Raw genomic sequence first — 43,880 nt, 5'->3', positions numbered from 1 at the left:
AAAAAGCAACCTCTTTTAAATCGCTTTAAAAGAGGTTGCTTTTTATCTTATTTTTTGGAATAACGGAAAAACTAAAGAGTTGTGCAACGGTTACCTTTGTTGTGCGTTCGTTTTTATTGTCTTAATTTCCATTCTTTTACAAGTTCAGGAATTCTTGTCAGTACTTCTTTACCAAAAATTACTTCATCAACTAATCCCATATGCATTGAATCAATAAGTCTGCATAAGTATGATCTTCCTTTAACCCACCAAGTAAAATGGTCATCAACTATTAAATAATGTAAAGCGTCCTTGCCAACATTTTCTCTAGCTTCCCATAACTCCCAACCATCAAGTTGTGTTTCATATACACCATCAGCAACACGACTACCAAAAGTTGTTGTATAATAATATTCTTTGATTTCCCAAATTGCAATAGGATTAATTACACTTGGAAAAGCTCCATCAACTCTGCGGGATAATGTTCTAATAGGAAAGCCATTTTCTGTAAATGCAGTTAATTCTTTTGGATCAAAATCACAATTAGAATTTCCTTTATTCTCATTAATTAAAATATTTACTAATCCAGTTAAATACGAATAATCCTTTTTTTCGTCTTTTTGTTTGTTAAATGGTAATGGAATTTGAGGATTTAATTGGTTTTTTAGGTTATAAAATGTTTCTTTGGCAGAGTCTTTATTCATTAGGTTAGGCTGAACAATATTTGTGAGTAAATCTCCTCTGAAAATCATATAATCAATTATTAACTGACCAAATTCTGTGAAAGAATCGTCTTGATTTACGATTTTACTAAAATTTAGTGCTTCACTCACAAATACAGTTTTAATTTGTTGAGCAGTTGGAATTACAAAACCTCCATTCGGATTGTTTTTCCTTATTTTAACCGTGTATCCAAGTCGTTGATTTAATAATTTGATATTTGCCCAAAATTCTAATGATTGATTTTTGAAGATATTATTTGGTTTCATTTAAGTTTTTTTCAAATTTTAATATAAATTCCCCTAGTGAAGTATCCATAGCTTCTACAATATTTTTTAATTCTATAAGATCAATTCTTCTTTCCCCATTTTCAATTTTGCTAATGAAAGATTGAGGCACGTTTAATTTATCAGCCAAATCATTTTGAAGTAAATTACTTCCAACTCTTAGACTGTAAAGTGTTTCCAATAGAATTTTATATTCTTTGCTATAAATACTCTTTTTCATAGTACAAACTTATATTCTAAAAAAGGATATGCCAAAATGGGATATTGACACAAAAAATTGTATGTTTGTAAAAAATTAGATTATGCAGTTGACCCTAGATAGTAAGTTTGCAACATATGTACCGCCTAAAAGCCAATTATTAAAATGGGTTGGAAATAAACAAAAATTTGCAGGTCAGATTAGTAAATACTTTCCTGCTAATTATAATACTTTTTATGAACCTTTTTTGGGAAGTGGTGCAATTATGGCGACATTAAGTCCTTCAAGTGGAGTAGGATCTGATATTTATAAACCTTTAATTGAAATATGGAATACTCTAAAAAATGATCCAAATCTTTTGGTTGAATGGTATAAAGAACGGGTTGAAAGGATTGGAGATGAATCAAAAAAGGAAGTTTATGATTCTGTTTTAGAAACTTTTAATAAGAATAATAATGGTGCAGATTTTTTATTTTTAACAAGGACTTGCTATGGTGGAATTGTTAGATTTAGGAAATCTGATGGGTATATGAGCACACCGTGTGGAGTTCATAATCCAATTCCTGTTGAGACATTTAGAAAAAGAGTTAAAGAATGGAATCACAGAATGAAGAATGTTGATTTTGTAGCTAGTGACTATAAAGAAATATTCTCTAATGCCAAAGAAGGGGATTTAATTTATTGTGATCCTCCATATTCTCACAGTCAAAGTATTCTTTATGGTGCTCACGATTTTAAGTTGACGGATTTGTTAGAATGTATTAGTGAAGCTAAATCAAAAGGAGTTTTTGTAGCATTAAGTATAGATGGTTCTAAAAAGTCGGGAAATTATCTTTGTGATTTACCTATTCCTGAAAATTTGTTTGAACAAGAAATTTTAATTTCGTTAGGAAGTTCAATGTTAAGAAGATTTCAAATGGAAGGACAGACTTTGGAAAATGAAGATGTTAAAGATCGTCTTTTATTGACGTATTCTCTTTAAAAAATTCACATAACTAATTTATAAACAATCTTTTAACAAACAAAAAGACTGCCATCAAATTGATGGCAGTCTTAATATTTAAGTGATTAAATTTTTAATCAAATCATTACATATGCAATGCTCTCTTTCCTGTCGCATCCAAAGCAGCTTCTTTAATAGCTTCTGCATACGTTGGGTGAGCGTGAGAACTTCTTGCGATGTCTTCTGCACTTGCACGGAATTCCATTGCAATTACCCCTTCCGCAACCAAATCGGCAGCTCTCGCTCCAATCATGTGGAAACCAAGAACCTCATCTGTTTTTTCGTCAGCGATAATTTTCACCAAACCGTCGATATCACCACTTGCACGGCTTCTTCCTAATGCTCTCATTGGGAAAGTTCCGATTTTGTAAGCAACACCTTCTTCCTTCAATTGCTCTTCAGTTTTACCAACTCCGGCAACTTCAGGCCAAGTGTATACTACTCCAGGAATCAAGTTATAGTTGATATGAGGTTTTTGTCCTGCCAAAGTTTCAGCAACGAAAACTCCTTCTTCTTCAGCTTTGTGAGCCAACATTGCCCCTTTAATTACATCTCCGATTGCATAAATGTTTGCAACATTAGTTTGTAAATGATCGTTTGTTTTCACTCTTCCTCTTTCGTCAAGCTCAACACCTGCTTTTTCAAGACCAAGACCTTCTGTGTAAGGTTTTCTACCTACAGAAACCAAACAGTAATCTCCTTCAACGGTTACTTCTTCTCCTTTTTTATCTTTAGCCGTAACTTTTACAGAATCTCCATTTCTTTCAACTGCAGAAACTGCTGTAGAAAGCATGAATTTCATTCCTTGTTTTTTAAGAACTTTAGTCAATTCTTTGCTTAAAGCTCCATCCATTGTAGGAATAATTTTGTCCATAAACTCAACCACAGTAACCTGAGCTCCTAACCTGAGGTAAACTGAACCTAATTCTAGACCGATTACACCACCACCGATCACTACTAAATGCTTAGGAATTTCTTTTAAATTTAAAGCTTCTGTAGAAGTGATCACTCTCTCTTTATCTAAAGTGATGAAAGGTAAAGATGAAGGTTTAGAACCTGTTGCAATGATCGTATATTTAGATTCGATGGTCTCTGAAGAACCGTCGTTTTTAGTCACTTTAATCTGAGTAGCAGATTCAAAGCTTCCAAGACCTTCAAAAACAGTGATTTTGTTTTTGTCCATCAAGAAGTTGATTCCTTTTGTAGTTTGCTCTACTACTTCGTTTTTTCTCGCAATCATTCTTGCGATATCTGCTTTTGGCTCGTTAATGATAATTCCGTGGTTTTCAAAATTGTGCTTTGCGTTTTCGAAATGCTCAGAGCTGTCAAGAAGCGCTTTTGAAGGAATACATCCAACGTTAAGACAAGTTCCGCCTAAAGTTGAATATTTTTCGATAATTGCTGTTTTGAAACCTAATTGTGCAGCGCGAATAGCAGCCACATAACCTCCAGGACCAGAACCGATTACGGTAACATCGAATTGACTCATTTTATATTTTTATTTATTATTATCTGATTAATTAATTCTTACAAATTTAATGATTAATTATCACGCACCCAAGTGAGTTTTGTCAAGTTTTTTGTTGCGGGATGATGGATGTTAGATGATGGAAGCTTAATCGATTGAGAATATTTTTTCAAGCAGGAAATTTGAAGCTGGATGATGGATGTTTAAATGATTGAGAATATTTTTCAAGCATCTGACATCTAGCCTAATTTACAAATTCAATTTCCCTTGTCCAAAAACTTCTTTATTTCCAAAAAAGTTTCCACCGCCAATGTACCATTGGAGATTTTCCAGATATTCTATTGCATTTTCAGGTTTCATTTCTGCAACTTCCTTTTTAGCTATAATTCCCTTGAACCATCTGCTTAATTCTGGTGCGGTTTTGAATTCAATAGTATATTTAAGCCAAATTCTTTGACAGAGTCTGCATTGAATGATACTCACTTCTGCATTTTTATCATTGGTAAAATCTGTACCAACTATTGAAGTTCTATATTCAGATTCACTTAAGTCGTGTTTTTCGCAAGCACAACCCAGTTTCGGAAGTTTTTTCATGAATGAAATATTGATTTTAAATAAAATTGAACTGCAAATTTAAGGAAATACGGGAGATTTAATTTATTAATATTTCTTTAAAATAACCTTTACACTCTGCTTTGTAAGTTTTCACGTGTTCTTTAAAATCACTTTTCCATTCAATTCTATCATCATTTAGAAATGTATATGAAATGTAATAACTGTAAAGAGAAAATAAAAGCAAAAGAATCTTTAAAGATGAGTATATTTTTAAAAGGAATTTTCGATTTCTTAAAAATTTAAGGAAATAAAAATCAATAATTAAAATAAAAAATGTAATAATTAAACCATTTAATAGTACGCCTGAAATATAAAAAATCTCCGCCATCGAACTAGCTAAAGAATCACTTTTATATATTAATGGAAAAGCATAGTATTTTGGGAAAATATCGCCTTTACAGCTGCATTCTACAACATAAACCAGCCAAGGAAATTTCAGTAAAAAAAATCCTATAGAAAAAATATAGAACGTAAATATTTTTAAACTGATTTTCAATTTATTATTTTAAAATATCCAAAAGTAATTTCTCGTATCGATCCAATATAATCTCCTTAGAAAATCTTGATTTTATAGAGTTCTTGATAGAATCAGCATCATAACTTCCGTGTAAAATCTGCATAATTTTTTGTGAAAAATCTTCGTGGTTTTCAATATCTGCAATTTCGCCGTTGGTGTTATGTTGAATAATTTCGTTGATTCCGCCTCTGCAATTATTCGCCAAAGAATATGTTCCACAAGCTCCGGCTTCCAACAAAACATTCGGAAAGCCTTCATAACGTGAAGAAAGAATAAACAGATCAGCAAACTTCAGAAACTGATACGGGTTTTCCTGTCTTCCATGAAAAATAACTTTCTTTATACCTAAAAAATCCTTCATCTGATGAAGAATCTCCCGATCTCTGCCATCTCCTAAAATATGAAGAATAATATTCTCATTTTTAAGTCTTGAAAAAACTTTTAACAGGTTATCAAATCCTTTTCGCGCAGACAGATTACCGATGGCAACTACATTTTTATAATTATATTTAAAACTTTCGGGTTTTGTAGAAACAAGAAGCTTTTCATTGATAAACTCAAAATCTACAGGATTATTGATTTTTGTGATTTTATTTCTTTTAATATTGAAATTATTCACCAAATCATTCATCATATCGTCGCTTTGCGCAATAATCTGCTGATAATTGTTGTAAAAATGATAGAAAAATTTTATTTCTTTTCTCGTTACATGCTCTGAAACGACATTGGTTTCTCTTGCAATAAATTTAATTTTCGGAAAAAGCTTGATAAATACAGACAAATATGCATTTACTTCTCCAAATCCCGAAAAAACAATATCGGGTTTTCTGCGGTAAATTTGTGAAAGAATAGGCTTTAAAGAATGTCTGATTCTTTCGGTATCGATGTCAATAATTTCTACATCTTTTTTTAGAAAATTTAAGTAACCACCTTCTTTCCGTAAAAGCAAAATCATAGGCTCAAAACGATCTCTGGAAAGATGATTTGCTATGGTGGTAACGATTCTTTCTGCACCTCCGGTTTCAAGATCCGGCAGAATAAACATGACAGAAATTTTCTTATTCATCCTAAGATTTTTTAAGTATTTCAAAGGAATTTGGTTTCACAATAGGTCTGAAAAATCCTGAGAATGATTATTTGTAATATAATTTATTAAAAATCTATGCTCTTTCTGATCGAAAAATATATACCAAGACGTATTGTTGTTTGCTTTATACCTAAAAATTTACTTCCGAACTTTTTAAAATTCTCAGGAGTCTCATAAATATTAACCTGAAAATCAAAATTCATTATATAGAAAACAATTTCCTGTACATAAGATTTAGCATCTTCTTCAAAACCAAAATAGTTTTTTGAATATAAAATATCTACTAAATCTGTAAGGAATACCTTAACATCATTAGAAAAAATTATTTCTCTTTCCAAGGTAAAGATTCAATATGTGCATAAACTTTTCTCATCAACTCTTCACCAGTTATTCCTTTTGCAAATCGTTCATCAAAATCATCTTTCACAGCATATTCAGCTTGAGATTCTGCAACGTGATGAACTGAAGTTTTTCTATTCTTAATCTCAAGTAATTCTGCAATATCATCAAGCTCATCCATTTCTTTTATCCACTGAATGAGTTCTTTTTTTGCTTCTAATATTGGATTTTCCATTTTAATTTTATCAAAAATTAATTGGCAACGTCGCTGATGAATTTTATTCTCAGCATTCTTACTTCTTCATCAGAAAGCTCATCTCCGAATTCATCAAGCAAAACTTTCATGCTGTCGCTTTCAGATTCGTTCATAAATTCCATAAAATCATCTACTACATCTTCATCAAAATTATCTTCGATATAGTAATCTATATTTAATTTTGTACCCTGATAAACAATACGTTCCATTTCTTTCAACAAATCATTCATCGAAAGATTTTTGGCTCTTGCTATATCTTCAAGATCAATTTTCTTATCAGTGCTCTGAATGATGAAAACTTTATGGCTCGATTTATTAGCCACATTTTTCAACACCATATCCTGAGTACGTTCTATGTTGTTGTCTTCAACATATTTAGCAATATAATCTGCAAATTCTTTTCCGTATTTTTTAGATTTCCCTTCTCCAACACCATACACTTTAGCAATTTCTTCTACAGTAATAGGATATTGTACCGTCATATCTTCCAAACTAGGATCCATAAAAACCGTATAAGGCGGAATTCCATGTTTTTTGGCCACTTTTTTTCTAAGCTCTTTTAAAAGCCCAAATAAATTTTGGTCTAAACCTCCGCTTGATTGCAATTGTACCTGATCGCTTTCTGCTTTGGTTTGTGAAAGATCAAATTCGCGGTCTTCAGCAATTAAAAAAGGTTCTTCAAAGTTGTCAGTTAAAGCTTTTTTACCCTTTTCAGTAAATTTTAAAACACCATAAGTTTCGATATCTTTCTGTAAAAAATTCTGAACCGTTGCCTGTCTTAAAATTGTTTTCCAATAGTTATCTTTTTCAGATTTTCCAAACCCAAAAAATGAACTTTGCTCTAATTTATAAGCCTTCGTAACTGCCGTTTCTTTTCCAACAATAACAGAAATTAAATCTTTTGACTTAAATTTTTCCTGCGTTTCGTTAATTAACTCTAATGTTCTTTTTAAATCATTCGAGGCATCTTTCAATTTTGGAGGGTTTGATGCATTGTCACACATTTTGGCTCCTGCCCCATTTATAGGATCAAAAGTTTCACCAAAATAATATAAAATATACTGTCTTCGGCTCATCGAGGTTTCAGCATAGCCTACTACTTCATTTAAAAGTTGCAAACCGATTTCTCTTTCAGAAACAGGTTTTTGAGCTAAGAATTTCTCTAATTTTTCGATGTCTTTAGGATCGTAGAAAGCAAGACAATAGCCTTCTCCTCCATCACGACCCGCACGACCCGTTTCCTGATAATAACTTTCTAAAGATTTTGGAAAGTCGTAATGAATCACAAAACGTACATCCGGTTTATCGATTCCCATTCCGAATGCAATCGTTGCCACAATTACATCTGCTTCTTCCATCAAAAACTTATCCTGATTCGCAACTCTCACTTTCTGGTCGAGACCGGCATGATAAGGAAGTGCATTGATACCGTTTACCTGAAGAAGCTGTGCAAATTCTTCCACTTTTCTTCGGCTTAAACAGTAAACAATTCCCGATTTACCTTTATTCTTATTGATAAATTTTACAATTTCTTTATCGATATTCACCTTTGGAGTGACTTCGTAAAATAAATTAGCTCTGTTAAAACTCTCTTTAAATACCAAAGCATTAGTCATTCCTAAAGTTTTCTGAATATCATCTTGCACCTTTGGAGTCGCCGTTGCGGTCAATGCAATGACAGGAACATCTGCAATTCTATCAATGATCTGCTTTAAATTTCTGTATTCTGGTCGGAAATCATGGCCCCATTCTGAAATACAGTGCGCTTCATCAATTGCAAAGAATGATATTTTAATATCTTTCAAAAATTCCAGATAATCTTCTTTAATTAATGATTCCGGAGCTACATAAAGAAGCTTTGTTTTACCACTTTTTATATCATCAAAGACCTGTTTGGTCTGAGTTTTGTTAAGAGAAGAATTAAGAACGTGGGCAATCCCCGTTTCTGATGAAAGTCCGTTTACTGCATCCACCTGGTTTTTCATAAGAGCAATAAGCGGTGAAACAACAATTGCCGTCCCCTCAGAAATAAGGGCCGGAAGCTGATAACACAGTGATTTACCGCCTCCTGTAGGCATAAGGACGAAAATATCTTTTCCATTTAAGAGATTATTAATGATCTCTTCCTGTTGTCCTTTAAAGGTAGAAAATCCGAAGTATTTTTTTAATTCGCCTGATAAATTGGCTTTTTTTGCGCTCATCTAATTTTGTATTGCTAAATTTGCATCCAATCCAAAGTTATAAAATTTTTACTTAAAATAAAAGTAATAGAATTTTTTAGTAACCAAATTTATATTATGTATAAATTGAAACCATGGTAATCTACCTACTAATTTCGTTATAAAAATGAAAAGAGACAATATTATTTCAATTGCAAAAAGCACATTGACTATAGAAATTTCCGAACTGGAAAAATTAAAAGAAAGAATTGGTGACGAATTTGTAAAAGCAGTAGAATTAATCCATTCTGCTACCGGAAAACTAATCGTGGTAGGCATCGGAAAATCGGCTCATGTTGGTAATAAGATTGTTGCAACGTTAAATTCTACGGGAACTCCGTCTCAATTTTTACATGCTTCAGAAGCAATTCACGGAGATTTAGGGGTTATTCAAAAACAAGATGTGGTTTTATGCATTTCCAATTCTGGAAATTCACCTGAAATCACCAACCTTGTTTCTTATTTAAAAGATTACTCTTCTGCTCTCATCGGAATGACAGGAAACAGAAAAAGTAAACTTGCAGAATTTTCTGATGTTATTTTAGATACCCATGTAGATTTGGAAGCGTGCCCGAATAAACTAGCGCCAACAAGCTCTACAACCAATCAAATGGCTTTAGGAGATGCTTTGGCAGTATGCCTTATGGAAATGAATGATTTTAAAGAAAATGATTTCGCAAAATTTCATCCAGGTGGAAGTTTAGGTAAAAACTTAACGGCAAGAGTTGAACAGTTTCTTTCTTCACAAAAACCTCAGGTTTCGGAGGATTCTTCAATAAGAGATGTTATTATTTCGATCAGCGCATCTAGTCATGGAATAACCGTTGTTACAGATAATGATAAAATCATCGGAGTTGTTACCGACGGAGATTTGCGAAGAATGTTGTTGAAAGGTGATGATATTTCTAAAGTTTTGGCAAAAGATATTATGTCTGCAAATCCTAAAACAATCGAGAAAGATGTTTTGGCAAAAGAAGCCATGAAGATTTTAAAAGACAACAATATCGGGCAATTAATTGTAACTGAAAACGGGCAATATTTCGGAATTATTGATCTGCATACCTTATTAGACGAGGGAATTAATTAGTTTTAAAGTTATAAGTTTTCAGATACGAGTTTATTATGCTTGGTCTGCAGAACTCTAATAACTTTTCATACATTTGAAACTTAAAAAAATATCTGTGAGCGAAGATAAAGACATGTCCTTTTTCGGGCATATTGGAGAATTAAGAGGGCATTTGATCCGCTCTATTCTTGCTATTGTTATAGCGGCAGTGGTTGTCGGTTTTAATATCAACTGGATTATGGATCATATCTTTTTTGGTCCTACACGAAATGATTTTCCTACGTTTAAATTGGTGAATGAATTTTCACAATGGGTTTTAGGAGAAGACAGTATTACTTTGCCAGATGAATTTCCGGTGCGAGTTCAGAGATTGTATCAACAGTTTAATGTAATGATGGCTGTTTCTATTTTTGGTGGACTGGTTGCAGCTTTTCCTTATATCGTTTGGGAATTATGGAGATTTATTAGTCCTGCTTTGCATCCTAATGAAAGAAAAAATTCGATCTTCATCATCAATTCGGTTTGGATTTTATTTATGACCGGAGTTTTATGTGGATATTTCCTTATTTTACCTTTTGCGGTTAATTTCGGAGTTATTTTTAAAATTTCAGATATTATTATTCCATTATATGACCTTAGTGATTACACTACTCTATTCTTACAGGTTGTTTTAGGAATGGGCGTTGTCTTTTTATTTCCGGTTTTAATTTATTTCTTGACCAATATCGGAATTCTGAATCCTAAGTTTATGAAAACGTACAGAAGACACGCTATTGTTTTAATTATGGTAGTTGCCGCAATTATTACTCCTGCCGATGTTTTGAGTATGATTATGGCTGCATTGCCACTTTTATTACTTTATGAATTCAGTATTGTGATGTGTGGTTACACTTATAAAAAGGTACAAAAACGTGATGCCGGTTTAAAAACGGTTCAAAAATCTTAAAAAAATTAATATAAATAGTAGCGGCGCGAAAATCTTCGATTTTCGCGCCGCTTGTTTTCAGAATACATATCAAAATACAAGCATTCTTAATAATATTCTTTAATTTTGATTTAATCAAAATTAAAAATCAGATGAAGAAGTTTTCATACCCACTTTTATTGGTTTCCGGATTAGCTTTCGGTCATTTTTTCGAAAAGGGTAAAACGTTTACAAAACAAGATACCTTAAAAGGTTCTAATACCGAATTCAGAAATTTCTGGGATGTAAAAAAGTATGAACTTTCTGTAGAACCCGATTTTCAGCAAAAAAGTATTGTCGGAAATAATAAAATAAGTTTTGAGATTACCAAAGATATTTCAAATCCTGTTTTTCAAATCGATCTGCAACAACCGATGAAAGTTGATGTGGTACAATGCAGTTTTCCTACTCCTAAACCATTTAAAAGAGAAGGTGATTTTATATTTATTTCATCGCATAAAAATTTTAAAAAGGGAGAAAAATATACCATAGACATTGGCTATTCCGGAAACCCGACGATTGCCAAAAGAGCACCTTGGGACGGAGGCTGGATTTTTACAAAAGATGAGAAAGGAAATCCATGGATGAGCGTTGCTGATGAAGGAATTGGTGCTTCAGTCTGGCTTCCTACAAAAGATATTTGGAGTGATGAACCTGATAACGGAATCATTATGAAAATTATTACTCCCAAAGATTTAGTTGGAGTAGGAAATGGAAGATTAATTAACAAAAAAACCGAAAGCAATAAAAATATTTTCACCTGGGAAGTTAAAAACCCGATCAATCCCTATTCTATTATTCCGAATATTGGAAAATATGTGAATTTTAAAGATTCTTACACCGGAGAAAAAGGAAAACTGGATCTTGATTATTGGGTAATCGATTATAATTTAGATAAAGCAAAAAAGCAGTTTCAACAGGTAAAACCAATGCTAAAAGCATTTGAATATTGGTTTGGCCCTTATCCTTTTTATGAAGATTCTTACAAATTGGTAGATTCCCCTCATTTGGGAATGGAGCATCAGAGCAATATCGCTTACGGAAATGGGTACCAAAACGGATATTTAGGCAGAGATCTTTCAGGAACCGGAGTTGGTTTAAACTGGGATTTTATCATTATTCACGAAAGCGGACACGAATGGTTCGCCAATAATATTACCGCAAAAGATCAAGCCGATATGTGGATTCATGAAGCTTTTACCAATTATTCTGAAGTTCTTTTCACCGAAAATTATATGGATAAAAAATCTGCGGATATTTATGCGCAGGGAATTCAGAATAATATTGAAAATGACGTTCCTATTATAGGAAAATACGGAGTGCGAAATGAAGGCAGTGGTGATATGTACGCGAAAGGCGCAAGTATGGTTCATACGATGAGACAGATTATTAATGACGATGCAAAATTCAGACAGATTTTAAGAGGTTTAAATAAAGATTTTTACCATCAAACTGTCACAACCGAACAAGTTGAAAAATATATTTCAGAGAAAGCCGGTTTCAATTTTACAACAATTTTCAACCAATATTTACGGACAACTGATGTTCCTGTTTTAGAATATACTCAAAAAGGAACAGAATTGAAATACCGTTTTGTAAAAGGTGTAAAAAACCTAAATCTTCCGATAAGATTCGGAGAGTATACTATTTCGCCAAATGAATCTTGGCAAACTTTGAAGCTTAAAAATTCAGATCCGGTAGAGTTTAGCAAGAATTATTATATTAAGTATAAACAGACTTAATGAAATTTTTAAAAGCAAAATCATAAGTATGGTTTTGCTTTTTTTTAACTAAAGTTTAGCAAAAAATTATAAATTTCTCTGTAACAAACTCAATTTAAAATCAACTACTTATCAATAAAATAAACCTAATGAAAAAAATAGCACTCAGTTTAGGAATTCTTGCGGTGGCTTTCGTTCAAGCGCAGTCAATCAAGACCAATATTGATTTGGTAAACGTAAAAGACGATAAAATAGCCGTTACGATGGAATTTCCGAAAATGAAATCGAATGACGTGAAATTTCACTTTCCAAAAACAGTTCCCGGAACTTATTCTGTGGATGATTACGGAAGATTTATTGAAGGGATAAAATTTTTAGACAACAAAGGAAAAGAAATCGCTTTTACCAAAGTGAATGACAATACCTATTCTCTGAAAAATGCAAAAGCTTTAAGTAAAATTACATATTTAGTAAACGATAGTTTCGATGAAGAAAATGATACGGATAAACATAAAGCCGTATTCTCACCTTCCGGAACAGACATCGAACAGGGGAAAGTTTATTTGATTAATACACACGGTTTTGTAGGTTATATTGACAATATGCAGGATGTTCCGTATCAATTGGTGATTCAGAAACCTAATGATTTTTACGGAACGACCGCTTTGGTAGATCAGGATAAATCTGAAGCAACAGATACTTTTACATTAGCAAATTACGCTAAACTGACCGATTCTCCTTTAATGTATTCAAAACCTGATTACATTACATTCAATGCAGGCGGAATGGATCTTGTTTTGGGTGTTTATTCTCCGACAGGAAAATATAAAGCTGCAGATTTCAAAGAAAATTTAGAAAAAATGGTCGTTGCGCAAAAGAAATTTTTAGGTGATATGAATACCAATAAGAAATACGCCATCATGCTTTATCTTGCAGGAACTGAAGGTCCGCAAATTAAAGGTTTCGGGGCTTTGGAACATCACGAGTCTACAAGTGTTGTCCTTCACGAAATGATGCCTAAAGAAGCGATTGATGAATCTATTGTTGACGTAGTTTCTCATGAATTTTTCCACACCGTGAATCCTCTGAAGACGCATTCTGAAGAAATTCATTATTTTGATTATGCAGATCCGAAAATGTCTCAACATCTTTGGATGTATGAAGGCGGAACCGAATATTTTGCCAATTTATTCCAGATTCAGGAAGGTTTAATTACCAAAGATCAGTTTTTACAGAGAATCGGCGACAAGATCAAAAATTCTAAAAGCTATGATGACACCATGCCTTTTACGGTAATGAGTAAAAATATTCTTCAGGATCAGTACAAAGACCAGTACAGAAACGTTTACGAAAAGGGAACGCTTTTGACGATGTGTCTTGATATTGAACTGAGAAAATTATCAAACGGAGAAATGGGTTATCGCGATATGATCAGAAAATTATCTCAGAGATTTGGTGAGAACAAGCCATTTAAAGATGATAAACTGATTGATGAATTGGTAACCATTACAGGATATCCGCAGGTAAAAGATTTTTACAATAAATATATTGCAGGAAGCCAGCCGACTCCGTATGCAGATTATTTAGCTCAAGTGGGTGTTGAAATCAAGAAGCAGGAAACTCCGCCAATGTTTTGGTTTATCAAAGATCCTGCACAAACCGGATACGATGAGAAGAATAATGCTTTTGCTTTTGATGATCATTCTGCATTATCTCCATTCTCAAAAAGTATCGGATTTAAAATTACTGATCAAGTTTTTGCTTTAGACGGAAAAACCATCAATATTCAAAATGCACAGGAATTTATCAGCTATGCACAATCGATCAAAGAAGGTCAAAATGTTACCGTAACCGTTCTTCGTAAAAACGGCGATAAAATGGACAAAATTGATTTGAAAGGAAAAGCTGTTTTAGATAAAATAACAATGGAAACATTACAATTTAAAGCCAATCCTACGCCTGCAGAACAGAAACTTCAGGATCAATGGTTGACTGGAAAGAAATAAGCTAATCTAGGTTGTTGATAGTTGATGGTTTGACATCCTATGTAAAAATCAAAAATTATATTATTCAAAGAATTTAAAATAAAAACAAGCGGGGAAAAATTTCCTCGCTTGTTTTTTATAAATAAGATTTTTAGAGTTCCTAAAAAGATTGAATAGTTTTTATTTTTAATAGATTGAATTTTAAACTAAAAACTAACAACCAAAACCTAACAACTAATTATACAATTCCGGCTCAATAGGATTATTATTCTTTTTAAAACCTTCTTTTGCTTTTTTCTCCATTTCTCTGAAAACCTGATTAGGATCTGAAATCTCTCTTCCATCGGCTGTTTTTGTTTTAAAAACGATCTTATTGGTATCAGAATTTTTGGACATCATTTCTCGCATATTTTTCGTGGGATCACTTTTGTATGCTTTCCATGCTTTTTTAAACTGAGCTTTATTAATCTCAATATCCTTCCCTCCCATTCCATAAAGCTGAACTCCTTGCGGAAGATTCATCTCTTTTTCTGTAGTAGTTTGAATCGTTTTATTTCCAACTAAAGTCAGGGAATGTGAACCTGTTTTATCTTCAATTTTCACAATCAAACCGGGAAGTCCGTAGAATTTATAAGGTCCGTCCTGAAAAGGTAGATCTGTAGAAAACCAAGCCGTCCATTCTCTTCCGCCATATTTCGTCGTCGCTTTTTGAGCATTGTATTCACCAATTTTCTGCTTCTCGGGAAGAATTTTCCATTCAGGTTTTTTATCTTCCTCAATTTTATAATTGTCGCTGGAGATCTTTGTGAAAAGATGAGTTTTAAAATCAGGATATTGTTTGGTAACCTTGTAAGAAATCATTCCCGGTTTATCGTTTCTACTGATACTAATGCTGTTGGGACTCAATTTTAATTGTCTCTCCAAATCTGCCTGTGAAGTAGAATCTGCTACAAACTTTTCCTGACCGTAATATTTTGATCCGCTTTTATCAATATCCAAAAGCATTATTTCTTTCAAAACGTTTGCTTTATCTGTAGAATCGGGAATAAATTTATAATCGTAGAAAAAACGGTTTTGAGCAAAACTGGAGAATCCTATAATTAATAAAAGTGCTAAAGATATTTTTTTCATTCTACTTTGTTTTATTAAGTTCTATTCTGTTGTTATCTTTTTTTATATTTGCTTTCAAGCGTTCTTCCTGGTCTTTCATTTGATTTCCGGTACCTTCTTTCATAATCATCGTAACACCGCCCATCTGCATCTGTTTTAAACCTTTCGTAGGATCATTCTTATATTCTTTAACCAATTTGTCATATTGTTTTTGATTGATTAAAACTTCTTTTTCTCCAAAAACATCTTTTGGTATTTCTGTAATATTTTTTACAGCCTGCAGATTAAAAACATGAGATTTACTAAGGTCTTCCAGCTTTACAATTAAACCGGGAAGACCATGAAATTTGTACGGCCCATCCTGAATCGGAATATCTGAAGTGAACCAAGCCGCCCATTTTCTTCCTCCAAATTCAGTTTCCGCTTTCTGGGTATTCCATTCTCCTATTTTTTGCTTTTCGGAGCTTATTTTCCAATCTATTTTTCGGTCATCAGAAACCTTGTACTGATCTCTCAAAATCCTGTTGTGCAAATAAACTTCATACTTCGGATATTTTTTGGAAATCGAATATCTTATGGAGCCCTTTCGTCCATCAGTCTTAACATTCATCATCCCTGTTGAAGCCAATTGTTTTTCCAAATCAACCCTCATAATAGAATCGGAATGGTAAGCAGTATAGCTGTAAAACTTGGATCCCGAATCAGCAACATCAAGATTCATCATCTCCGTTTTTATATCGCCTGTATTGGTAGAATCTGGTATAAAACGGTATTCGTAAGTAAAACGTTTGTTTTGAGCATTGGCAAAAATCCCGATGAGCAATAAACTGAAAACGGTTATTAATTTTTTCATTCTAAAACTTATTTTGTGAATAATTAAAAATTATTTTTGTCTTGTTTTGATATGAATTTCCCCCGCGTCTTTACCGGAAATTTTCGTTTTGTTGATATTAATAGATTCTATATTCTTTGGATCAAGACTTTGCATTTCTTCATTCGAACTTACATTTCCATCAATGAAATATTTTATATCTCCCCCAGAATTAGTCTTAATCATATCTTTCACATTTGTTTTGAAAGTTCCTTCTGTAGAAAGAAATTTACTATTAGAAGGCTTTGAAAAATCTGTATAAGAAGAGCTTGCTGAGTAACTTACTTTCGGTGCATGAGCATTCACTGCAACCACCCACGGCTTTCCTACCATATTTTTTGTCTGCTCTCTTACAATTTCTGCCTGCTGTCTGGCAACTTCTGCTTGTTTTGCTGCAAGTTCTGCCTTTTCTTTAGCTAATTTTTCAAGTTTTCTTATTTCTTTTTTGCTGAGGCCCGGAAGATTTTTATAATCAATATTGGGAACATTATAAGAATACATCCTTACTTTTGGGAAATTTGGAGTCGCTGGTGAAGCAGGAGGTAATGGAACTTCAGGAAAATCAAAATTTAGTTTAACATATTCTCTGGCCGCGTTCTTAAAATCATCAGATTTAAAATATTCTCCTGAGGCCTTCAACTGATCTCTCATTTTTTGACGAGCTTCAGCATGATTATAGTTTTGTACACTTGAAATTTTCCCAATTTCTTCAGACAGTTTACCAATTTCTGTTATATTTTTCTCGAAATCTTCGCTTTCAGGGTTAAGAGTTTTCAAAACTTTTGATTTCTCTTCAATTTTTTTACCGAGTTCTGCAATTTTCGTCTGATGTGCATCAACTTTAAATGATGCTTTTGGAGTAACAATTTCTTGTGGTTTTTCTATCTTCTGTGGTCTTACAGTATCCTGTTTAATTTCAGCAACAGCTTTTTCAATTTCGTTGTTTACTTCTTTTATTTCTTTGTTTTTTGCATTAACCATGTATGCAAATGCAACGGTGAATAAAACCGGTAAGGCAAATATTCTGCGCACATACCCGAATTTTGTTTGAGGTTTTTGTAACATTTTGAGTCGTTTTTTAAGGTTTGAACTTAGAAACGGACTGGTCGCAGGCAAAGTTTTTCCGGAAAAGTGGCTTGCTAAAAGCATCTGCGCAAATGCTTTTGTGTCCGATTGTTTTACGGCTTTTTTATCAGCCAGATATTCGTGTATTAAATTGATTTCTTTTTTGATAATATAAAAGAACGGATTGAACCAAAAAACAGAAGTAAGGATCTCTATAAATATCTTGTCTATAGAGTGTTTTTGTTCAATATGAACCATTTCGTGCTTTAAGATCTGTTTTCCGACTTCTGAATTGATCACAATAGAGTTTTTCCAGAAAAGATTTTTGAAATACGAAAATGGTGCTTCAGAAAGATTGGTCTGGTAAAAATTTACCCCTTCAAAACTTTCTTTTTCAAACTGGCTTTTGAGTTGTTGGATTCTGAAAATCCCATACATGAACTTCCCTAAAAAATAGAGAGAAACCAATCCCAAACCAGAAAGAATAATTCTAAAATAAATGTAGACATGATCTATATTATTAGTTGTATTTAAATTCTGTAATTTATTAATCAACAAAAAAAGATTCTCATTAACTTCAATCGTAAAATCTTCCACTTTAATAAGAGGCAGCAAAATTGAGATTAACATTGCCGACAAAAGATAAAATCTGTTGTAATGATGAAAGGTCTTATCTTTTAAAGACAACTGATAATATAAAAACATTACACCCGAACAGATAATCACTTTTCCGAAATAAAAAAGGAGAGCTTCCATATTAGTCTTTATTTTTAAGTTCGCTTAATAACATTTCAAGGTCTTCAACGGTCATTTCGTTTTTTTCAACCAAAAAAGAAACGGCACTTTTGTAAGAGCCTTTAAAATAATTTTTCACTAAACTTTTCATCGTTTTCCCCGAATACTGCTCTTTTGTTACCAAAGGAAAATATTCATGCTGTCTTCCGTACACATTATAATCTACAAACTCTTTATCTTTTAAAACTTTCAGAATCGTAGAAACGGTATTGGTATGCGGTTTGGGTTCGGGATAAAGATCCAAAACATCTTTAAGAAAACCTTTTTCAAGTTTCCATAAAAACTGCATTACCTGTTCTTCTGCTTTTGTTAAAGTCTGAATGATCATAAACTGAATTTTAATTGTTGTGATAAAATTACTAAAAAAATCATATCACTAATAAATTAGTTATACAAATGTAGAAATATTTTTAATTCGAACAACTATTTTTTTAGTGATAAAAATAAAAATTAAATAACCACCTGAATATCAATTATATAAAAAACATTAAAATATGTTAATTTTTTATTTACTAGAAATATTCAATTATTAATCAACAGAGAAAAGCTAAATATGGGTGTAAATTCTTAAAACTTGTTAATTTTTATTAAATAAAATTAAAATGAATATGCAAAGAATGAGAAAATATATTTATTTTAGTGCTTTAAAAATTTCTAATGAAAAGATATACTCTATTTTCTGTTTTAATGTTGTTGATATTTAATGTAACATCAGCACAAACATCTTCAGTTTTCGGATCGGTTGCAGAAGCAAAATCAAAAATTGAAAGAACCGTTCCTTTAGTTTTGGAACATTTGAAAAAGATAAGCGAATCGCAAAATGATAATTCCATTCTTACTAATGGTACAACCGCTCTTAAAAAAGAATATGATGCCGTTGCATTAGAATTTGATCTTTACAGAGGAAATATGGCGAGTTGCATTGTTAATAAATCGTCTAAAAAAGCAACAAAATGTATGAATTACCACACTTTGTATTTTAGAAATACATTAGGTAATTACGATAACTTCATCAATTATATCACAAAGAAAAACGGATATTTAGGAGTAGAAGATGATGCTGTAAAAAAAGATTTCAAGCCTACAGAAATTGCTACTAAAATCGATACAGACTTTACAGCAGCTTCAAAAGCAGCAGGAAAATTAAAAGGTATGACAAAAGCATCTTACTTTGAGCAGGTAAAATCTGAAGATTTTAAATTGGCTCCTTTCGATACTTTAGTTAAATAATAGCTACTTAAATATAAAAAATCCCGTTTCATTGAAGCGGGATTTTTTTTATAATTGTTTGTATTCATCAGTTACTACTCTTCCGTCAAAAGGCTCGCTCCATACAACAAAAACATTATCGTTTGCTCTGTTGATTTCGGCTTGGATCAAAGTATATGTTCCATTCTCTTCTTTTCTTTCAACGATTAAATCTACACCTTCACCAATATCATTTTTTTTGAATCCTAATTTGTATCGGTCACCGTCTTTTACAAAGTCCTGTTTGCTAAAATTTATACTTGCCATATTTATTTATTTTATGGTTACGATAAGCAATTAATAAACCATTATCATTTTTAAAATTAATCCTTTTTAAGAATGATAATTTTTTGGATTTTAAGCACAAAAAAAGGAGAACCATTTCTGATTCTCCTGTTGGTAGCGGGGACACGACTCGAACGTGCGACCTCCGGGTTATGAGCCCGACGAGCTACCTACTGCTCTACCCCGCGGTATATTTTTAAAACGTTTAACGAAAACGTTATACTTAGTAGCGGGAACCGGACTCGAACCGATGACCTTCGGGTTATGAGCCCGACGAGCTACCTACTGCTCCATCCCGCGATATATCTTTATAGTGTTTACCGAAAACACTTTTCTTAGTAGCGGGGACACGACTCGAACGTGCGACCTCCGGGTTATGAGCCCGACGAGCTACCTACTGCTCTACCCCGCGGTATATTTTTAAAACGTTTACCGAAAACGTTATACTTAGTAGCGGGAACCGGACTCGAACCGATGACCTTCGGGTTATGAGCCCGACGAGCTACCTACTGCTCCATCCCGCGATATATCTTTATAGTGTTTACCAAAAACACTTTTCTTAGTAGCGGGGACACGACTCGAACGTGCGACCTCCGGGTTATGAGCCCGACGAGCTACCTACTGCTCTACCCCGCGATATTGGATTGCAAATATACGAATATATTTCAAAAACACAAGCAATCCTTTTAAATAAAGCATTTTCATAAAATTTATTTAAATATTCGTACATTTGTTTATGGCAAAAATTTTGAAAATCTACCCGGACAATCCTCAGGAAAACCTTATCAATGAGGTTATTAAAACTTTGAATAACGGCGGACTGATTATTTATCCGTCTGATACAATTTATGCTTTAGGTTGCAATATTTTTGATATCAAAGCCATGGAAAAACTGGCACAAATAAAAAAACAGAAACTGGAGAAATCAAAATTCTCGATTATCTGTAATGATTTAAGCCATTTATCAGACTTTACAAGACCTATTGACACCTCTGTTTTCAGGTTTCTTAAAAGTCATCTTCCTGGTCCGTTCACATTTATTCTAGAGGCGAATAAAAGTTTACCTTTAGCATATAAGGGTCATAAAACGATTGGTATTCGTGTACCTGATCATTCCATTCCGCAATTGATTGTTGAAAAATTAGGACATCCTATTGCATCAACTTCCATTAGAGATGATGACGAAATCCTTGAATACTCTACAGATCCGGAACTGATTGCTGAAAAATACGACCATCTGGTTGATATTGTAATCGATTCAGGTTATGGAGACAATATTGCCTCAACCATTGTAGATCTTACATCGGGCGAGCCGGAAATAATCCGTCAGGGAAAAGGAGAAATTTAGAACGAGTTGTAAAATGAGTCTTAACGGAAGATATTCTTTAGGCATAATCCTTACTTTCGTATTGCTTGCCGCTTCAATGTTGTTTTCAATCCCGACAATTAATTCATTTTTGAATTATAAGACCTTAACTGCTGATCTTTTTTTTTACGACAGACTTTCTCTATGGTTGATTTTAATATTAGTTTTAGTCTATAATTTTTTTATTGAAAACAGATCATTCTTTGTTTGGGAAGAAAAGAAATATTCACCTTTATTTTATTTGGGTGCTGTAATCGCTTTATACTTTATTTGTGTATTTGGCGGAGCTTTTCTCAATGCAATTATTATTTTCTTAACCGAAGAAAAAACAAGCAAAAGACTTTTAGAATTTAAAATCTTATTTAACAACAATTATTTTCTCATTATTTTCACCTGTCTTACCGCTGGAGTTATCGAAGAATTATTGATGCGGGCTTACATTCAGCCAAGAATTGAAAAAATATACAACAGTCCGAACTTGGGAGTGATTGTTTCTGCCCTTTTATTCGGAATTTTACACAGCACTTACGGAACAATCGGTCAGGTTGTTGTCCCATTTTTTATTGGGATCGTATTTGCTTTATTTTATAAAAAATATTCAAACATTAAAATTCTTATTATCTGCCATTTCCTGATAGACTTTATCTCGATGATGATAATGAATTTTATTGATTCTAAACATTTATCTTTACTTAACTTATGAAAATCATAACTTCTCCTGCAAAATTAATGAACATAGAAAACTCAACAGATTTATTGAGAAGTTCTACCCCAAAATTCATTGAAGAAGCAGAATTAATTCAATCTCATTTAAAACATAAATCTCCAAAATATCTTTCCGAATTAATGGAAATTTCGGCAAAGTTAGCAGACGAAAACTGGGAAAGAAATCAAAAATGGAAATCTAAACCTACCTCAAAAGAATCAGCTCCTGCAATGTTTGCTTTTACAGGCGAAGTGTATCGTGGTTTGGATGCGAAAACATTAGACAAAAATGCGATTGATTATCTTCAGAAAAGCTATAGAATACTCTCCGGTCTGTATGGTTTGTTGAAACCTTCAGATAAAGTAATGTTGTACCGTCTTGAAATGGGAAGACGATTTGAATTTGAAAATTACAAAAACCTTTACGGATTCTGGACAGAAAAAGTGACCGAATTACTTAATTCTGAAATGAAGAAGAACGAAATCCTCTTGAATTTGGCGAGCAACGAGTATATAAAAGTGGTTGACAGAAAAAAACTCAATCACCAGGTTATCGATTTTGATTTCTACGAAATGAAAGAAGGAAAAATGAAAACAATCGTAGTTTACACGAAACATGCAAGAGGTTTAGTCGTAAGATTCTGCGCAGAAAATAATGCAAAAACATTGAATGATGTGAAAGCTTTCAACTATGAAGGCTACAGAATTGATGAGGAAAAATCAACTGACACCAAACTCGTTTTCACAAGATAATGACGCTATCACAACTTAAAAAGCATTTTTCAGATTCACTTTCAGAAATTTACACAGATTCTGAAAGTGTCTTTATATTTCAAATTTTCACTGAACATATTTTAGAATTAAATAACTTTCAGCAAAGACAATCTTCAGATTTGGAATTATCTGATGAAAACATCAACAGATTTCAGCAAATTATTTCAGAATTAAAAACCGGAAAACCTTATTTACAGATTTTAGGAGAAACCGAATTTTATGGAATGAAGATTTTTGTGGATGAAAATGTTTTGATTCCACGTCCGGAAACAGAAGAATTGCTTGAGTTTGCGATAAAAAAGATACAAGATGCGAGATGCGAGATGCGAGATGCGGGTTCAGAGATTCTGGATGTAAATAACCTTTATTTTTCGGAAGAGAAAAACCCTAAAACGCTCCAACTATCAAACTCTCCCATCAAAATATTAGACATTGGAACCGGAAGCGGAATTATTCCTTTGGTTTTAAAAAAACATTTCCCCGAAGCTGAAATTACTTCCATTGATTTTTCAGAAAAAGCTTTAGAAACAGCGAAAAAAAATGCAGATTTTCACCAGCTTGAAATCAATTTTATTTATGCTGATTATTTGAGTTTAGATTTAAATCAAAATTTCGATGTTATTATTTCAAATCCGCCTTATATCGGGATTGATGAAGATAATGAAATTGCTGATTCGGTAAAAGGATTTGAGCCTAAAATGGCATTATTCTCTCCTACTTCTGATGCTTTGATTTTCTACCGAAAAATTGCTAAAGATTCTAAAAAATATTTGAATAAAAACGGTTTGTTGTTCTTAGAAATCAATCAGAAACTGGGAAAAGAAACATTAGAATTGTACAGCAATTTTTCTCATAGTGAGCTCATCAAAGATTTGAGTGGAAATGACCGTATTATTTTGGGGGTAAAATAATGGGCAAATTTTAAATACAGACTGTAGCGTATGATATTTATCAGAAGAAAATAGTTTTTGTGTGATTTCTATGATTACGTATTAAAATCCGTAACATTAAATTAACATCCCACAATAATCACAATTACATTATTTTCTATTTTTAAGTCAATATATCATCAAATACATAAAAAAATAGCTATCTAAAACATCTCCAAATAATTAAGCTTCTATAGCAATAAAAAGCATTTAACACAAAAACAGCTATTTTCATTAATGTTTTTATAGAAACAAGTACCAAAAAGCTCAAAATAACATTTATTAAAAATTCATTATAATAAATAGTTTTTAAGTTATTAATAATTCAATTATTTGTATTAATTATTTATATATATTTAGTGCAATCGATTACATTTTGTCATATTAATATGCTATTAACTTAAACTATTACGTCATGAAAAACTTTTTAACTTATTTACTGTGCTTTTTCAGTTTTCTGAAAATAGCTGCACAAAACACAACTATTACGCAAGCAACAGGCTGGATGGAGACCGCCTATATTAAATGGACTCCAATAAACGGAGCCGATAGCTATAAGGTCTATTATACAGGAGGAAATTTTACTGATCAAATCATCGACACACAACTAATACGTAATTATGGATCATATTATAGAGCAGATGCATTAGGACTCAGTCCAGGAGTCTATACCATGAAAGTAGTTCCTGCCATTGGGAACGTAGACGGACCAGCGACTGTATCGGCACCGATAACGGTAACGGCACACGACAGAACCGGTTTTGCGCACCATAGCGGAAGAGTGCCCGGAGCATACAATCTTGACGGAACATTAAAAGCAAATGCTGTCGTTTTATACATCACCCAGGATACAAAAAATACGGTTTCGATGAATGTTACCGGAGCTAATTCTAATCCCTGTGTTGGTTTACAGTCTATTTTAGACGGATTCAAGAAAGGTTTAGATTTCCGACCACTCGTTATCAGATTGATTGGTAATGTTACAGATCCAAACTATATGCTCAATGGAGATATTGTGATAGAAAACAAAAAAATTGCAGCAAGCTCTATCACTTTTGAAGGTGTTGGTTCTGATGCGTTGGTAAACGGATGGGGAATCAGAATAAAAACAGCAACAAATATTGAAGTTCGTAACTTAGGATTTATGCTTACTGATGCTTCTGAGGGCGACAACCTTAGTTTGCAGCAAGACAATACTTATATTTGGGCTCACAATAATGATTTCTTTTACGGTGCGCCGGGATCGGATGCCGATCAGGCAAAAGGTGATGGTGCACTTGATGCAAAAAAATCTACCTATGTAACATTTTCATACAATCACTTTTGGGATAACGGGAAGAGTTGCCTTTTAGGCTTAAGTGAAGGTACTACTACAGATTTATACATTACTTATCATCATAATTGGTTTGATCATTCAGATTCAAGACATCCTCGTGTACGTTTCTTTTCAGCACATGTTTACAACAATTATTATGATGGAAACTCAAAATATGGTGTAGGATCAACATTAGGTTCATCGGTATTTGTAGAGGGTAATTATTTCAGAAACTGTAAATATCCTATGTTGATTTCTAAGCAAGGAACAGACATTGCGGGAGGTGCAACCGGAACTTTTTCTAATGAGAACGGAGGCATAATCAAAGCTCACAACAACTATATGACCGGTCAGACTGCTTTTATTCCATATAGTTCAACGGCGCTTACCCAATTTGACGCCTATGTTGCAACGAATAGAAACGAAGTTTTGGCAAGTAGTATCACCGCTGTACAAGGTAGTGCCGCTTATAACAATTTCGACACCAATCCTTCATTGTATATTAATTCTTTGGTTGTAGACAGCCCTATTGTAGCAAGAGATAAAACGATGCAATATTCAGGAAGAGTTTCTGGTGGTGATATTAGCTGGACATTCAACAATGCAGGAGATGATACAAGTTCTGCAGTCAATACAGGATTAATGGCATTATTACAGAATTATACATCATCTCTTATTTCTGTTCAGGGAATTGCTTCACCTACAGTAAGTTCACAAACATTAAGCATACCTTCTAATAATGACCAAACGGTGATTACTGCTACAGCAATGGCACCGATGATATTTACATGGGGTGGAACAGCCACTGATGTAACAATATCAGGATTACCGGCTTCAGGAGTAAGTTTTGTAAAAAATACGACCAATAAAACAGTGACCATATCTGGAAATCCTACTGATGATGTGAGCTTCACCGTAAATACTGTAGGATCAGCCGGAACCTCAGTTTCAGGAACAGGTAGCATTAGTGTGATTGCGCCAGGAACCCCTCAAGGTAATGAAATTCATAATTTCACTACATCTGCTTTAAACAGTACATTCTATACATTTACATCAGCAAACATTAATTCTACAGACGGATCTGCATCCTATGATGGGGCTACTCTAACAAAACGTTTAAAACTGGAATCTGCAACATCCATAACGTACAGCACTTTGCAAACTTCTACTTTAACTTTAGTTTTGGATCCAACTTTTAACGGAACAGTAAAGTTTGACAATGTAAATTATACTGCTACATCAGGTATTATAACAATTCCGAATATTGCTCCCGGAGCACACACTATTACAAAAGGAAGTGTTGCGAATCTATTTTATATTAAAACAGTATTTAATACCGCAGGAGTTTTAGCCACTCAAGAAAACAGATTAGAAAAATTAAGTATTTACCCAAATCCTGTTAATTCTATACTTACGATCTCTGTACCAAAAAACAGTTCAGTTGAGCAAATAATTGTATCAAACTCTGTCGGACAAGTTGTTAAAACAATAAATGAAAATATTACAAAAATTGATATGACAAGTTTAAAGAGTGGTATTTATTTCTTACAGATTAAAACTAAAGAAGGAATATTCAATCAAAAAATCATGAAAAACTAATAAGTAATTAAAAAAATATTTGAAATCCGTCTCACAATTGTGAAGGCGGATTTTTAGTTCAATCACAAAATTCTCAGATACCCCCTAATGATCACAAGACAATTTTAGCCGATAGTAGAAATATTCATACATCAATATTTCGACAAAAAAACAAAACCAATGAAAATATCCATTGGTTTTATGTTTAAGAATTTAGAAATCTCTAACTAATCCTTTTTCTGATAAATATTTCGTACGCCAGATAAATCAGTGGAAGAGACATGATACCAATAAACAGAGAATGTTCAATTGCACTTTGAGGTTGGATAATCACCGCATAAACAAGTCCAAAAAAAGCACCTCCTAAATGTGCTGCATGCCCCAAATTATCCCATTGTTTAGGATTAAGCATCATATAAACAGAATAACTGAAATACAATAATCCAAAGATAAAACCTGGAATTGGAATGGGTATGAAAAAGAAGTAAATTCCGATATTGGGCATCATTGCAATCGCGGCAAACAAAATCCCTGAAACCCCGCCACTCGCTCCAATTGCTGAATACCACGGCTGTTTTTGATAAATAAATAATGAAAAAATATTTCCTAAAAGAATAGATCCAAAATAAATAATAAGAAATCCTATATTTCCGAATCCTTCTAAAATCACCGGACCGAAGAAATATAACGTCATCATATTAAATAATAAATGCATTATATCTGCATGCAGAAATCCGGCAGAAAGTACTCTTACATATTCTTTTCGATGCAGAATCGCTCCAACATTGAATTTATATTTTTCAAATATCTCTTTATTATTAAATGCGATAAAACTGATAATTGCAGTGATTGCAATAATTAATATTATGATATTCATATTTTCTATTTTTCGTTATCAGCACTTCCAAACAAGTCGCCAATTGTTCCATCGTCATTTGAAGCGGTGAAATCTGGTTCTTCGTATATTTCCGGCTCTTCTTCTTCTGGTTCAGGAATAGTGATATTAATGTTTTTAACTTTGAATTTTGTAAACTGATTTCCGATGGCTTTAATTCCTTTTACGGCAATAAATTCGTCAATATTTACGGTTTCGGGTTCGCGTTCTTTCCCTTTATCTTTTGCAAAAATAATTTCTGCTGTAGAATTGTTAGAAACTATAATCCTTTCAATAAATGATTTTGGATGTTCCGATGGCATAAAGGTTTGCAGATTGGTATTGTTTTCCAACAAGAATCTTTTGATGAAATACATATCCTTTTCTCCATCGTAATAAATACAGGTAATAGGCTGATTGGGTCTCCATTTTTCTAGAATAATGTATTCGTCGTCAAAACGGTTTCCAAGATCAAAACTCACCAATTTAGCTTCTCCTTGAGCATTAATGATTAAGATTTTATCGTCTCCTTTAAAATTTCCCAGCAAAGTTCCTCTTACATCAGCATTAAGCCTTCTTACGGTATCATCAAACCATATTTTTCTTGGTGCTAAAGTAGAAACGCCTTCTTCTTTCAGGTCGACTTTCTTTACAGAATATTTGGTAACCAGATTTCCTTTTGAATCTCTTCCTTTGATAGCCAGTTCAGAGAAATCGATTTCCATTTTATTTTTTCTGATTCTCGGGTTTGGCTTTAATAAAACACTTACAACCTCAGCTTCACCATTTGGATTTGCCGAAAAATACAGCATTTCTGAGCCTCTTTTATCTGAACCTAAAGCATAATCTGTATTTCTTGTAACCGCAGTTACCGAAAAACGTTTCATATAATAAGGTCCGTCTCTGCCCTCACGATAAATCATGTTGTAAACCGTTCGTTTATCATTCTTTTTCCAGATAGCCACATGTTGAATGTCTTTTCCAATGAAAGTTTTAGCTTCCACTTTTACGACTTTCATGCTTCCGTCTTTTCTGAATGTGATAATATCATCAATATCTGAACAGTCAAATAAATATTGGTCTTTTTTCAGAGAAGTCCCAATAAAGCCTTCCTCAAAATTAGCATAGAATTTTTCATTCGCAACAGCCACTTTTGTAGCATCAATGGTATCAAAAATTCTTAATTCTGTTTTTCTTTCTCTGTTTTTTCCGTATTTTTTCTGAATATTTTGATAATAATCAATCGCATAGGCAATAAGGTTGGCCAAGTGGAACCTTACTTGCTCTATTTTCCCTTCTAATGAAGCTATATTTTCTTTAAATTTATCTAAATCGAATCTTGAAATTCTTTTAATTCTAATTTCAGTCAGCCTTAAAATATCTTCTTCGGTAACCTCTCTTAAAAGATGTGTCGTATGAGGTTTTAAACCAATATCAATTGTTTTCAGAACCTCCTCCCAGCTTTTCACCTCTTCAATGTCGTGGTAAATTCTGTTTTCGATGAAGATTCTTTCCAAAGATGAAAAATGCCAACTTTCCTGTAACTCATGAAGCTCGATTTCCAGTTCTTTCTTCAACAAAGAAACTGTATGGTCGGTATTCATTTTAAGAATAGTAGAAACATCCAGGAACATCGGTTTGTCACCAACAATAACACAGGCATTTGGCGAAATTGTTACCTGACAGTCGGTAAATGCATATAAAGCATCAATTGTTTTATCTGGCGAAACTTCGTTGTGAAGATAAATTAGAATCTCTACTTTATCTGAAGTATTATCTTCAATTTTTTTGATTTTAATCTTCCCTTTTTCATTCGCTTTTAAAACAGAATCAATCAAATCTGTTGTTGTTTTAGAAAAAGGAAGCTCAGAGATCATCAACGTATGTTTATCAACCTGAGAAATTTTGGCTCTTGCTCTTACTTTTCCTCCTCTGTGGCCATCGTTATACTCTGAAACATCAAGAAATCCTGCTGTAAGAAAATCAGGAAAAACTTGAAAACTCTTTCCTTTTAAATAAGCAACTGAGGCAGAAATCAGTTCGTTAAAATTATGCGGAAGAATTTTAGTGGAAAGTCCCACCCCGATTCCTTCAACCCCTTGTGCCAAAAGCAACGGGAATTTTACCGGTAAATCTACAGGTTCATTATTTCTCCCATCATAGGATTTAGACCATTCTGTAGTTTTAGGATTAAAGACGACTTCCAAAGCAAAAGGGGTTAATCTTGCTTCAATATATCTTGCTGCTGCTGCAGAATCTCCTGTATAAATGTTTCCCCAGTTTCCTTGAGTATCAATCAGCAATTCTCTCTGCCCAATTCCCACCATTGCATCGGTAATTGATGCGTCACCATGAGGGTGATATTTCATCGTGTTTCCTACGATATTTGCCACTTTATTGTAACGCCCATCTTCTAATTCTCGCATAGAATGCATAATTCTACGCTGCACAGGCTTGAAACCATCATAAACAGACGGAATGGCTCTATCTAAAATTACATAAGATGCATAATCCAGAAACCAGTCTTTATACAGTCCTGAAACTTTTTTTAAGCTTTCGCCTTCGTGAGAGTTGTCTTCTATCATTCCTTATTCTTGATGTCTTTTCTCTTTATTAGCTCTAATTATTTTATTGAGAGATGTCTTTAAATCGTTGACTTCTTTTCTCGTTAAATATGAAATTTCATATTTTAAAGTTGTTGTACCAGAGTTTTTGCTTGAAATGGTTATGTAAAGTCTTTTGAAAAACAAAACAGAAAACACATCAAATTTTACCAGTTTATATTTTGGAAATTCATCACTCTGAGGTTTATTTAAAAAGGGGATAATATTTCTATTTCTAAAATGAATTGCTTCCCCTTCGCTGTCATATTCAAAAATCTGCCTTCCATGTAAATAAATGATAAGCAATAATATAACAGGAATAATAATTAAAAAATAACTTTTTTCATCTAAAATATTAAACCTTATTTTATCTACAATAAAACTGATGCATCCGCCTGATAGTATCATCAACAATATGGTGTTGAAAAAACGATACAAAGGCGTTTTTTTCTTATTACTTAGCCTTAACATATTATTTTAGTTTTGTACAGGATATTAATTTTTATATTTATTAACCCCCTGCTTCATCCAAAATCTCTTTTTTGTTAATATCCTGATCTTCAACAACCAAATTTTCAAGAATGAATACTTGTCGATCAGGTGTATTTTTCCCCATGTAAAACTCTAGAATTTGCTCAATCGTTTGATCTTTCCCAATTACTACCGGTTCCAGACGAATGTCTTTCCCAATAAAATGTTTGAATTCGTCAGGTGAAATTTCTCCCAAACCTTTAAATCGGGTAATTTCAGGATTTTTGCCTAATTCATTCAAAGCTTTTACCCTTTCCTGTTCAGAATAACAATATCTCGTCTCTTTTTTATTTCTTACTCTAAATAAAGGAGTCTGAAGAATAAATAAATGTCCGTTTTTAATCACATCCGGGAAAAACTGAAGGAAAAATGTAATCATCAAAAGTCTGATGTGCATACCGTCGACATCGGCATCGGTTGCAATAATCACCTGATTATATCTTAAATCCTCAAGACTTTCTTCAATATTTAGAGCAGCTTGTAGCAAGTTGAATTCTTCATTTTCGTACACTACTTTCTTCGTTAAGCCATAGCAGTTTAATGGTTTACCTTTTAATGAAAATACAGCTTGCGTGTCGACATCTCTTGATTTTGTAATTGATCCTGATGCAGAATCTCCCTCGGTAATAAAAATCTGCGTTTCTGCCTTTCTTTCAGCTTTTTGGTCATTGTAATGCTGTCTGCAGTCACGAAGTTTTTTATTGTGAAGAGAAACTTTTTTTGCTCTTTCTCTTGCCAGCTTTTGAATTCCCGAAAGTTCTTTTCTTTCTCTTTCGGAAATTAAAATTTTTCTCTGAATCGCTTCTGCAATCTCAGAATTTTTATGTAAAAAATTATCTAATTTATTTTTTAAGAAATCAATGATAAAAGTACGCACAGTAGGACCGTTTGGCCCTATATCATTCGAACCTAATTTTGTTTTTGTCTGAGATTCAAAAACCGGTTCTTCAACGTTGATTGAAATCGCCGCAACGATAGATTTTCGCACATCAGAAGCATCAAAGCTTTTATTAAAAAATTCTCTAATCGTTTTTACATATGCTTCACGGAAAGCATTCAAATGCGTTCCACCCTGCGTTGTATTTTGTCCGTTTACGAATGAAAAATAGGTTTCTGTCTGCGACTTATCGGTATGCGTAATCGCAACTTCAATATCATTGTCTTTCAAATGAATAATCGGGTATAATACATCGCTTTCCAACTCTTCTTCCAACAAATCTTTTAATCCGTTTTCGGAATAGAACGTTTCGCCGTTGAAAATAATTTTTAATCCCGGATTCAGATACGCATAATTGCGGAGCATTCTTTCGATATACTCTTTTCTGTATTTATAATGTAAGAAAATTTCGGAGTCTGGTGTAAATAAAATCTCAGTCCCGTTTCGGTCTGAAGTATCCTTTTCGTCGTATTCTTCAGTGATAATTCCACGAGAAAATTCGGCAACTTTCATTTTCCCTTCTCTGAAAGAACGCACTCGAAAATAATCTGAAAGTGCATTCACCGCTTTTGTACCGACACCATTTAAACCAACAGATTTCTTAAAAGCTTTGCTATCATATTTACCACCTGTATTCATTTTTGAAACAGCATCAACGACTTTTCCTAAAGGAATTCCACGACCGAAATCTCGAATCATTACTTTTCCGTCATCTACTTTTATTTCAATTCTTTTACCCGATTTCATCCTGAATTCATCAATTGAGTTATCCAGAATTTCTTTCAGTAAAATATAAATACCATCATCAGCAGACGAGCCATCGCCCAGCTTTCCGATATACATACCGGGACGCAAACGGATGTGTTCCTGCCAATCGAGGGTTCTGATATTATCTTCAGAATAGATAGGTTGTATTTCTTGTGACATATATTATTTCAGCAAACATACAAAAGTACAAAAACGCCGAAAAATATCCGAATTTTTAAGTTTCTATTTATTATTATTTTTTACTAAAGTTTAAAAATTGAGCTACACATTTTTACTCATTTAATCTGAATATTTGAAAATTTACTTTAATTTAGATTCATAAAGAATTTTAAATGATACAACTTCCTTCTTCGAAACTTCCCAATGTGGGAACCACCATATTCACCCAAATGTCTCAACTCGCCAATCAACATCAGGCAATCAATCTTTCACAGGGATTTCCGGATTTTGAAACTGATTCTGAATTACTGAATTTAGCAAATGATTTCATCAAAAAAGGATTCAATCAATATGCTCCTTTAGGTGGAATTATGGGCTTAAAGGAGGAAATTGCAAGAAAAATTGAAAACAGCAATCAAGCAGTTTATCATCCTGAAACTGAAATTACCATTACAGCAGGCGGAACTCAAGCGATCTTCACAGCAATTGCCACTTTCGTACAGAAGGATGATGAAGTGATTATTTTTGAACCCGCTTATGATTGTTACGAACCAACCGTAGAGCTTTTTGGTGGAATTGTAAAACGTTTTCAAATGAAAGCTCCAGATTATGAAATCGATTGGAATGTTGTAAGAAATTTGATTTCAGAAAAAACAAAAATGATTATTCTGAACAACCCGAACAATCCATCCGGAAAGATTTTAAAAGAAAATGACATTCAGGAATTAATTAAAATAGTAAAAGACACCAATATTTTAATCTTAAGCGATGAAGTCTACGAAAACATTGTCTTTGACGGAAACCAACATTTAAGCATTTGTAAATATCCTGAGCTCAAAGAAAGAAGTATTTTGGTAGCCTCTTTCGGGAAATTATTCCACATTACCGGTTGGAAAATTGGATATTGTGCCGCACCGAAAGATCTGACTGATGAATTCAGAAAAGTGCATCAATTTAATGTTTTTTGCGTCAATACTCCACTTCAAATGGCTTTGGCAGAATACATGAAAAATGACGAGCATTACAATCAATTGAATCAGTTTTTTCAGAAGAAAAGAGATTTTTTAAGACAAGGTTTGGCCCAAACTTCATTTGAACTTCTTGATTGTGAAGGAACCTATTTTCAGGCTTTGAAATACGATAAAAATTCAGATAAAAATGATTTTGATTTCGCAACAGAATTAACGATTAATCACAAAGTGGCAAGTATTCCGTTTTCGGCTTTTTATAAAGATAAACTGAATGAAAATGTGATCAGATTGTGTTTTGCAAAGAAGAATGAAACTTTAGAAAGAGCGATTGAAAATTTAGCTAAAATTTAATTTTAAATCAGATGAGTGGAGAAAGCAATCTCGCTAAATGTTCAAAGAAAACTTTATGCTTTGGTCGTTTTTTCCATTCACTTACTATAATTTCGTCGCAATCATCAATATCACTGAGAAATACATTTTGTAGTTTCTGATTAACCTCTTTATCGAACACGAGCGTATTTACTTCAAAATTAAGCTCCTGACTCCGAACATCCATATTTGCCGTTCCTACACAAGAGAAATTATCATCGATCACCATTGTTTTAGCATGAATAAACCCTTTTTTGTAAAAGAAAATACGCACATTATTTTCTAACAATTCTTCATAATAAGAGTAAGCTGCTGCATTTACAATTAAAGAATCTCCCGATTTTGGAACCATCAGTCTCACATCCAAACCAGAAAGAGCTGCTTGCTTGATAGCATTCAAAACGGTTTCCACCGGAATAAAATAAGGCGTCACAATATATACTTTTTCTTTAGCAGAAAGAATGGCCGAGGTTGTACTCAGCATAATAGAAGGTTTTGTATCGGGTCCGCTCGCTGCAACCTGTACTATTTTATTTCCAGAATCAAGGTTCTCGTAGGTGAAATACTCTTGGGATATTTGGGGAATTTTTTCAGTAGCAAAAGTCCAGTTACTTAAAAATAAAAACTGAAAATAAAAAGCGCTATTCCCTTTAATATATAAATGAATATCTCGCCAATATTGTTTAGGATTAGGATTGATATATTTATCCGAAACATTAATACCACCCGTAAAAACTTCTTTTCCGTCTACAATAATAATTTTTCTGTGATCTCGATAATTTACTCTATTCGCAAAAATTCTAAAAGTAATTTTATTCACCGGAGAGACTTCAACGCCTGCTTCCTTTAATCTGTTCAAGAGCTTTTTGCCTATTTTCCCGCTCCCCATATCATCATACAGAAAACGAACTACCACTCCTTCCTTTGCTTTTAACACCAAAAGATCAGCCAGTTTATTTCCAATATCATCGTTGTCATAAATATAATATTCTAAATGGATATGATGTTTTGCTTTTTGAACGACTTCAAAAACTTTAGAAAATTTCTCTTCTCCATTTACCAATACTTCTACTTCATTTTCCTGTGTTAAAGGAGAGTATCCTGAATGATAAAGAAAATTTATGGTAGTTATAAAATAGTCCAACTCATCTTTCCGACTGTTTAATGTTGTATAATGAGTTTCTTTAACAAACTTTAAAATCCTCTGAAAAACCTCTTCATTACCTTCAACTTTAAAGGTGTAAAATTTATTCTTTCGATAATTTACGCCAAATACAAAGTAAATAATAATCCCTACAAAAGGCAGGAAAACAATCAACATAAGATAAGCCAGCGTTTTGCTCGTGGTTTTCGTATCTATAATAATTTTAGCGGCAAGAAAAAGTACACCTGCAAAATATAAAATTTCAATACCTACTAAAATATAGGGAAACTGGTCTAAAAACTCTTTAATCATCATAAAATTATCGCTGAATCTAATGTAATTTCATCTATTAAAGATAGCAAAAAGGAGCAGACATTGCCCACTCCCTTATTATTTTAAAAGAACATTCCGCCAGAAACTTCAATTCTTTGTGCGGTAATCCAGCCTGCATCGTCGGTACATAAAAATGCTACTACTCCACCAATATCATCCGGTAAACCAGCTCTGCCTAAAGCGGTATTTCCGGCAACCATAGCATTTACATGTTCATCATCTCTTGTTCTTCCTCCACCAAAATCGGTTTCAATTGCTCCTGGTGCAACAGCATTTACTTTAATTTTTCTTGCGCCTAATTCTTTCGCCATGTATTTACTTAATTGGTCAACTGCCGCTTTCATAGAACCGTAAACCGACGAACCAGGCATTGCAAATCTCGCCAAACCTGAAGAAAGATTGATAATTCCACCGTTATCATTCATAAATGGTAAAAATTTCTGAGTAAGGAAAAAAACTCCTTTAAAATGAATATTTACCATATCATCCAACTGCTCTTCTGTAACATCTGCAATCGGTGAATATAAAGCCGTTCCAGCATTATTGATCAGGAAATCAATATTTCTGCTTCCTGTGTTTTCCTCTAAATGGTCGCCTACTTTTTTAACAAATTCATCGAACGATCTCACATCTTTTGTATTCAGCTGACAAGCTATCGCTTTTCTTCCTAAAGCCTGAATTTCTGCTACGGTTTTATCCGCTTCTTCTTTATTGGAATTATAAGTAATAATTACATCCAATCCTTTTTCTGCAATTTTTAAAGCTGAATTTTTACCTAAACCTCTACTTCCGCCTGTTACAAGGGCAATTTTTGTTTTGTTATTCATATTTGATTTTTTGATGTTACAAAGTTGAGTTAATTTCAGCCTTGATGATTTACTCCAATCAATCTGAAATTTGCAAAAATCAAATCAGAAACGAAATTCCATTGGTGCCAATGAAGTTTTGCGTTTGAAAAAATTGGAGAAGTGAGCAACCTCTTCAAAACCCAAAGCATATGAAATTTCAGAAATATTCCAGTTGGTTTGTTTTAATAATATTTTAGCTTCCTGAATCAATCGATCTGCAATAAATTCTGTAGTTGTCTTTCCTGTTTTTTCTTTTAAATTTTTATTTAAATAGTTCACATGAATAGACAATCGATCTGCAAAATCTTTGGCTACTTTTAACTGAATTCGTTGATTGGAAGATTCAATTGGAAACTGTCTTTCTAACAATTCGATAAACAGAGAAACCACTCTCACTGCTGCATTGTGTGAATTACCAACTTTTTCTGCAGGTTGTAATTTTTGTCCGTAATGAATCAGTTCGGAAACATAATTTCGAATTAAATCATATTTAAATTCATAATCAGAATCGATTTCTTTTTTAATTTTTTCAAACAGTAAATCAACCTCATCGGCTAGTTCGTCATCAATTTCAAAAACAGGAATGGTACCCGGTTGAAATAAAGGCAAATCTTCAAGAATATTTTTAGACGAATTTTTAGTAAAAAAATCAGCCGTAAAAACACAAAAATTCCCCGACTGGTTCTCATCTTCAGGTACATAATGATACGGAACTTTCGGAGTTGCAAAAAGCAAAGCATTCTTTTTTATAGAGATTACTTTATCGGCATATTCCGCCCTGTTTTTTCCTCTTATTAAACTGATTTTATAGTATTTCCTCCTATTGTAAGGCATTTCGGAAGTTTTTTTGACATTGGCAATGGTCTGCGCAATATCAAACACATTAAAATGACCAATATCTTTGTGAAGACCTTTTGGAAAGATACTTTCGATATCTTTTCCCAATCCTTTAGTCATCTCAAGATAAAAATCTTCAAGAGAAGCATGAGCTAGTTTTTCCATGATGCGGAATTTGTATAAATCAAATATAGGAAGAAGTTTTGAAACATAATTTAATTATAAAGGCTGTCTTTTAAAACACAAAAGTCATATGAGAGCTTTATTTTTAACCACATAAAAGAGCACATAAGTTTGAAATCAAAGATTTCAAAATCTTTGTGTTCTAAAATATTTTCAAAATTTTAAACTAAAATCTAATGTGGCTTATGTGTCAAGAACTTTTTTAGTTAAAGTAAAGTTTACAAAAAAACGCTCCCAAATTCATGGAAGCGTCTTTAAAATACTATATAACTAACTTTTAATATTTTTAAACATTAAATCTGAAGTGCATGATATCACCGTCCTGAACGATGTATTCTTTACCTTCTACAGAAAGCTTTCCAGCTTCTTTTACTTTTGCTTCAGAACCATACGTTACATAATCATTGTATCTGATTACTTCTGCACGGATGAAACCTTTTTCAAAATCTGTGTGAATTACTCCAGCAGCTTGAGGAGCCGTCCAACCTTGTCCGATTGTCCAAGCTCTTACTTCTTTTACACCTGCTGTAAAATACGTTTGTAGCTTTAATAAATCATAAGCTTTTCTGATTAAACGGTTTACTCCAGGCTCTGTAAGACCTAATTCTTCCAAGAAGATCTCTCTTTCTTCGAAAGTTTCAAGTTCATTAATATCAGCTTCGATCTGAGCTGCCAAAACTACTGTTTCAGCACCTTCGCCTTTCGCCATTTCTTCAATTTTCGCAATCCAATCATTACCGTTTTTAATAGAATTTTCATCTACATTACAAACGTAAAGAACTGGTTTATTGGTCAAAAGTTGAACTTCACCAATAACCGACTTTGCAAAATCATCCATTGCAAACTCTCTTGCATTTCTACCGTCTTCAAGATGTTTCTGAAGATTTTGAAGTGTTTCGTATGTCAACAAATCTTCTTTCTTACCCGATTTGATGAATTTTTTCGCTTTTTCAACAGCTTTTCCAACTGTTTCCAAATCTTTTAACTGAAGCTCGATATCGATAATATCTTTATCTCTCAAGGGGTCTACTGAACCTTCAACGTGGATAATATTTCCGTTTTCAAAACATCTTAAAACATGAATAATCGCTTCACATTCACGAATGTTTGCCAAGAATTGGTTTCCTAAACCTTCTCCTTTACTTGCTCCTTTTACAAGACCAGCAATATCTACAATCTCTACAACAGCAGGCAAAACTCTTTCAGGATTTACCAATTTTTCAAGCTCAAATAATCTTTGATCCGGTACAGAAACCGTTCCTAAATTAGGCTCGATAGTACAGAAAGGATAATTGGCAGACTGTGCTTTAGCATTGCTTAAGCAGTTAAAAAGAGTTGATTTACCTACATTCGGTAAGCCTACGATTCCACATTTCATAACGAAATTTATTTTATTATTGTGTTATGTAACCTTACGGTTTCATATCGTTAGATTCAAAAGTTTAAAAGTTCAAAGTTTTATAAAATCTAATTAAATTCTACAACACTTCAACTTTCAGCGGGCAAAGATAGTGATTTTACGGTGGAATTCATAATAAAAAAATCCGCCAATAATTTGACGGATTTTAAGAAATATTTTTTTGAGAATTTACGTTTATGGATTATTCCCTGTAGCTTCCTGAGCCAGCGGAACATCATTTGGAGCAGATGCCATTGCGCTGTCTAAGTTGAATAATGATTCATCTGTAGCTCTGTCACCACCCGCAATTTTTAATTTATCTATTAAATTGGAAGCTAAAGTTTCTTCCTCAATCTGTTCCTGAACAAACCACTGCATAAAATTCCATGTTGCCCAGTCTTTTTCTTCCAAAGCCAAATCTACGAGCCTGTAAATAGCAGTTGTATTGTCTACTTCATGTTTAAAAACACCATCGAAACAAGCCGATAAAGTTTCCGGATCAGCAGGCGGAGCCGGAATGGCATCCACTTTTGGCTTTCCACCTCTGTTTAAAACGTACTCCATAAATTTTATGGAATGATTTCTCTCTTCCTGCGAATGACGGTATAGAAAATTGGCAATTCCGCTATATCCTTTATCATCTGCCCAAATTCCGTACGATAAAAATGTGTGTGAAGCGTGAATTTCTTTATTCATTTGGTCACTCAATGCTTTTTCCAGCGCAGGTGAAAGTCTGTTGGTATTCATAATTGTATATTTAAATGTGATTATCAATATGGATACAAAAATGATTCCGTGAAATGGTTTTTTTATACTTTTTTGGAAACAACAAAACACAATCAACTATAAATCAAATATTTAATACTATAATTTATAGTTAATCTAAAATAAAATGATGAATAATTTTGTGAACTATCTTTAAATCTGATCACATGAATATTCATTATTCTTGAATATTTAATGATAACAAGATTGAAAATTTCAATTTTTAAATTGTATAAAAATCTTGTTTACAGAATCATGCTCCATAGGAGCAAAACCTTTATAGTATAGTTGTGAAGCTGTGACAGCGCGCTCCGTAGGAGCGCAACCTTTTCAAAAAAATATATTTGAAACTATTGATTTAGCTTATTTTTTTGTCAGCTTTGCCAAATAAGAATCTTCATCCTGCAAAACTTTTTCGATAGCAAAACCATTATTTTCTGCAGCATTTTCCAAGGTATTAAAATCAAGATATAGCCATTTGATAGGATCTTCAGACTCGCCTTTGTAATGAACGATATAATCCAATTCACCATAATATCCTTCTGCCGGAATATAAACTCCACCATCTTCATCAGCATCGAACATATAGAGAATATCGGTGCTATCAATCAGAATCTGTCCGTTTTTATTTAATAAAGAATGAAGTTTTTTAAGGTAAATATCAATGACTTTCAGACTTTGAAAAATTCCGGTTCCATTCATTAATAGAAGAATAGTATCGAAAGTTTCGCCAGGAAACTTAAGCATATTCTGAGCAATTGCTTTCTTAATTCCTCTCAATTCGCAAACTTCAATCGATTTTGGCGAAATATCTAAGGCAGTAACATCTAAATTTCTATCATTCTGAAGATACAACGAATGCGAACCAGCTCCTGCTCCAATGTCCAAAACTTTTCCTGACGATAGTTTTAAAGCTTTCTTTTCGATCTTATTCATCTCTTCAAAATCTCTGAAAAGATATTCTACCGGAAGCTCATCGAGTTCGGAAATTGAAGTTTCAGTCTGCAAATCTTCAGGATTTTCGTTGTGAAAATAATCCCAGATTGCGCGTCCCATTAAGTCTTTCATGCTGAATTTTAATGGTGCAAAGATAAAGTTTTGAGTACGAATTTTTATAGAAAATCCATACTTTATTATTAAAGCTGTTTAAACTAATTTGAAATTTAACCACAAAAGGAACAAAAGATAATTATAAAGCTATTATTAGATTATCAAAGTTCTCAAAAGAATAAAAAATCAAAGATTTTTAAAGATTTTTGTGTGCTTTTTTTCTTTGTACTCATCAACTTTAGATAAAAGTATCTAAATCTTTTGCCTCTTTTGTGGTTAAATAAAAAGTTTAAACAAGTTTAATATAAATAAATAATACGTTTGTCATTCTGAAAGAATCTAGAAGACAAATTTAAAGTTAATTGTTTAGATTCTTTCAGAATGACAAAAACTCTTCCCAATTTATTCATAATATTTAATAGTCAAGAATATAAATTTAGTTGAAATAAGGCATTAAAGCCATTAGGATTTCTATCACCATCATCCATATTTTCTATTTTTAAAATCATTCCACTCCTTCAAAAATCCCTAACTTGTCTTTTCTAAAAACGAGATTCATCTCATGACAGATAAACAATTTAATTTTCAACAGGGATTTACATTCAGCAAACATATTCCGGAAGAAATTTCGCATTTTGACCGGGTTTTTGATGTGTTCAAAGACTTGCTAACCCACACTTCCGGAGATATTGAGGAAGCTTTTGAGTGGCTCGATATGCTCGATAAAGAATATGATATTTTCACCGACGAATATACACTTGAAGATTTTGAAGAAGATTTAAGAAAGCGAGGTTACATTAAAAAAGAAGACGATTCCGAAGATGGAAATTCCGGAACTGGAAAAGGAAAAAACATTCTTACAGCCAAACTGGAAGCTGCTTTACGGGAATATGCTTTAGACCAGATTTTCGGAAAGCTTAAAAAAAGTGGCATCGGAAATCACAGAACCAACAAATCAGGAGTTGGCGATGAACGTGATGGTGAAAACCGAAATTTCCAGTACGGCGACGACTTATCCTCGATAAACATGACGGAAAGTCTGAAAAACGCTCAAATTAACAATGGAATTTCTGATCTTCGAATGACAGAAGACGACCTCATCGTAGAAGAAACCAAACATAAAGCTCAAATGAGTACGGTTTTAATGATCGATATCAGTCACTCTATGATCTTGTATGGTGAAGATCGTATCACACCTGCCAAAAAAGTTGCAATGGCTTTAGTGGAACTTATCAAAAGAAAATATCCAAAAGATTCCATCGATATTATTGTTTTCGGAAACGAAGCTTGGCCTATTAAAATCAAAGACCTGCCCTATTTACAGGTTGGTCCGTATCACACCAATACGGTTGCAGGATTGGAATTGGCAATGGATATTCTTCGTAGAAAAAGAAATACCAACAAGCAAATTTTCATGATCACCGATGGAAAACCAAGCTGCTTGAAACTTCCTACCGGAGAATATTATATGAACAGTGTTGGTTTAGACGAAAAAATTGTTTCTGAATGTCTCAATAAAGCTGCACAAGCCAGAAAACTAAAAATCCCTATCACCACTTTCATGATTGCCCAAGATCCTTATCTACGACAATTTGTGAATGCATTTACTGCTCAGAATAAAGGAAAAGCTTTTCTCACAGGTCTTTCAGGATTAGGACAAATGATCTTTGAGGATTATGAGAAGAATAGGATTAAAAGGATATAAAAGAGCCAAGTTAAAAGGCAAAAGATAAAAGTTAACAATTCAAAATTTTAACCACAAAAGAGGCAAAAGTTTTTTAGCGATGCAAAAGAACAGAAAAGTAAACTGCTAAAATAACAATCTGCTTTTTTGGACTTTTGATTAACTGCATTTTACAAGAATATCTTTTGTGACTTTTGTGGTAAAAAATATAAACAAAATAATATCATTTATAAAAATGAAAAACGATACAACATTTAAAGAATTAAAAAAATCAGGATATACAGATAAAACCATCAGTCAGGAAATTCAGGCAAATTTGATTGCGAAAATCAAGGCTAAAGAGCCGGTTTTTGAAGGACTTTGGGGGTATGAAGATTCTGTAGTTCCACAATTAAAAAAGGCAATTTTAGCAGGTCACCACATCAATTTATTAGGTTTACGCGGACAGGCAAAAACCAGAATTGCAAGAAGCATGGTGAATCTTTTGGATGAATACATGCCGATTGTAAAAGGTTCTGAAATCAATGATAACCCTTTCAATCCTATTTCAAAATATGCAAGGGATCTTATTGCAGAATTGGGTGACGAGACTCCGATTTCTTGGGTTCACCGTTCAAATCGTTTCTTTGAAAAGCTGGCAACTCCCGACGTGAATGTTGCCGATTTAATTGGTGACATCGATCCGATTAAAGCAGCAACTTTAAAACTACCCTATTCTGATGAACGTGTTCTACATTATGGAATGATCCCAAGAGCAAACCGTTCGATTTTTGTTTTAAATGAATTGCCCGATCTACAGGCTAGAATTCAGGTTTCTTTATTTAATATTTTGCAGGAAGGCGATATTCAGATTCGTGGATTTCAGTTGAGAATGCCTTTAGATATTCAGTTTGTATTTACTGCAAATCCGGAAGATTATACCAATCGTGGAAGTATTGTAACGCCATTAAAAGACAGAATTGGATCACAGATTTTTACTCATTATCCGAAAACTATTGCCTTAGCAAAACAAATCACCGAACAGGAAGCTCAGGTTTCTGCGGAAGATAAAGCACAGATTCAAATTCCGGATTTGGCGAAAAATCTTTTGGAAGAAGTTGCTTTTGCTGCTCGTGATAGCGAATATGTGGATGCGAAAAGTGGTGTAAGTGCAAGATTGACGATCAGTGCAATGGAAAACCTAGTTGCTGCAGCAAAATTACGATTAATAGAATCTGAAGCTCCAAAAACTACTGTTCGTCTGCTTGATTTTATGTCGATCATTCCTTCAATTACCGGAAAGATTGAATTGGTTTACGAAGGCGAACAGGAAGGTGCTGATTATGTTGCCAAAATTTTGATTGATAAAGCCGTGATAGTACAGTTTGAAAGTATTTTCCCACGCATTTCAAAATTGGAAAAAGAAGGCATCAAAACGCCATACACCGATTTAATCAAATGGTTCAACAAAAATCATTTGGAACTGAATTACACCGACACTGACGAAGAATTCTACAGCAAACTCAACAGCATTACACCTTTAACAACCGTTGTTGAAGAAAATGCTTCAGAACTCAATGAAGAAGACAAAAACTTCTGTAAAGAATTGGTTTTATGGGCTTTGACAATCAGTAAAAAATTAGATAAGTCTGAAAATTCAACAGCGTATACTTTTGACTCTGCAGATGTAAGACAATTGTTCAGAAATTAATTTTTGAAACAATGATTATGATATAGAGGAAGCATAAATCTTTGAGATTTATGCTTCCTTTTTTATTTTATGTACACGTCAATTCGAGTAAAAATTCTGAAAGAATTTTGTATCGAGAACAGGCATTATAAAAAGTTCTCGATATATTTTTTCTTCTCTTTGTTACGGAAAAACACTCCTTTAGATTTATACTAGGAAAAATAATATATTTATGTAAGAAGAGAAAAGTGTTTAAGTAAACTAAGATACACTCCGAGTAAAACTCATAG

The 43,880-nt window shown here is 33.1% G+C and carries 37 protein-coding genes and 5 tRNA genes; 14 read left to right on the top strand and 28 right to left on the bottom strand.

All coding sequences use genetic code 11. The features are described from left to right. Positions 1-113 precede the first annotated feature (113 nt). Together B5X64_RS20255 and B5X64_RS20250 are read right to left on the bottom strand one after the other, a co-directional pair. A complete protein-coding gene (locus B5X64_RS20255; RefSeq protein WP_228419047.1) occupies positions 114-968 on the bottom strand; it encodes a DUF7687 domain-containing protein in 855 nt (284 codons plus the stop codon). After that, positions 955-1,206, bottom strand: coding sequence for a helix-turn-helix domain-containing protein (locus B5X64_RS20250; RefSeq protein WP_079466946.1), 252 nt, complete (start codon positions 1,204-1,206; stop codon positions 955-957). Before B5X64_RS20250 ends, B5X64_RS20255 begins: the two co-directional genes overlap by 14 nt. An 82-nt stretch (positions 1,207-1,288) precedes the next feature. Between B5X64_RS20250 and B5X64_RS20245 the strand changes: the two genes are divergently transcribed. Beyond that, positions 1,289-2,167, top strand: a complete 879-nt coding sequence (locus tag B5X64_RS20245; protein ID WP_079466945.1) for a DNA adenine methylase — start codon at positions 1,289-1,291, stop codon at positions 2,165-2,167. Positions 2,168-2,273: 106 nt separating this feature from the next. On the opposite strand, the gene lpdA is transcribed toward B5X64_RS20245, so the two are convergent. The 6 genes from lpdA to recQ all read right to left on the bottom strand — a co-directional run bounded on the left by lpdA (position 2,274) and on the right by recQ (position 8,671). Beyond that, positions 2,274-3,677, bottom strand: a complete 1,404-nt coding sequence (gene lpdA / locus B5X64_RS20240; protein WP_079466944.1) for a dihydrolipoyl dehydrogenase — start codon at positions 3,675-3,677, stop codon at positions 2,274-2,276. 228 nt (positions 3,678-3,905) lie between these two features. After that, positions 3,906-4,250, bottom strand: coding sequence for a hypothetical protein (locus tag B5X64_RS20235; RefSeq protein WP_079466943.1), 345 nt, complete (start codon positions 4,248-4,250; stop codon positions 3,906-3,908). Between the two features lie 521 nt (positions 4,251-4,771). Continuing rightward, on the bottom strand, positions 4,772-5,854 hold the full coding sequence (locus B5X64_RS20225) for a glycosyltransferase (RefSeq protein WP_079466941.1): 1,083 nt from the start codon (positions 5,852-5,854) through the stop codon (positions 4,772-4,774). Positions 5,855-5,940: 86 nt separating this feature from the next. Continuing rightward, positions 5,941-6,213 (bottom strand): hypothetical protein, encoded by a 273-nt coding sequence (locus tag B5X64_RS20220; RefSeq protein ID WP_079466940.1) that lies wholly within the window; start codon positions 6,211-6,213, stop codon positions 5,941-5,943. Continuing rightward, positions 6,198-6,449: a hypothetical protein gene (locus B5X64_RS20215; protein WP_079466939.1), complete on the bottom strand. Its 252-nt coding sequence runs from the start codon at positions 6,447-6,449 to the stop codon at positions 6,198-6,200. The genes B5X64_RS20220 and B5X64_RS20215 overlap by 16 nt, the downstream gene beginning before the upstream one ends. Positions 6,450-6,466: 17 nt before the next feature. Beyond that, positions 6,467-8,671, bottom strand: a complete 2,205-nt coding sequence (recQ, locus tag B5X64_RS20210; RefSeq protein ID WP_079466938.1) for a DNA helicase RecQ — start codon at positions 8,669-8,671, stop codon at positions 6,467-6,469. A 145-nt stretch (positions 8,672-8,816) separates the two neighbouring features. Here recQ and B5X64_RS20205 point away from each other — a divergent pair, with 145 nt between their 5' ends. From B5X64_RS20205 to B5X64_RS20190, 4 genes are all read left to right on the top strand, one after another. Further along, positions 8,817-9,776 (top strand): KpsF/GutQ family sugar-phosphate isomerase, encoded by a 960-nt coding sequence (locus tag B5X64_RS20205; protein WP_079466937.1) that lies wholly within the window; start codon positions 8,817-8,819, stop codon positions 9,774-9,776. A 94-nt stretch (positions 9,777-9,870) separates the two neighbouring features. Continuing rightward, positions 9,871-10,701: a twin-arginine translocase subunit TatC gene (tatC, locus tag B5X64_RS20200; RefSeq protein WP_172459109.1), complete on the top strand. Its 831-nt coding sequence runs from the start codon at positions 9,871-9,873 to the stop codon at positions 10,699-10,701. Between the two features lie 131 nt (positions 10,702-10,832). Then, positions 10,833-12,461 carry a M1 family metallopeptidase gene (locus B5X64_RS20195; RefSeq protein WP_079466935.1) on the top strand — a complete coding sequence of 543 codons (1,629 nt, stop codon included), beginning with the start codon at positions 10,833-10,835 and terminating at the stop codon, positions 12,459-12,461. Positions 12,462-12,589: 128 nt separating this feature from the next. Continuing rightward, a complete protein-coding gene (locus tag B5X64_RS20190) occupies positions 12,590-14,446 on the top strand; it encodes a M61 family metallopeptidase (RefSeq protein WP_079466934.1) in 1,857 nt (618 codons plus the stop codon). A gap of 213 nt (positions 14,447-14,659) precedes the next feature. Here the strand turns inward: B5X64_RS20190 and B5X64_RS20185 are convergent, their stop codons facing one another. The 4 genes from B5X64_RS20185 to B5X64_RS20170 are packed head-to-tail and all read right to left on the bottom strand — an operon-like array spanning position 14,660 to position 18,594. After that, positions 14,660-15,556 carry a GLPGLI family protein gene (locus B5X64_RS20185; RefSeq protein WP_079466933.1) on the bottom strand — a complete coding sequence of 299 codons (897 nt, stop codon included), beginning with the start codon at positions 15,554-15,556 and terminating at the stop codon, positions 14,660-14,662. Between the two features lies 1 nt (position 15,557). Next, the gene (locus tag B5X64_RS20180) at positions 15,558-16,388 is read right to left on the bottom strand and encodes a GLPGLI family protein (protein WP_079466932.1); all 831 of its coding nucleotides are present in this window, start codon (positions 16,386-16,388) and stop codon (positions 15,558-15,560) included. 30 nt (positions 16,389-16,418) lie between these two features. Then, positions 16,419-18,227, bottom strand: coding sequence for a M56 family metallopeptidase (locus B5X64_RS20175; protein WP_079466931.1), 1,809 nt, complete (start codon positions 18,225-18,227; stop codon positions 16,419-16,421). A 1-nt stretch (position 18,228) separates the two neighbouring features. Further along, positions 18,229-18,594, bottom strand: a complete 366-nt coding sequence (locus B5X64_RS20170) for a BlaI/MecI/CopY family transcriptional regulator (protein WP_066679295.1) — start codon at positions 18,592-18,594, stop codon at positions 18,229-18,231. Positions 18,595-18,923: 329 nt separating this feature from the next. Between B5X64_RS20170 and B5X64_RS20165 the strand changes: the two genes are divergently transcribed. Beyond that, positions 18,924-19,496 carry a hypothetical protein gene (locus tag B5X64_RS20165; RefSeq protein WP_079466930.1) on the top strand — a complete coding sequence of 191 codons (573 nt, stop codon included), beginning with the start codon at positions 18,924-18,926 and terminating at the stop codon, positions 19,494-19,496. A 48-nt stretch (positions 19,497-19,544) separates the two neighbouring features. Here the strand turns inward: B5X64_RS20165 and B5X64_RS20160 are convergent, their stop codons facing one another. The 6 genes from B5X64_RS20160 to B5X64_RS20135 form a co-directional block, all read right to left on the bottom strand. Then, positions 19,545-19,781: a hypothetical protein gene (locus B5X64_RS20160; RefSeq protein ID WP_079466929.1), complete on the bottom strand. Its 237-nt coding sequence runs from the start codon at positions 19,779-19,781 to the stop codon at positions 19,545-19,547. Between the two features lie 130 nt (positions 19,782-19,911). Further along, positions 19,912-19,987 (bottom strand) — tRNA-Met (locus B5X64_RS20155). A 39-nt stretch (positions 19,988-20,026) separates the two neighbouring features. After that, a tRNA-Met gene (locus tag B5X64_RS20150) sits at positions 20,027-20,099 on the bottom strand. A 39-nt stretch (positions 20,100-20,138) separates the two neighbouring features. Next, positions 20,139-20,211, bottom strand: a tRNA-Met gene (locus B5X64_RS20145). Between the two features lie 39 nt (positions 20,212-20,250). Then, positions 20,251-20,323 (bottom strand) — tRNA-Met (locus B5X64_RS20140). A 39-nt stretch (positions 20,324-20,362) separates the two neighbouring features. Beyond that, positions 20,363-20,435, bottom strand: a tRNA-Met gene (locus B5X64_RS20135). 100 nt (positions 20,436-20,535) lie between these two features. Between B5X64_RS20135 and B5X64_RS20130 the strand changes: the two genes are divergently transcribed. The 5 genes from B5X64_RS20130 to B5X64_RS20110 all read left to right on the top strand — a co-directional run bounded on the left by B5X64_RS20130 (position 20,536) and on the right by B5X64_RS20110 (position 26,487). Beyond that, positions 20,536-21,147 carry an L-threonylcarbamoyladenylate synthase gene (locus B5X64_RS20130; RefSeq protein WP_066679406.1) on the top strand — a complete coding sequence of 204 codons (612 nt, stop codon included), beginning with the start codon at positions 20,536-20,538 and terminating at the stop codon, positions 21,145-21,147. Between the two features lie 13 nt (positions 21,148-21,160). After that, a complete protein-coding gene (locus tag B5X64_RS20125) occupies positions 21,161-21,868 on the top strand; it encodes a CPBP family intramembrane glutamic endopeptidase (RefSeq protein WP_079466928.1) in 708 nt (235 codons plus the stop codon). Continuing rightward, the gene (gene yaaA / locus B5X64_RS20120) at positions 21,865-22,623 is read left to right on the top strand and encodes a peroxide stress protein YaaA (protein ID WP_079466927.1); all 759 of its coding nucleotides are present in this window, start codon (positions 21,865-21,867) and stop codon (positions 22,621-22,623) included. The genes B5X64_RS20125 and yaaA overlap by 4 nt, the downstream gene beginning before the upstream one ends. Next, positions 22,623-23,555: a N5-glutamine methyltransferase family protein gene (locus B5X64_RS20115; RefSeq protein WP_079466926.1), complete on the top strand. Its 933-nt coding sequence runs from the start codon at positions 22,623-22,625 to the stop codon at positions 23,553-23,555. The genes yaaA and B5X64_RS20115 overlap by 1 nt, the downstream gene beginning before the upstream one ends. A gap of 433 nt (positions 23,556-23,988) precedes the next feature. Beyond that, the gene (locus B5X64_RS20110; protein ID WP_079466925.1) at positions 23,989-26,487 is read left to right on the top strand and encodes a pectate lyase family protein; all 2,499 of its coding nucleotides are present in this window, start codon (positions 23,989-23,991) and stop codon (positions 26,485-26,487) included. 202 nt (positions 26,488-26,689) lie between these two features. Here the strand turns inward: B5X64_RS20110 and B5X64_RS20105 are convergent, their stop codons facing one another. The 4 genes from B5X64_RS20105 to B5X64_RS20090 form a co-directional block, all read right to left on the bottom strand. Beyond that, entirely contained in the window at positions 26,690-27,343 is a 654-nt protein-coding gene (locus B5X64_RS20105) for a rhomboid family intramembrane serine protease (protein WP_079466924.1), read from the bottom strand. Positions 27,344-27,348: 5 nt separating this feature from the next. Beyond that, the gene (locus tag B5X64_RS20100) at positions 27,349-29,925 is read right to left on the bottom strand and encodes a DNA gyrase/topoisomerase IV subunit A (RefSeq protein ID WP_172459110.1); all 2,577 of its coding nucleotides are present in this window, start codon (positions 29,923-29,925) and stop codon (positions 27,349-27,351) included. Positions 29,926-29,928: 3 nt separating this feature from the next. Next, entirely contained in the window at positions 29,929-30,381 is a 453-nt protein-coding gene (locus B5X64_RS20095; protein WP_228419045.1) for a hypothetical protein, read from the bottom strand. A gap of 73 nt (positions 30,382-30,454) precedes the next feature. Next, positions 30,455-32,338, bottom strand: a complete 1,884-nt coding sequence (locus tag B5X64_RS20090; RefSeq protein ID WP_079466922.1) for a DNA topoisomerase IV subunit B — start codon at positions 32,336-32,338, stop codon at positions 30,455-30,457. A 173-nt stretch (positions 32,339-32,511) separates the two neighbouring features. Between B5X64_RS20090 and B5X64_RS20085 the strand changes: the two genes are divergently transcribed. Further along, entirely contained in the window at positions 32,512-33,660 is a 1,149-nt protein-coding gene (locus B5X64_RS20085) for a methionine aminotransferase (RefSeq protein WP_079466921.1), read from the top strand. 7 nt (positions 33,661-33,667) lie between these two features. Here the strand turns inward: B5X64_RS20085 and cls are convergent, their stop codons facing one another. The 6 genes from cls to B5X64_RS20055 form a co-directional block, all read right to left on the bottom strand. Beyond that, positions 33,668-35,137: a cardiolipin synthase gene (gene cls, locus B5X64_RS20080; RefSeq protein WP_228419043.1), complete on the bottom strand. Its 1,470-nt coding sequence runs from the start codon at positions 35,135-35,137 to the stop codon at positions 33,668-33,670. An 80-nt stretch (positions 35,138-35,217) separates the two neighbouring features. Beyond that, positions 35,218-35,982, bottom strand: coding sequence for an SDR family NAD(P)-dependent oxidoreductase (locus tag B5X64_RS20075; RefSeq protein WP_079466920.1), 765 nt, complete (start codon positions 35,980-35,982; stop codon positions 35,218-35,220). Positions 35,983-36,066: 84 nt separating this feature from the next. Then, positions 36,067-37,005, bottom strand: coding sequence for a helix-turn-helix domain-containing protein (locus tag B5X64_RS20070; protein ID WP_079466919.1), 939 nt, complete (start codon positions 37,003-37,005; stop codon positions 36,067-36,069). A gap of 304 nt (positions 37,006-37,309) precedes the next feature. Continuing rightward, positions 37,310-38,401: a redox-regulated ATPase YchF gene (ychF, locus tag B5X64_RS20065; protein ID WP_079466917.1), complete on the bottom strand. Its 1,092-nt coding sequence runs from the start codon at positions 38,399-38,401 to the stop codon at positions 37,310-37,312. A gap of 216 nt (positions 38,402-38,617) precedes the next feature. After that, on the bottom strand, positions 38,618-39,169 hold the full coding sequence (locus B5X64_RS20060; protein WP_079466916.1) for a ferritin: 552 nt from the start codon (positions 39,167-39,169) through the stop codon (positions 38,618-38,620). 381 nt (positions 39,170-39,550) lie between these two features. Further along, complete coding sequence (locus B5X64_RS20055) at positions 39,551-40,255, bottom strand: class I SAM-dependent methyltransferase (RefSeq protein ID WP_079466915.1); 705 nt, start codon at positions 40,253-40,255, stop codon at positions 39,551-39,553. 544 nt (positions 40,256-40,799) lie between these two features. Here B5X64_RS20055 and B5X64_RS20050 point away from each other — a divergent pair. Together B5X64_RS20050 and B5X64_RS20045 are read left to right on the top strand one after the other, a co-directional pair. After that, positions 40,800-41,942 (top strand): vWA domain-containing protein, encoded by a 1,143-nt coding sequence (locus B5X64_RS20050; protein ID WP_079466914.1) that lies wholly within the window; start codon positions 40,800-40,802, stop codon positions 41,940-41,942. Between the two features lie 214 nt (positions 41,943-42,156). Then, entirely contained in the window at positions 42,157-43,611 is a 1,455-nt protein-coding gene (locus B5X64_RS20045; RefSeq protein WP_079466913.1) for a sigma 54-interacting transcriptional regulator, read from the top strand. Positions 43,612-43,880: the final 269 nt, after the last annotated feature.

This window comes from Chryseobacterium balustinum, from assembly GCF_900168205.1.
GTDB lineage: Bacteria > Bacteroidota > Bacteroidia > Flavobacteriales > Weeksellaceae > Chryseobacterium > Chryseobacterium balustinum.
Note: the sequence above shows the minus strand (reverse complement) of the source record. Positions and strands in the feature narration are given on the sequence as shown.

Bases quoted from the DNA above. Each gene is read 5' to 3' on its own strand.
- ychF (WP_079466917.1), bottom strand. From the start codon at position 38,401: ATGAAATGTGGAATCGTAGGCTTACCGAATGTAGGTAAATCAACTCTT.
- B5X64_RS20215 (WP_079466939.1), bottom strand. From the start codon at position 6,449: ATGGAAAATCCAATATTAGAAGCAAAAAAAGAACTCATTCAGTGGATA.
- recQ (WP_079466938.1), bottom strand. From the start codon at position 8,671: ATGAGCGCAAAAAAAGCCAATTTATCAGGCGAATTAAAAAAATACTTC.
- cls (WP_228419043.1), bottom strand. From the start codon at position 35,137: ATGATGATTAAAGAGTTTTTAGACCAGTTTCCCTATATTTTAGTAGGT.
- B5X64_RS20185 (WP_079466933.1), bottom strand. From the start codon at position 15,556: ATGAAAAAAATATCTTTAGCACTTTTATTAATTATAGGATTCTCCAGT.
- B5X64_RS20075 (WP_079466920.1), bottom strand. From the start codon at position 35,982: ATGAATAACAAAACAAAAATTGCCCTTGTAACAGGCGGAAGTAGAGGT.
- B5X64_RS20205 (WP_079466937.1), top strand. From the start codon at position 8,817: ATGAAAAGAGACAATATTATTTCAATTGCAAAAAGCACATTGACTATA.
- B5X64_RS20170 (WP_066679295.1), bottom strand. From the start codon at position 18,594: ATGATCATTCAGACTTTAACAAAAGCAGAAGAACAGGTAATGCAGTTT.
- B5X64_RS20160 (WP_079466929.1), bottom strand. From the start codon at position 19,781: ATGGCAAGTATAAATTTTAGCAAACAGGACTTTGTAAAAGACGGTGAC.
- B5X64_RS20050 (WP_079466914.1), top strand. From the start codon at position 40,800: ATGACAGATAAACAATTTAATTTTCAACAGGGATTTACATTCAGCAAA.
- B5X64_RS20130 (WP_066679406.1), top strand. From the start codon at position 20,536: ATGGCAAAAATTTTGAAAATCTACCCGGACAATCCTCAGGAAAACCTT.
- B5X64_RS20125 (WP_079466928.1), top strand. From the start codon at position 21,161: ATGAGTCTTAACGGAAGATATTCTTTAGGCATAATCCTTACTTTCGTA.
- B5X64_RS20100 (WP_172459110.1), bottom strand. From the start codon at position 29,925: ATGATAGAAGACAACTCTCACGAAGGCGAAAGCTTAAAAAAAGTTTCA.
- B5X64_RS20165 (WP_079466930.1), top strand. From the start codon at position 18,924: ATGAAAAGATATACTCTATTTTCTGTTTTAATGTTGTTGATATTTAAT.
- B5X64_RS20235 (WP_079466943.1), bottom strand. From the start codon at position 4,250: ATGAAAAAACTTCCGAAACTGGGTTGTGCTTGCGAAAAACACGACTTA.
- B5X64_RS20090 (WP_079466922.1), bottom strand. From the start codon at position 32,338: ATGTCACAAGAAATACAACCTATCTATTCTGAAGATAATATCAGAACC.
- B5X64_RS20070 (WP_079466919.1), bottom strand. From the start codon at position 37,005: ATGGAAAAACTAGCTCATGCTTCTCTTGAAGATTTTTATCTTGAGATG.
- B5X64_RS20060 (WP_079466916.1), bottom strand. From the start codon at position 39,169: ATGAATACCAACAGACTTTCACCTGCGCTGGAAAAAGCATTGAGTGAC.
- B5X64_RS20190 (WP_079466934.1), top strand. From the start codon at position 12,590: ATGAAAAAAATAGCACTCAGTTTAGGAATTCTTGCGGTGGCTTTCGTT.
- B5X64_RS20105 (WP_079466924.1), bottom strand. From the start codon at position 27,343: ATGAATATCATAATATTAATTATTGCAATCACTGCAATTATCAGTTTT.
- B5X64_RS20175 (WP_079466931.1), bottom strand. From the start codon at position 18,227: ATGGAAGCTCTCCTTTTTTATTTCGGAAAAGTGATTATCTGTTCGGGT.
- B5X64_RS20115 (WP_079466926.1), top strand. From the start codon at position 22,623: ATGACGCTATCACAACTTAAAAAGCATTTTTCAGATTCACTTTCAGAA.
- B5X64_RS20180 (WP_079466932.1), bottom strand. From the start codon at position 16,388: ATGAAAAAATTAATAACCGTTTTCAGTTTATTGCTCATCGGGATTTTT.
- B5X64_RS20195 (WP_079466935.1), top strand. From the start codon at position 10,833: ATGAAGAAGTTTTCATACCCACTTTTATTGGTTTCCGGATTAGCTTTC.
- yaaA (WP_079466927.1), top strand. From the start codon at position 21,865: ATGAAAATCATAACTTCTCCTGCAAAATTAATGAACATAGAAAACTCA.
- B5X64_RS20055 (WP_079466915.1), bottom strand. From the start codon at position 40,255: ATGAAAGACTTAATGGGACGCGCAATCTGGGATTATTTTCACAACGAA.
- B5X64_RS20245 (WP_079466945.1), top strand. From the start codon at position 1,289: ATGCAGTTGACCCTAGATAGTAAGTTTGCAACATATGTACCGCCTAAA.
- B5X64_RS20250 (WP_079466946.1), bottom strand. From the start codon at position 1,206: ATGAAAAAGAGTATTTATAGCAAAGAATATAAAATTCTATTGGAAACA.
- B5X64_RS20045 (WP_079466913.1), top strand. From the start codon at position 42,157: ATGAAAAACGATACAACATTTAAAGAATTAAAAAAATCAGGATATACA.
- lpdA (WP_079466944.1), bottom strand. From the start codon at position 3,677: ATGAGTCAATTCGATGTTACCGTAATCGGTTCTGGTCCTGGAGGTTAT.
- B5X64_RS20110 (WP_079466925.1), top strand. From the start codon at position 23,989: ATGAAAAACTTTTTAACTTATTTACTGTGCTTTTTCAGTTTTCTGAAA.
- B5X64_RS20225 (WP_079466941.1), bottom strand. From the start codon at position 5,854: ATGAATAAGAAAATTTCTGTCATGTTTATTCTGCCGGATCTTGAAACC.
- B5X64_RS20255 (WP_228419047.1), bottom strand. From the start codon at position 968: ATGAAACCAAATAATATCTTCAAAAATCAATCATTAGAATTTTGGGCA.
- B5X64_RS20085 (WP_079466921.1), top strand. From the start codon at position 32,512: ATGATACAACTTCCTTCTTCGAAACTTCCCAATGTGGGAACCACCATA.